This is a genomic window from Brevundimonas viscosa (genome assembly GCF_900116065.1).
Lineage (GTDB): Bacteria > Pseudomonadota > Alphaproteobacteria > Caulobacterales > Caulobacteraceae > Brevundimonas > Brevundimonas viscosa.
Genome location: NZ_FOZV01000003.1, coordinates 1 through 54,620 on the forward strand (window position 1 = coordinate 1; position 54,620 = coordinate 54,620).

A 54,620-nucleotide genomic window follows, 5' to 3' on the forward strand; every position below is an offset into this window, starting at 1 on the left:
TCGCGCCGGGCAAGCCCCAGCAGAACGGCTTCAACGAGAGCTTCAACGGCCGTCTACGGGACGAGCTGCTGAACGAAACTCTGTTCCGGTCGCTGCCACACGCCCGCATCGTGCTGGAATCCTGGCGGCGCGACTACAACGAAGCCCGGCCGCACTCCAAGCTCGGCTGGCTGACGCCAAAGGCCTATGCCGAGGCGCTTGACCGGAAAGATCGGCCGGCCTGCTGCGCTGGTTGATGGCTGCGCAGACCGGCCTCTTGCCAACCCCAACAACCCCAGCTCAGATCAACTACGGACTCTTGTTATGGCTGGATGAGAAACGGGGGTCACGTCAGCAGCGACACCGCCATCGACGCGGCCGAGAAGAAGCTGGTCGAGATGGTCGGCATGCCTGTGGTGAACATGTGGTGGGCCCACACGCCGAAGCTGATGAAGCCCGTGGCCAGCATGGCCAGCACCACCAGCCGGTAACCGACCAGCCGGGTCCTCGCCATGGCCGGGATGATGGTCGACATCGCCCCCGCCGCCGGCAGGAAGATGATGTAGACCTCCGGGTGGCCGAAGAACCAGAACAGGTGCTGCCACAGCAGCGGATCGCCGCCCTTCAGGGCGTCGAAGAAGGGCCAGCCCAGCGCCCGCTCGACCTCAAGCAGCAGGGTCGACAGGATGATCGACGGGAAGGCGATGATGATCATGCAGGCGAAGATCAGCATCGCCCAGGCGAAGATCGGCAGCTTGTCCAGCGTCATGCCCGGCGCGCGGTTGCGCAGCACCCCGACGATGATCTCGATGGCCCCGGCGATGGCCGAGATCTCGATGAAGCCGATGCCGAGCAGCCAGAAGTCGGCGTTGATGCCCGGCGAGTAGGTGGTCGAGGTCAGCGGCGGGTACATGAACCAGCCGCCGTTCGGGGCCAGGCCGAAGAAGATCGAGCAGAAGAAGGCCAGACCGCCGATCAGATAGGCCCAGAAGGCGTAGGCCGACAGCCGCGGGAACGGCAGGTCGCGCGCGCCCACCATCTGCGGCAGCAGCAGCACCCCCAGCGCCTCCACCGCGGGCACGGCGAACAGGAACATCATCACCGTGCCGTGCACGGTGAACATCTGGTTGTAGGTCTCCTGAGGCAGGAAGCCGTTCATCGGCAGCGCCAGCTGCGTGCGCATCAGCAGCGCCAGCACCCCCGCCAGCACGAAGAACAGCATGGCCGCGCCGACGTAGTAGACGCCGATGAAGTTGTTGTTGATCGCCGTGATCCACTGCCAGCCCTTGGGGCCGCACCAGACCTGCTCCAGCGCCTCCAGCTCTCCCTTCGGCCGCGGCCCCTTGGTCGGGAAGCGCTCGTAGAGTCCCGGGTCGAACCCCGTCTCGCCCTTCATTCGAGGCTCTCGAGCCAGGCCGAGACGTCACGCAGCTCCTGTCCGGTCAGCACCGGATAGGCGGGCATGCGATTGCCGGGTTTGATCGACTGGCTGTCGGCGATCCAGCCGGCCAGCGTTCCCTGGTTGTTGGGCAGGATGCCGGCTCCCAGCGTGCGGCGCGAACCGACGTGGCTGAGGTCCGGCCCCGCCAGACCATTGAACGCGGTCCCGGCCACCGTGTGGCACGCCCCGCAGCCGGCGCGATCGAACACCGCCGCTCCCGGATGCGACGTCGCGGCGGCGGGGGCCGGCGCCGCTTGTCGCGCCCGCCAGACCTCGAAGGCCGCCGGCTCGTGCGCCACCACGACGAAGCCCATCAGGGCGTGGGGGCCGCCGCAGTATTCGGCGCACTGTCCGCCATAGACGCCGGGCGCGTCGGCCTGGATGCGCATCAGGTTGCGACGCCCGGGGATCATGTCGACCTTGCCGGACAGACGGGGGACCCAGAAGCTGTGGATCACGTCGGCGGAGTCGAGCTCCAGGACCACCGGCCGTCCCACCGGAATGTGCAGCTCGTTGGCGTCCTGCAGCGCCTCGCGCCCATGCGCGTCCAGATAGGCGACGCGCCACCACCACATTTCCCCGGTGACGCGCACCCGCATCTCGCCCGCCGCCGGCTCCTCGGTGAGGCGGCTCGTCAGACCGAGGCCGTAGATCAGCAGGGCGCTGAGCACGACCACCGGAAAGGCCAGCCCGCCGATCCAGATCAGCCGCTCGCCGCCCAGCCGCGCGCGCCAGCGCCGCGGTCCGAACAGGGCGACGCCCAGCGCGACCAGCACGATGACCAGCACCGCTGCGGCCATGGCGAACAGCACCCAGGCCAGCACGTTCAGCGGTCCGGCGAACGGTCCCGCCGGGTCCAGCGCCGGCGGCGGCCAGCCGGACGTTCCGGGCGTCGGGGCGGTCATTGCAGCGTATAGAGCCAGGCGGCGACGTCGCGCGCCTCGGCTTCCGTGATCCGGGTCGCCGGCATGCCGGTCTCCGGAGCCATCGACGGCGCGTCCCGCACCCATCGCACCAGGTTGTCGGGCTGGTTCGGGAACCTGCCGGCGATCAGCGAACGGCCGCCGAAGCCTTCCAGCGAAGGGCCTGCCGCGCCCCGCGGCCACGCGATCCCGGGCGTCTCGTGGCAGGCGGCGCAGCCCACCTTCCGGGCGACCTCCAGCCCACGCGCCGGATCGGCGCCCGCGATCTCGCGCGGTCCGCCGCTCTTGTCGGAGCAGGCTGCGGTCAGCAGCGCCAGCAGCACCGCCCGCCCCTTCACGTCCGCTTCCGTCTGTTCGCCGGCAATCGTTCCGCCCCTCCTGCTCGAGAGCCTAACCCCCGCCCCACGGCGACGGTTCCGGGAACCGCCAAGGTAAGCGGGTGTTCGGTCCAGATGCGCGCCCTCCTGTCCTCCGGTCTGATCCTGTTCGCCGCGGCCTGCTCGGGAACCGACAGCCGGTCGACCGCGGGCTTCACGGCCGACGGCCAGGTCATCGCCATGAGCGGCGGCGAGGGCGGCGCGTCCAACGCCTGCTTCAGCTGCCACGGCCTCGACGGCATGGGCGACGGCGTCAGCGTACCCCGTCTCGCCGGCCTCGACGCCGGCTATCTGCAGAAGCAGCTCGAGGACTACGCCGGCCGGCTTCGCGACGACCCCGCCATGTACGAGGCCGCCCGCTGGCTCGACGACGACGATCGTCGCGCCGTCGCCGCCTGGTACGCCGCCCTCCCCGTGCCGCCGGGCGCCGCCGCAACCGCCCCGCCGCCGCCCGTCTGGCTGAGCGGCCGTCCCGGGGCCGTCGTCCCCGCCTGCGCCGTCTGTCACGACGCGCAGGGACAGGGCGTCGGCCCCGGCAATCCGGCCGTCGCCGGCCAGCCTGCCGCCTACACCCTCGACCAGCTGCGCCGCTGGAAGACCGGCGGACGCCGCAACGATCCCCGCAGCGTCATGTCGGACGCCGTCGCCGGCCTGACGGAAACGGAGATGCGCGCCATAGCCGCCTGGCTCGAGACCGCACCCATTGCTCCGCCGCCAGCCAGCGACGCTGCCACCGCGTCCGCTTCCGCGGCAGCTGCGGCACGACCGGAAGCATCCCGTGGAGTACGTCGTCCCGGTCGATGAGGTGGTGCTTCAGCGCCGCCCCGACATGGATGGGGATCATCAGCAGCAAGGTCAGGATCAGGCCCCAGTGGGTCCACTCGGCGACCGCCTCCACCTGCCAGCGCGTCGTCAGGTCTAGGTTCTGCATCGGCATCAGCGGCCAGGGCACGAAGCCCAGCAGGGTCAGGTCCTCCTCCCGCGCCGTCGCCGAGATCATCGCCCAGCCGCTCAGCGGCAGGCCGAACAGGCAGGCGTAGAAGACGTAGTGGGTCACGTGCGCCGCCATGCTCTCCCAGCCGGGCTTGTCGGCGTCGTTGATCGGCCCCGGGGCCAGCGTCCGCCAGGCGCCGCGCCCCAAGGCCAGCACCAGCATCAGCACGCCGATCGCGTAATGCAGGTCGTGGGCCGCGACCTTGTCGCCGCCCACCGGCAGTCGCCCCATCCACCAGCCCCAGAACAGCTGGAGGATCACCAGCCCCGCCATGGTCCAGTGGAAGATGATGGCCACCGGCGAATAGCGGCCCTCGTCGTGATGACCGGCCGCCCATTCGAGGACGTAGCCCGTAATCTTGACGATCATGCCGCGCCGGCCCCGGCCCTGGCGTCCGGCCCGATCCAGCGGCCGAGGGTCAGCAGCGCCGCCGCCAGATAGACCGCCGCCGCCGGCGCCCACATGATCAGCCCGGCCGCCTGCTGGTCCTCCAGCGCCGTCAGCCCCCACGCCGCGGTGGTGAGCAGATGCGGTGCATAGACCGGCTGGCCGGCGAAGGTCAGCAGGGCCCCGAGCAGGCCCATGGCCACCATCGCGATCAGCAGCTGGGCCACCGCCGCCGGTGCGGAGGCGCATCGCACCCCGGCCCAGAACCATAGCGCTGTGCCCAACAGGCTGGTCTGCATCAGCCAGTAGGCGGCGTCGTGCGACAGCGCCCAGGCGTAGGCGCCGGGGGCGTGCCAGATCCAGAACGCGACCGCCTGCGCCGCCGTCGCCAGCACGAGCGGGCCGGTCCTCCGGGCCGGCAGGGCCCAGGCCAGCAGCGGCGCGGCGACGGCGACCAGCAGCACGTGATGGACGGTGCGGGCGGCGAACAGGGCCGAGCTCAGCGCGCACAGGGGCGAAACGAAGCTGATCGCCAGCACACCGGTGGCCGCCAGCCCCAGCGCCCGCTCGCGCCCGCGCGCGCGCCAGGCGAACACGACCGCCGCCGCCAGCAACCCGGCGATCAGCACCGGGTCGAGGTTCCAGCGCCACTCGCCCCCGGCCGGCGCGGGCCCGCAATACGGCAGCCAGACCGCGCTGTTCATCGCTCGGGCAGCGCCCAGGCGATCACCTGGTCGCCCTTCGGCGTCTCCATGAAGTGGTGCCCTCCGGTCATCAGGACCAGATACTGCCGCCCATCCTGCTCATAGACCATCGGCCCGGCCTGGCCGCCGGCCGGCAGCGCCTCGGACCACACCGTTTCGCCGGTCTCGATGTCGATAGCGCGGATCAGGTCGTCGGTGGCGGCGGCAATGAAGACCAGCCCGCCCGCCGTCACCACCGAGCCGCCGTTGTTGGGCGTGCCGATGTCGATCGGCAGCATCGACGGAATGCCGAACGGGCCGTTCTTCCGCGCCGTGCCCAGCGGCCGGTCCCACACCGTGCGGCCGGTGCGGATGTCGATGGCCCGGATGCCCCCGTACGGGGGCTGCTTGCACAGCATGCCGGTCGACTTCATCCGCCAGCCGGCGTTGACGTCGATGGCGTAGGGCACGCCCCACTGCGGGTCGCCCGCCCCCTCCGCGCCCTCGGGCACGCCCCCGCGCGACTCCGGGGTCTGCTTCTTCAGCCGCGGGTCGCCGCGCGGGAACCAGCCCTTCTCGTTGGCCTCCTCGCGGGGCACCAGCCGGTTGTAGTTCGGCATGTCGTTGTAGTTGGCGATGATCCAGCCGCGTCGCGGATCGACCGCCACCCCGCCCCAGTCCGAGCCGCCGTTGTAGCCCGGATACTGGATCCAGCGGCGGTCCGCGGTCGGCGGGGTGTACATCCCCTCGTACGCCGCCTGCCGGAAGCCGATGCGGCAGATCATCTGGTCGATCGGCGACATGCCCCACATGTCGCGCTCGGTCAGGGCCCGCTTGGCCAGGGTGTGGAAGCCCGAGAACGGCTGGGTCGGGGTGCGCTGGTCCGGCTCGACGCCGCCGCCCGGCACGCGCCGCTCCTCCACCGGCGTCAGCGGCCGCCCGGTGCGCCGGTCCAGGATGTACAGGTCGCCCTGCTTGCTGGGCAGCACCAGCGCCGGGACCATGGCCCCGCCGACGGGATAGTCGATCAGCGTCGCCTGCGACCCAAGGTCGTAGTCCCAGACGTCCCGGTGCACGGTCTGGAACGACCACGCCGGGCGCCCCGTCGTGACGTCCAGCGCCACCAGAGATGTGGCGTACCGGTTCTCCGCCTCCGACCGGTCGGAGCTGTAGTAGTCCGCCGCCGAGTTGCCCATCGGCAGGTAGACCAGCCCCAGCTGTTCGTCGCCCGAGGCCGTGGTCCACATGTTCGGCGTGCCGCGGGTGAAGCTGTCGCCCGCCTCCGGTCGCCCGGTCAGGTCCGGCCGCGCCATGTCCCAGGCCCAGCGCAGCTCGCCGGTGACCGCGTCGAAGCCCTGGATCACCCCCGACGGGGCCTCGTTGTACTGGCCGTCCAGCACCTGGTGGCCGGTGACCACCACCCCGCGGACGATGGTCGGAGCCGAGGTGATCGACACCATGCCGGGGATGACCTCGCCCATGCCGACCTTGATATCGACCGACCCGTTGTCGCCGAAGTCGGCGCAGGGCCGGCCCGTGCGGGCGTCGACCGCAATCAGGCGGCCGTCCAGCGTCCCCTCGATGATCCGCCGGGCGCAGGCCGCGGCGGCCGGGGCGGGCGACGCAGCGGCCGGGGCCGCGGGGGCGGGCCTCGTCCGCGCGCCCGTCGCCGGGGCGCCCTGCGGCATGGCGACCGTCGGAGCGGTCGCCGTCGGCGCGGTCCCGTTCGCTGCCGCGGCGACGTCGTAGTAGGCCACGCCCCGGCAGGCGGCGGTGTAGGGGATCCACTCGTCCGACACCTGCGGATCGTAGCGCCAGCGCTGCTCGCCGGTGCGCGCATCCAGCGCGATCAGCACATTGCGCGCCGAGCACAGGTAGACCGTGTCCCCGACCTTCAGGGGCGTCGTCTCCGCCCCCCACTTGTCCTCGGGCAGGTCGCCGGTGCGGTAGGTCCACACCCGCTCCAGCCCGCCGACGTTGTCGCGGGTGATCTGCGCCAGCGGCGAGTAGCGCCGGGCGCTGTAGGTCCCGCCATAGGCGGGCCAGTCGGCGCCGACGTCCCGCAGCGACGGCTCCGTCATTCCGGGCAGCAATCCGCCCGCGCCCGGTTGGGGCGTCATCGGCCGGTTGGCCTGGGCGACGGCCACGCCGAAGCCGACAGCGCCCAGCGCGAACACGCCGCCGGCGATCAGCGCCAGCCGTCCGCCACGGCGGCGATCAAGCACCGGAAGAGCGGCGATCACGGCGATCAGCAGGACGGCGGGGGCGACGAGGCGCGGAACCAGCGCCCAGCCGTCCAGCCCCACCTCCCACAGCGCCCACAGCACGGTCAGGACGAAGACGGAGACGTAGATCCACGCCCCCGCCGGCCGGAGCCGGAACAGCATCACGCCTGCCGCGACGATGCCGAGTCCGGCCAGCAGGTAGTAGAACGAGCCGCCCAACGACAACAGCCACGCGCCGCCGCCGACCAGGATCGCACCGATCAGGAGGAACACGGCCGCCAGCAATCTCACCGCCCAGCCGCCTGCTCCGGTTCGCCTCGCCATTCCCGCCTCCTTTCCGCCTTGACCGTAAAGCCTGCGGCTTGCGCGGGAGTTCCACAGAAAGGCTGGGCGGGAGCGACCGCGGCTCGTGGACGACCGGACCGAAGAGGGGCAGCCCGGGGTTTGCTCCCGGCCTTCATCCCGCTAGAGGCATCCTCCTTGGGGCATTCAGGGACTTGCGCATGTTTGCAGCGATCCGGCGGCTGGTCCGTCAGCTCAGGTGTCGGCGACACCGATGGCGTCCCGACCGGCGGCGGGAAGGCCGCGAGTTCTGCGATCTCTGCGGGGCGAGGCGGCGGGCCCCCTGATCTTTTTCGACACGGCTCCGAACTTCCGGCCGCGCCGCGGGTTGCCCTGACGCCCCTCCAGATCGGGGCCAACACATTCAGGGAGCCCGGACATGCGCGCCGAACAGATGATCGCCACCCACCCGCACGTTCGCGGCGAGGTCAACACCGCCCTCGCCCGTTGCGTCGAGGCCTGCTTCGACTGCGCCCAGGTTTGCGCCTCCTGCGCCGACGCCTGCCTCGGCGAGGAGATGGTCGCCGAGCTGGTGCAGTGCATCCGCCTGAACATGGACTGCGCCGACGTCTGCCTGACCAGCGGCCTGATCGCCACCCGTCGTTCCGGCGGCGACGTGCCGGTGATCGAGGCCCAGCTGCGCGCCTGCGAACTGGCCTGCGCCCGCTGCGCCGCCGAGTGCGAACAGCACGCCGAAAAGCACGAGCACTGCCGCATCTGCGCCGAGGCCTGCCGCGAATGCGAGCGCGCCTGCCGCGACGCCCTCGCCAGCCTGCCGCGCAGCAGCACCGCGGCGCACTAGAGCAAGATCGGCCGGGTCAGCCGATCACGGCCGTGGTCTCGATCTCCAGCCGGGCCTCGGCCTCGATCAGGCCCTTCACCTCGACCACCGCCATGGCCGGGTAGTGCGGGCCGATCAGCTCGCGCCAGGCGGCGCCGACCTCGCGCAGACTGGCCAGGTACTCCTCGCGGTCGACCACGAACCAGGTCATCCGGACGATATCCTCCGGGCCCGCGCCGCCCTCGGCCAGCACCGCCAGGGTGTTCTCCAGCGTCTGGCGGAACTGCGCTGCGAAACCCTGCGGGAACACGCCCTGGGGGGTCCAGCCGATCTGGCCGGCGACGAACACCATCCGGCCCCCGGCGGCGATCCCGTTGGAATAGCCCCTCGGCCGGGGCCAGCCGTCGGGCAACAGGACGCGGTTCATGCGGCGCTCTCCTCGAAGGGCGCCATCCGCGCCCGCAGGTCCTCGGGCCAGGCCTCCGGCTTCAGCGCGCGGCCGACGTGGACGATGGTCTGCGTCGCCTCGAAACGCCTCTCGCCGCCGCAGTCGATCCGGTGGCGCAGTCCGCACGAGGCGCCGCCCAGCCGGACGACGGCGAGCGAGAAGTCCAGGTCGTCCTCCAGCCGTGAGGGCGCCCTGAACGTCGCCTCCACCGCCGCCGTCGGCACGCTCGCGCCGCGCTCGAGGTGCAGCTCGCGGAACGACACGCCGAGCGGGCCGGCGAACCAGTCCTCCACCACCCCGTTCAGCATCTCGAAATAGCGCGGGAAGAAGACGATCCCCGCCGCGTCGCAGTCGGCGAAACGCACCCGCCGCCGCACGGTGAACACCTGGCCGGTCATGCGCCGCCCTTCAGCCGGAAGCGCTGCAGCTTGCCGGTCTGGGTCTTCGGCAGACTGTCCACGAACTCCAGCGCCCGCGGATACTTGTACGGCGCGATGACGGCCTTCACGTGCGCCTGCAGCTCGCAGCGCAGCGCATCCGACGGCTCCCGGCCGGGATGCAGCACCACGAAGGCCTTGACGATCTGGCCGCGCTCCTCGTCCGGAGCCCCGATCACCGCCGCCTCCGCGACCGCCGGATGGCCGAGCAGGGCGTTCTCCACCTCGGGCGCGCCGATGTTGTAGCCGGACGAGATGATCATGTCGTCCGACCGGGCCACGAACCAGAACCGCCCCTCCTCGTCGAGACGGTAGACGTCGCCCGTCAGGTTCCAGCCGTTCTGCACATAGGCCGCCTGCCGCTCGTCCTCGAGGTAGCGGCACCCCGTCGGCCCCCGCACCGCCAGCCGGCCGGTCGACCCCGCCGGCAGCGGCTCGCCCGCTTCGTCCACGATCCGCGCCTCGTAGCCGGGCACCGCCCGCCCCGTGCAACCGGGCCGTATGTCGTCTCCCTTGGCGGAGATGAAGATGTGGATCATCTCGGTCGAACCGATGCCGTCGACGATCCGCACGCCGGTGGCGCCGTGCCAGGCCTCGGACGTCGCCGCCGGCAGGGTCTCCCCCGCCGAGACGCAGGTGCGCAGCGACGACAGGTCGTGCTGGTCCGCCAGCTTCAGCAGCGCCCGGTAGCCGGTGGGCGCGGTGAAGATCGCCGTCGCCCGCTGCCGCTCGATGGTCTCCGCCAGCGCCTCGAAGCCGGGCCGGTCCGGGAAGGCCGTCGCCGCCCCCGCCGCGGCCGGGAACACCACCAGTCCGCCGAGCCCGAAGGTGAAGGCGATCGGCGGCGTCCCGACCACCACGTCTCCGGGACGCAGGTCGAGCATATGCCGGCCGAAGGTGTCCGCCATGGCCAGTACGTCGCGATGGAAGTGGACGCAGCCCTTCGGCTTGCCGGTCGTGCCCGAGGTGAAGGCGATCAGCGCCGGATCGTCGGCGGCGGTGTCCACCGGCGTGAAGCTGACCCCCGGGGGCTGATCCTGGGCCGCTCGCTGCAATTCGGAGGACGTCATGACCCTGGCGAGCGACGGGGCCGCCGCCCGCGCCTCCTCGACCGTTCCGGCCAGCGTCTCATAGACGAGCGCGTGGCTGATCTGCGCCTTGCCGATGACGGTCGCCAGTTCGGTCGCGCGCAGCATCGGCATGGTCGCCACCACCACCCCGCCGGCCTTCAGGATCGCGAACCAGGCCAGCACGGTCCACGAGCTGTTCGGCCCATGCAGCAGCAACCGATTGCCCGGGACCAGGCCCAGGTCCTCGACCAGCACCCGCGCCATCCGCCCGGAGATGGCGTCCACCCGGGCCCACGAGAATTCGTGGTCGAAGTCGAGCAGGGCCCGCCCCTCCGCCCCCGCCGCTTCCGTAGCGCGGCGGAGAAGCTCGGCGGCCGCGTTCAGCCGCGCCGGATACTCCAGCTCCGGCAGGTCGAAGAGGAAGTCCGGTTGCTGTCCCGGCGGCGGCAGCCGCTCCAGCACGAACCGGTCGACATGCGCGCTCTCCCCCATCAGCCGTCTCCCCGCAGCGCGCCCAGCGCCTGCCGGGCGATGACGATCTTCTGCACCTCCGAGGCCCCCTCGTAGATGCGCAGGGCCCGGATCTCCCGGTAGAGCCGTTCGACCGGGCTGCCCGAGACGACCCCCAGCCCCCCGAACAGCTGCACCGCCTGGTCGATCACGGCCTGCGCCTCGTCGGTGGCGTACAGCTTGGCCATCGCCGCCTCGCGGGTCACCCGCGGCGCCCCTTGGTCCTTCAGCCAGGCGGCGCGGTAGATCAGCAGGGCCGAGGCGTCGATCTTCAGCGCCATCTCGGCCAGCGCCGCCTGCACCAGCTGCAGGTCGGCCATCGGCGCCCCGAACAGCCGGCGGCTCACCGCCCGGTTGGCCGCCTCGTCGAAAGCGCGGCGGGCGAAGCCCAGCGCCGCGGCCGCCACCGTCGAGCGGAACACGTCCAGCGTCGCCATGGCGATGCGGAACCCCTGCCCCGGCTCGCCGAGCAGCCGGTCGCCGTCGACGCGGCAATTGGCGAACCTCAGCGTCGCCAGCGGATGCGGCGCCATCAGCGGAATGCGCTCCACCACCTCGAACCCGGGCGTGTCCGCATCCACCACGAAGGCGCTGATCCCCTTCGCCCCCGCCTCGCCGGTGCGCGCGAACACCGTGTAGCGGTCCGCCAGTCCGCCATTGGAGATGAAGGTCTTGGTCCCGTCCAGCACCCAGCCGTCGCCCTCGCGCCGCGCCGTGGTCGCCAGCGCCGCCACATCCGACCCCGCCTCCGGCTCCGACAGGGCGAAGGCGGCGATCGCCTCTCCCGCCGCCGCCGGCGGCAGCCAGCGGGCCTTCTGCGCCTCGGTCCCGAACAGGCTGATCGGCCCCGACCCCAGTCCCTGCATGGCGAAGACGAAGTCGGCCAGGCCCGAACGCCGCGCCAGCGTCTCGCGCGTCAGGCACAGGGTGCGCACGTCCAGCCGCCCCCCGGCGTCCGGCACGGCGTTCCCCAGCCAGCCGCCCGCCGCCAGCGCCTTCAGGATCGCCCGACAGTCGCCGTCGAGGTCATGGTCGCCATGCCGCCCGACCGCCTCGGCCCCGTCCGCCCACGCCTCCAGATCCGCCGCGAACGCCCGGTGCCGGTCGGCGAAGAAGGGCCAGTCCAGGAAGCTGCGGTCGGCCATGGCTCAGTTCCCCTCGAACACTGGCTCGCGTTTGGCGGCGAACGCCTCGTAGGCCCGCCGGAAGTCCTGCGTCTGCATGCAGATCGCCTGCGCCTGCGCCTCGCTCTCGATGGCGGCGTCCAGGCTCATGTCCCATTCGACGTTCAGCTGGTTCTTGGTCATGCCGTGGGCGAAGGTCGGGCCCTTCGCCAGCGACCGGGCCAGCTCGCGCGCCGTCTCCAGCAGCGCCTCCGGCTCGACCAGCCGGTTGTGGAAGCCCCAGCGCTCCCCCTCCTCCGCCGTCATGTTCCGCCCGGTGAACAGCAACTCCGAGGCCCGGCCCTGGCCGATGATCCGGGGCAGGATGGCGCACGCGCCCATGTCGCACCCGGCCAGCCCGACCCGGGTGAACAGGAACGCCGTCTTCGTCCGCGGCGTGGCGATGCGCAGGTCCGAAGCCATGGCCATGATCGCGCCGGCCCCGACGCAGATCCCGTCCAGCGCCGCGATGACCGGCTGCGGACAACCCCGCATCGCCTTGACCAGATCGCCCGTCATGCGGGTGAACTTCAGCAGCTCCGGCGCCCGCATCTCCGTCAGCGGGCCGATGATCTCGTGCACGTCCCCGCCCGAGGAGAAGTTGCCCCCGGCCCCGGTCACCACCACCGCCTTGCAGTCGTCAGCGTGGACCAGCCCGCGGAACAGGTCGCGCATCTCGGCGTAGGACTGGAAGGTCAGCGGATTCTTCCGCTCCGGCCGGTTCAGCGTCAGCGTCGCCACCCCGTCGTCGTCCAGCGACCACAGGAAATGCGCCGCCCGATACTCACGCGCCTTCATGGACCGTCTCCTCATGCAGGGCCGAGCGGATCGAGCGCCGCGCCCGCTCCAGCCGGCCGCCCAGTTCCTCGACGTCGCCGTCGCCCAGCCCGGCGAACAGCTCGCCGATCCAGCCCTCGTGCGCCGCCGCCATGACCGCGAAGCGGCTCCGCCCAGGCGCTGTCAGCCGCAGTCGCTGCACCCGCCGGTCCGATCCGGCCAGCCGCTCGATCAGGCCCTCGCCCTCCAACCGCCGGGCCAGCCCCGTGACGTTGCCGTTGGTGACCCGCAGCCGTTCCGCCGCCTCGCCCATGCTCAGCCCCGCCTCGCCCGCCCGGTCCAGCGCCGACAGCAGGTCGAAGCGCGGCAGGGTCGAGCCGAATTCCTCCCGCAGCCGCCGCCCGACCTCGCGCTCGACCGCCGTCGAACAGGCCAGCATCCGCAGCCACAGGCGCAGCGCCGCCTTGCCCCCGGCGCCGCTCACGTCTCGCCCCCCGCCACCGGGATCGCCGCCCCGTTCACACCCGAGGCGGCGTCGCTGCACAGCCAGACGATGGTCTCCGCCACCTCGTCCGGCGTGATCAGCCGCCCCTGCGGATTGCCCGCCGCCAGCGCCGCGCGCGCCTCGTCCCCGGTGCGGCCGGTCTTCGCCACGATCGCCTCCACAGAGCGCGCGACCAGACCGGTGTCGGTGAACCCGGGGCAGACGGCGTTGACCGTCACCCCCTTCGCCGCGACTTCCAGCGCCGCGGCCCGGGTCAGCCCCACCAGCCCGTGCTTGGCCGCCACATAGGCCGAGACGTAGGCATAGCCCTTCAGCCCCGCCGTCGAGGCGACGTTGACGATCCGGCCGTGCCGCCGCGCCAGCATGCCGTCCAGCACCAGCCGCATCGCCTGCGCCGGCGCCTCGAGGTTCAGCACCAGCATCTCGCGCAGCGCCGCCGCGTCGGTCTTCAGGAACGGCGCCGAGCTCGCCCCGCCGGCGTTGTTCACCATGATGTCGATCGGCCCGAAGCGGTCGCGCCCGGCGTCCAGCGCCGCCTCCAGCGCGTCGAAGTCGGTGACGTCCCCCGGCGCCGCGAAGGCCGCCTCGCCGATGCGGTCCGCCGTCTCCGTCAGCCGCCCCACGTGCCGCCCGACCAGCGTCACCTGCGCCCCGCTCAGGGCCAGCAGCTCGGCCGTCGCCCGGCCGATGCCCGACCCCGCCCCGGTCACCACCGCGTGCCGTCCCTGCAGGCTCATATCGCCCCCGCCTGCTGCTGCCGTTCGAGATTGCGCGCCAGCTGGGCGAAGCCCTGCCGGTACTGCACGGGCGGAGCCTGGCCGCGCCAGCCCAGCTCCGCCGCCGCGCGCAGCGTCCAGTTCGGATCGGCCAGGTGCGGCCGCGCCAGGGCGCACAGGTCGGCCCGGCCGGCGGCGAGGATGCCGTTCACATGGTCCGGCTCGTAGATGTTGCCCACCGCCATGGTCGCGACCCCCGCCTCGTTGCGGATGCGGTCGCTGAAGGGGGTCTGGAACATCCGGCCATAGACCGGCCGGGCCTCGGGCGTGGTCTGCCCGGCCGACACGTCGATCAGGTCGCAGCCGGCCCCGGCGAACGCGCGCGCGATGGCCACAGCCTCCTCCGGCGTCAGCCCCTCCTCGACCCAGTCGGTCGCCGACAGGCGCACCGACATCGGCCGGTCGTCGGGCCAGGCCGCCCGCATCGCCCGGAACACTTCCAGCGGGAAGCGCAGCCGGTTCTCCAGCGACCCCCCGTAGTCGTCCGTCCGCCGGTTCGAGACCGGGGTCAGGAACGACGACAGCAGATAGCCGTGCGCGCAGTGCAGCTCGACCATGTCGAACCCCGCCTCCGCCGCCTGGCCCACGGCGCGCACGAAGTCGTCGCGCACCCGGTCCATGTCCGCCCGCGTCATCGCGCGCGGAACCTGGTCGCCCTCGTCCCAGGCGATCGGCGACGGCGCGATCAGCTCCCAGCCGCCCTCGATCAAGGGTTGATCGGCGCGCGGGCCCCACGGCCGCTCCACCGATCCCTTGCGCCCCGCGTGCGCAAGCTGCAGGCAGATCCGCGCGCCCTGCCCGTGCACAAAGTCGACGATCCGCGCCCACGCGTCGCGGTGCTCCGGCCGGTACATGCCGGCGCAGCCGGGGGTGATGCGCCCGTCGGCCGTGACGTCGGTCATCTCGGTGAACACCAGCCCCGCCCCGCCCAGCGCCCGCGCCCCGAGGTGGACGAGGTGGAAGTCGTTCACCGTCCCGTCCTCGGCCGAGTACATGCACATCGGCGACACCACGACGCGGTTGGGCAGGGTCAGCCCGCGCAGCCGCAGCGGCGCGAACATCGGCGGCGGCGGCCTGTCCCCCCGCTCCGCCCCCGCCCGCCCGGCGAACCACCGCTCCACCCGCGCCACGAAGGCCGGATCGCGCAGGCGCAGGTTCTCGTGGCTGACCCTCTGGCTGCGCGTCAGCAGGCTGTAGGCGAACTGCAGCGGCTCCAGTCCGACGTAGCGCTCGACCGTCTCGAACCACTCCGTCGAATTGCGCGCCGCGCTCTGCAGCTTCAGCACCTCGACCCGCCGCTCGGCCTCATAGGCGGACAGGGCCGCATCCAGATCGCCGCCCGCGGTCACCGCCTCCGCCAGCCGGATGGCGTCCTCGAAGGCCAGCTTGGTGCCCGAGCCGATCGAGAAGTGCGCCGTGTGCGCCGCGTCGCCCAGCAGCACCACCTTGCCGTCGCGCCAGTCGGCGCACGCCACCCGCGGGAAGTTCAGCCAGGCCGACCCCCGCAGGTGCCGCGCGTTGCTCATCAACGCATGGCCGTCCAGCCATTCGGCGAACAGCGCCTCGGCCGCGCGGCAGGCCTCGTCCTGGTCCATGCGGTCGAAGCCCAGCCCGCGCCAGGTCGCCTCGGTGCATTCGACGATGAAGGTCGAGAGGCCCGGCTCGAAGCGATAGGCGTGCGCCCACACCCAGCCGTGCGGCGTCTCCACGAAGGCGAATGTGAAGGCCTCGAACGCCTTCCTCGTCCCCAGCCAGACGTACTTGTTGGTCCGCACGTCGACGTCGACGCCGAACGCCTCCGGCGCGGCGTTGCGCGTCCGGCTGTTCAGCCCGTCCGCCGCCACGACGAGATCGGCTTGCAGCGCCCGGGCGTCCTCCACCTCGGTCTCGAAGCGCAGCGCCACGCCCAGTTCCGCCGCCCGCGCCTGCAGGATCTCCAGCAGCCGGACCCGCCCGACGCCCGCGAAGCCGTGCCCGCCCGAGCGGATCGTCTCGCCGCGGATGTGCACGTCGATGTCGTCCCAGTGGACGAAGGCCGCCTCGATGCGCGCCGCCGTCTCCGGGTCGTTGGCCTTGAGGTTGGCCAGGGTCTGGTCCGAGAAAACCACGCCCCAGCCGAAGGTGTCGTCCGGCCGGTTGCGCTCGTACACCGTCACCTTCAGCGTCGGGTCGCGCAGCTTCAGGGAAATGGCCAGGTACAGGCCGCCGGGTCCGGCGCCCACGACGGCGACGGTGCGGACCGCGTCGGCTGGCATATTTGAAGCTTAAAATGATCGCAGCCGCTTCGTCCAGCCGCCGTGTCGCCTCCGGGCGTCAGACCCCGGCCGACGCCGCCGGCCGCGCCTTGCAGGTCTGCAGCCAGCGCGCGAGGTGGGTCAGCTCTTCCGGCGGCCGGTAGCGGATCAATCGCGCGAACTCGAGCCCGACCACCCCGACGATGTCGGCGATGGTGAACCGATCCCCGGCTACGAATTCGTGCTCGCCCAGCCGCCGGTCCAGCGACTTCATGAACTTCTCGGCCGAGACCCGGTTGTACTCGGCCACCTGCGGCAGCTGGGTCGCCTCCAGCGCCGCCAGCGCCGGGTGTGTGTGCCGCACGTTCAGCATGATCGGATTGGCCAGGTAGAATTCGCAGCGCCGGGTCCACATCTCGATCACCGCCTGCTCACGCACGTCGCGGCCGAACAGGTTGGGCTCGGGATACAGCGCCTCCAGATAGCGGCAGATGGCCACCGACTCCGAAATCACCGTGCCGTCGTCCAGCTCCAGCGCCGGCACGTGCGGCACGCCCACTTTCGCCCGGTATTCCGGCGTCCGGTTCTCGCCCGCCAGCAGGTCGATCTCGACGATCTCGACGTCCTCGATCCCCTTCTCGGCCATGACCCAGCGGACCCGCCGCGGATTGGGCGCGCGGTGCGAGGTGAAGAGCTTCATCGGGACCTCCGTTGCTTATCGCAACGCTATCAGCCGTAGATCGTCGACGGCAAGAGCCCGACCACGCAGGCGGTCATGATCGTCGCCAGGAAGCCGGCGAACAGCGCCTTCCACACCAGGCCCAGCACCTCCTCGCGCCGCTCCGGCATCAGCACGCTCAGCCCGGTCACGGTGATCCCCACCGAGCCGATGTTGGCGAAGCCGCACAGGGCATAGGTCATCAGCATCCGCGTCCGCTCGCTCATCTCGGCGACCGGCACCCGGCCCAGCTCGATGAAGGCGACGAACTCGGTCAGGGTCAGCTTGACCCCCAGCAGCCAGCCGGCGCGGCCCGCCTCGGACCACTCCACCCCGGTCAGCCAGGCCACCGGCGTGAACAGCCAGCCCAGCACCCGCTCCACCGTCACCTCGCCGCCGAACAGCCACAGGCCGCCCAGCATGACATTGGCCAGCGCCACCAGCGCCACGAACACGATCAGCACCGCCGAGATGTTCAGCACCACCATCAGGCCGTCGGCGGTGCCCTTCACAATGGCGTCCACGGCGCTGTCGTACTTCAGGGCCGAGTCGTAGTCGGCGTGAGCCCCGCCCTCGCCCGGCTTCTCCGGCACCATCACCCGCGCCAGCAGGATGCCGGCCGGCGCCGAGACGATCGAGGCGACCAGCACATGCCCCGCGGCGTTGGTCAGCACGGGCGACAGGATCGCCGCATAGGCCACCATGGTCGACCCGGCCACCGTCGCCAGCCCGACCACCATCAGCAGGAACAGCTCCGACCGCGTCAGCTTGTCCAGATAGGCGCGGATGACGATCGGGCTCTCGATCATGCCGAGGAAGATGTTGGCCGCCACCGCCAGCGCCGAGGCCCCGCCCAGCCCCATGGTGCGCTGGAACAGGATGCCGAAGCCGTGGGTGATCCACTTCAGCACCTTCCAGTGCCACAGCAGCGCCGACAGGGCCGAGATCACCAGGATCAGCGGCAGCACCTGGAAGGCGAAGGTGAACAGCGCCCCGTCGTTGGTCACGGCGTAGGGCTGGTCCCCGCCGGCCAGATAGCCGAACACGAACTGGGTCCCGCGCTGGGTCGCCGCGTTCAGCCCGTCAACCGCGCCGGTGATCGCGGCCAGCACGGCCTGCGAGCCGGGGATGGCGAACAGGGCCAGCACCAGCCCCGCCTGCACGGCGACGGCGCCCAGCGCCAGCTTCCACGGAAACGCCCGCCGGTTCTCCGACAGCGCCCAGCAGGCGGCGACGACCACGACCAGCCCGAACAGGCTCTGGAGATTCAGCAGGCTGAACATGAGGACTCCCCGACCGGCTCCCCGCCGGCCCTCGGCCCCGTTGAACGCCACGGCGCGTTCCGAGGCAAGCGCTTCCCGCGCCGCGAAGCGGGCCGGATATGGCCGCGCTTCTGCTCCGGCGCCGCCCAACCTCCGCCGCGATCCGGGCGCGCCATCACGAAACCGTGATCACGCGGAGACAGGGAGAAGTCGCGATGCGCAAGGGTCTCATGCTGGCCGCCGCCGGCGCCATCACATTGTCCGCCTGTAGCGAGGCGGACTACGCGGGGGAGACGCCGGCGAACGACGTCGCCGCCGAGGCCGCCGCCGCTCCGGACGCCTCGCCCCCGTCGCCCGCCGCCCTCGCCCCGGTGGCGGGGATCGCCTACGCCTTCAACTATGTGCTTTCGGTCCCGCAGGCGCGCGGCGCGGAGCTCATGAGCCGGCACGAGTTCACCTGCGTCTCGGCTGGTCCCGGCCTCTGCCAGGTCATCTCGGCGCGCGCCGACTGGGCCGGACGCGACCCCGGAGGCCGCCTCGAGCTGCGCGGCCAGCCCGACTGGATCAACCGCTTCCGGGCCGGGCTGGCCCTCGACGCGCAGAACGCCGGCGGGCGGCTGGAGGAGGCGCTGACCACGGGCGAGGACGTGACCCGCGATCTCGACGCGGCCGGTACGGACGCGAAGACATCGGCCTCGCTCACCGATCGTCTTCGCGACCTGCAGGGGCGTCAGGGCGGAACCCTGGCCCAACGTCTGGAGATCGAACGCCAGATCGCCGAACTGCAGCGCCAGCATGACGCCCGGCAGATCGAGCTGCGCGCTCTGAACGATCGCGTCCGGTCGGCCCGGCTGACCCTCGACTATCGCCAGGGCGGCGTCATGGCCGCCGACAGCCCGGCGCGGCCGGTCGCCCGCGCGCTGGCCGACGCCTTCGGCCTGTCGATGGGCATGCTGGCGGTCCTCATCACCGCCGGCTCGGTCTTCCTGCCGATCGCCGTGATCGCCGGCGCCGTCTGGTGGGCCGCGGCCCACCGCCGCCGACGACCGGCGACCTCATGAGGGCGGGAGGGCGGCCGGCAGGAATTTAATCCTGCCGGCCCCTTGATCCCGGCTGTGTCCGGACCATCTCGCCAGACAGTTGCGGTCTTTGACAATCAGACACGGACGCCGCGCGCAGCGGCCTCTGCGGAAATCGATTTCCGATAATCTGGCAGGGCGCCACGGCCCGCCGAGTGAGGTCTTGCGGCCAGCCCATTGACCCGACGCGGGATTTATCCGTCCGGGAGCGTGGCGCCTTTGGCAGGTTTGGCGCCCTGAATTCGTGCCAGGGCCTCGCCCGGCGACCTTCAGTCCTGCCGCCGCACCCGCCGCCCGTAGGCCTCCATCAGGTCGAGGCTCAGGGGTCCCGGCGTGAACCGGTATTCCCCGATCTCGCTCACCGGCGTCACCTCAGCGGCGGTTCCGGTCAGGAAGCACTCGGAGAAGGTCGCCAGCTCCTCGGGCCGGATGTGGCGCACGATCACCTCGATCCCCTTCTCGCGGGCGATCTCGATCACCGTCTGGCGGGTGATGCCGTCGAGGATGGCGTCGACCGGCGGCGTGTGCAGCACCCCGTCCTGCACGAAGAAGACGTTGGCCCCGGTCGCCTCGGCGACGTAGCCGCGCCAGTCCAGCATCATGGCGTCGGCGAAGCCCCGGTTCTCGGCCGCCGTCTTGGACATGGTGCAGATCATGTAGAGGCCCGCCGCCTTGGCCGCCGACGGGGCCGTGGCCGGGTCGGGCCGACGCCACTTCGCCCACTCCAGCCGGATGCCTTTCGCCTTGACCTCGGGATCGAAGTAGCTTGGCCACTCCCAGGCGGCGATGGCCAGGTGGGGCTTGCTGTTCCTCGCGGTGACGCTGACCTGCTCCGCCCCGAGGAAGGCCACCGGCCGCACATAGCAGTCGGAAAGGCCCATCTTCGCGCAGGTTTCCTTGCAGGCGGCGTCGATCTCGGCCACGCTGTAGGGAAGGTCGAAATCCAGCAGGTTCGCCGACCGCTTCAGGCGTTCCGAATGGGGCGTCAGCTTGAAGATTTCGCCGCCATACATACGCTCACCCTCGAAGACCGACGAGCCGTAGTGAAGGGCATGGGTCAGAACGTGCGTTTTCGCGTCCCGCCAGGGCACGAAATCACCGTCGAACCAGATCCAGCCGTCACGATCGTCGAAAGGAACGAAGGCCATTGAAGAACGTCTCCCGCGCAGTCCCATGGGTTAGAGCCGCCGCAACCGCCCAGGTCAACGCCGCATGACCGACGTTCGCCCGCATGGCCGCTCCGGCCCCATCGCCGGCCCGGGCGTGGGCCGCCACCTGCTTGTCGTCGACGACGACGACCGCATTCGCGAGCTGCTCAAGGAATTCCTCGCCCGGGAGGGCTACCGCGTCACCGGCGCCGCCCACGCCGCCGCGGCCAGGCGGTTGATGGAGATCATCGAATTCGACCTCGTCATCCTCGACGTCATGATGCCCGGCGAGAGCGGCTTCGACCTGACCAGCTGGGTCCGGGCCAAGGCCGAGACCTCGAAGACCCCGGTGCTGCTGCTCACCGCCCGGGGCGATCCGGACGACCGCATCGAGGGGCTGTCGCGCGGCGCCGACGACTACATGTCCAAGCCCTTCGATCCGCGCGAGCTGGCCCTGCGCATCGACGCCATCCTGCGCCGCACCGGCGGCAAGCCCCTGACCCCGCGCGAGATCAAGCTGGGAACCGCCGTGTTCGACATGGAGCGGCTGGAGCTGTCGCGCGACGGCAAGCCCCAGCGCCTCACCGAGGCCGAGGCCCAGCTGCTCAAGACCCTGGCCATCCACGCCCACGCCCCGGTCGAGCGTATGAGCCTGTCGCCCGACACCGCCGACATCACCGGCCGCGCCGTCGACGTCCAGGTCACCCGCCTGCGCCGCAAGCTCGAGGCCGATCCCAAGAACCCGCGCTACCTCCAGACCGTGCGCGGCGTCGGCTACATGCTGGCCCCGGACTGACCATGCGCATTCCTCCCCCACAGGGGGAGGGGGACCGCGAAGCGGTGGAGGGGGGCCGTCCCGCTCGCCGCCTTGGGGTCTCACCCCCTCCACCATCCTCCGGATGGTCCCCCTCCCCCCGCGGGGGCGGAATATCGTGAGGCTGCTCCCCGCCAGCCTCTGGCCGCGGTTCCTGAAGCGGCGCCTGCCGACCTCGCTCTGGGGCCGCTCGCTGCTGATCATCGTCCTGCCGGTGCTGGTCATGCAGGTGGCGGTGACCTGGGCCTTCTTCGACGCCCACTGGCAGACGGTGACGGCCCGCCTCTCCGACGGCCTCGCCGGGGACATCGCCTGGGCGGTCGAGAGCTACGCCGACGATCCGACGCCCCAGAACCTCGAGGTCATCGCCGAGCGCGCCGAGCGGTCCATGTCCCTCTCCGTCGACCTGCGCGAGGGCGACGTCCTGCCCGCCGAGGCCCGGCGCGGGGCGATCGGCGTCGTCGACCGCACCCTCGAGAGGGCCCTCGCCAACCGGCTGGACCAGCCCTTCTGGTTCGACACCACCCGCTACCCGGCCTACGTCGACATCCGGGTGCAGCAGCCCCAGGGGGTGTTGCGCATCATCGCGCCGCGCGAGCGCGCCGTCGCGACCCAGGCCCACATCTTCGTGCTCTGGCTGTTCGTCGCCACCATCCTCCTGATGGGCGTCGCCATCCTGTTCATCCGCAACCAGGTCCGCGCCATCGAGCGCCTCGCCGAGGCGGCGGAGGCCTTCGGCCGGGGCGAGGCCCGCGAGCGGTTCAAGCCCTCGGGCGCCCGCGAGGTCCGCGCCGCCGCCCAGGCCTTTATGGACATGCGCGACCGGATCCAGCGCCACATCGATCAGCGCACCGCCCTGCTTGCCTCGGTCAGCCACGACCTGCGCACGCCCCTGACCCGGCTCCGCCTCGAACTCGCCCTCGCGCCCCCCTTCAAGCGCGCCGCCGCCATGCGTGGCGACCTCGACGAGATGGAGCACATGATCGACGAATACCTCGCCTTCGCCCGCGGCGAGGCGGGCGAGCCGGCGCAGCAGGTGTCGCTCGCCGACCTGCTGGCCGCCGCCGGCAAGGACGCCCGCCGCGCCGGGGCCGAGGTCGAGATCGCCGCGCCCGAGGGCCTGACCGCCACCGTCCGCCCGCTGGCCTTCAAGCGCGCCCTGACCAATCTCGTGGGCAACGCCGCCGCCCACGGCGACCACGTCCGCCTCAGCGCCCGGCCCCTGCCCTCCGGCGGGATCGAGGTGGCGGTCGAGGACGACGGCCCGGGCATTCCCGACGAGATGCACGAGGAGGCCTTCCGGCCCTTCTCCCGCCTCGACGACTCGCGCAACCAGAACCGCAAGGGCGTCGGGCTCGGCCTCGCCATCGCCCGCGACGTCGCCCGGGGCCACGGCGGCGACATCACGCTCGGCCGCAGCGATCTCGGCGGGCTACGCGCCCTGATCCGCCTCCCCGGCTGATCACATTTCCCCACACCCTCTGGCGAAGCGTGGCGCTGGGCATATCTTCACTTCCGACCGGGGGGTCAGGAGGAACTGTTTCATGCGCAAATTCGCCTTCCTCGCCTCGCTGACGGCCGCCGCCGCCCTCGCCGCCGCCGCCCACGCCCAGCCCGCCGCCGTCACCGTCACGCTCGCCCCCGCGTTCGAGCGCTCCGCCGAGGACCTCGGCCGCGCCGACGTGCAGGCGCAGATGGACCGACTGGTCGAAATCGTCACCCGCGAGCTCGCCGACGACCCCGACCTCGCCGGCGTCCGGATCGAGCTGGTGCTGACCGACCTTCGCCCCAACCGCCCGACCGCCGGGCAGCTCCGCGACCGGCCCGGTCTCGACCCGGTCCGCAGCATCTCGATCGGCGGGGCCGTGGTCGACGGCCGCATTGTCACCGCCGACGGCCGCGAGCTGCCGGTCCATTACGAGCGGTTCTCCCACACCCTCGCGGAGGTCCATGGAGTCGGCGTCTGGTACGACGCCGATCGCGCCTGGCGCGGTCTCGCCGCCAATCTGGAGGCCGGACGCTACGTCCAGCGCTAGAAGCTGCGCGCCCGGCGGACGGCCGCCTGCACCGCGGCGGCCGCGGCGCGCTCCAGATCGCCGGACTCGCGCATGGCGTCGAGGCCGGCCCGCGTCGTCCCCCCCGGCGAAGCGATGCGCGCGATGAGGTCGTCGAGCGGCGCCCCCGTCTCCAGTCCTGCGCCGGCCGATCTCAGCGCGCCGCGGGCCAGGGCGGCCGCCGCGTCGGGAGACAGGCCGGAAGCGGCGCCGGCGCGGGCGAGGGCCTCCACGAAGGCGTAGACGAACGCGGGACCCGAACCGGCCACCGCAGTCGCCGCGTCCATCTGGTCCTCGGCCTCAAGGACGACCGTCGCGGCCACCGGCCCGAACAGCTCCCGCGCCGCCTCCAGGGCTCCCGCGTCTTCCGACCAGAGGGCGGCGACGCCGCGCGCCTGCGCCACGGCGGTGGTCGGCATCACGCGAGCGGTGGGACGACCGGCGAGCGCTGCGATCCGGGCGGCCGGAACGCCGGCCATCACCGACACGACCCGGGCGTCCGGGCCGAGGTGAGGCGCAAGGGGTTCCAGCGCGGCTTCCCAGGCGGCGGGCTTGACCGCCAGCACCACGACCTCCGCTCCGGCGAGCTCCGCCGCATCCGGATTGATCCGGGCGCCGACGGCCCGGGCCGCCTCGGCCGCGGGCTTGGAGGACGGCGTCAGGATGATGAGGTCTGTCGGTCGAACGGCGCCGGAAGCCAGCCAGCCCTCGACCATGGCCGAGCCGAGGCGGCCGCACCCCACGAGGGCGACGACCGGCGGCTTGCGGGCGGCGGTCATGGCCTCAGGCGGTGCCGACGGTCTCGAAAAGGCAGGCGTCGATCGCGTCCTGCGGCTTCTTCGAACCCCGGATCATGAAATCGAAGGCGGGGTAGTAGCGATCGGCCGCCTCGACCGCGGCGTCGATCATCGAGGCCGCCTGGGCCAGCGTCGGGCGCTCGCCCAACGGCAGCGCCAGCGAGTGGCGGAAGACGATCTCGCCGTCCTCGGCCCAGACCTCGAAATGGCCCATCCAGGTGCGCTGGTTGATCATCCCGACCAGCTCGTAGGCGGCCGCCCGCTTGGCCTTCGAGGCCTGCAGGTCAAGGGCGCAGCACAGCTGCAGGCAGTCGCCCTCCGGCCGCCAGGCGAACCACAGCTCGTAATCCTTCCAGTCGCCGGCGAGCGAGAAGGCGAGGTCGCCTTCGTCGGTCCGGTCGAAAGGCAGATTCTCGGCGACCAGCACGTGCTCGACCACGTCGAGCGGGTCGTGCGGCGTGTCGATTTCCTCGGGCCGGGCGGCGTCCATCAAGTCGTCTCCGGGCGCGACTCACGCCCTCTTCTGAAACGGTAGGCGGGTTCGCAGATTCGGCTCAACCGGCTGCGTCCTGGGGGGGAACGGCCCCTGTGGACGTTCCCTTGCGGGGCGTTTTGGCCGCCTTGAGCGCGGCGACCTCGGCGCGCAGGGCCGCGACCTCCGCCTTCAGCGCATCCAGTTCATCGCGGCGCACCAGGTCCATTTCGGCGGCGAACCGGTCGGCCTGGGCGCGGAAGGCCGTCTTCGCCTCCTCGCCCGCCGCCTGGGCCAGGCCCATGGCGCCGGTGGTCAGCTTTGCGAACTCGTCGAGGATGGGATTTCGCGTCTGCATGGGAACTCCGACTCAGGCTTGCGGCCGTGTTAACGATGGTTGCCGGATATGGTGAACGAAACCTTGCCGTCCATGCCCCGATCGCGCCCGAAAGGCCATGGATTTTTCGGGGACTGATCCGGCGACGCTTGCTAAACCACATCTCCAAACCGCCGCAGGAGCGCCCGTGCAGTTTCCCGAGTTCGATCCGGTCCTGTTCAGCATCGGACCGCTGGACATCCGCTGGTACGCCCTCGCCTATGTCGCGGGCATCGTGCTGGGCTGGTGGTACGCGGCGCGACTGGCCAAGGCGGAGGCGCTGTGGGCGCCGGCCGCTCCGCCGGCGACCACGCGGCAGCTGGACGACCTTGTCCTGTGGATCACGCTCGGCATCATTCTCGGCGGCCGGTTGGGCTACGGCCTGTTCTACCAGCCGTCGCTCTACGGGCAGCTGTTCACCGGCGACTCCCTGGGCGAGCGCTTCGCGCTGCTGCGCCTGTGGGACGGGGGCATGTCGTTCCATGGCGGCCTGATCGGGGTGTCGCTGGCGATCATCTGGTTCGCGCACCGCAACCGCGTGAACCTGCTCAGCCTCGGCGACCTGGTGGCTCCGGTGGTGCCGATCGGCCTCGGATTCGGCCGTCTGGCCAACTTCATCAACGGGGAACTGTGGGGCCGCGAAACCTCCCTGCCCTGGGGTGTCAACTTCTGCAGCCAGCGCGCCCGGGAAATCTACGGCCAGACCTGCCAGTTCGTGGCAGACAACGGTTCGATCGTCGGCCCCGGCGACGTCGCCCGGCACCCGAGCCAGCTCTATGAGGCGGGGCTGGAGGGGATCGTCCTGTTCGGCATTCTCTGGCTGGCCGTTCACAAGGCGAAGCTGCTCGCCAAGCCCGGGTACGTCGCCGGCATCTTCCTGTTCGGCTACGGCCTTGTCCGCGCGTCGCTCGAGAACGTGCGGCAGCCAGACGCGGGGCTGGAGAACCTGCCGCTGGGCCTGACCATGGGGATGATCCTGTCGATCCCGATGATGCTGATCGGCGCCTGGCTGATCTGGCGGGCGTGGAGCCGTCCGCCGGCGCGCGCCGTCGGCTGAGCCGTGAGCCTGAAGGACCGCCTCGCCCGCGAGATCGCCCTGACTGGACCGATGACGGTCGCCGACTACGTCGTCCGCTGCCTGCACGATCCGCAGGACGGCTACTATGCGACCCGACCCGCGATCGGAGCCGGCGGCGATTTCATCACCGCGCCGATGGTCAGCCAGATGTTCGGCGAACTGATCGGCCTGTGGGCGATCGAACTGTGGCGGCGTCTCGGCGCGCCTGAACGGCTCCGACTGGTCGAGGTCGGGCCCGGCGACGGCACGCTGATGGCCGACGCCCTGCGCGCGGCCCGGCTGGATCCCGACTTCCTTCACGCGGTGGATCTGGTTCTGATCGAACCTTCCCCGCCCCTGCGCGCCGCCCAGGCCCGCATGCTGGCCGACAGCGACGTCCATCCGCGCTGGGTCTCCGCGCTGGCCCGTATCGAGACCGACGCGCCGGTGATCCTTATCGCCAACGAGGTGCTGGACTGTCTTCCGGCGCGGCAGTTCGTGCGCACCGAGGACGGCTGGGCCGAGCGGCGGATCGGGGTCGACGACCACGGCGGCCTGACCTTCGGACTGGTGAAGATCACCGGAGGCTTCCGCCGGCCGGACTTCTCCGTCGAGCCGGGCCAGACGATCGAAATCTCCGATCAGCAGGCGGCCTTCGGGCGCGACCTGGGAACCCTCATCAAGGCGGCCGGCGGGGCGGCCCTGCTGATCGACTACGGGCGGGCGAAGCCCGAGGCCGGCGACACCCTGCAGGCGCTGAAGCGGCACCGGAAGGTGGATCCGCTTGAGACGCCGGGCGAGGCCGACCTGACCCAGTGGGCGGACTTCCCGACCGTGCTGGAGGCCGCCGTTCATGCGGGCGCCGACGTGACCGGCTGCCGGAGCCAGGGCGAGTTCCTGCGCCGGCTGGGCATCGAGCACCGGGCCGCGGCGCTGAAGGCCGGGCGGCCGGAGGCAGCGGCGACGATCGACCGGCAGCTGGGGCGGCTGATCGACGACGCGCAGATGGGGAGCCTGTTCAAGGCCTGCTCCCTGTTCTCGCCCCGGAGCCTGGCGGTCCCCGGCTTCGAGGACTGAGCGGACTCGAAAAACTGCGTCCGACGCGTCCGATGCGTCCACTGCGTCCACTGCGTCCGACGCATCCGCATCAGCCTCCCTCCCGCGGCCACCGGAAGGAGGATGCACGAACGATGCGTCAGATGCGGTCGCAGGCCCGCGGTCGCCGTTCGGAGCGTCATGGCGTAGAAGGCGGTGCATGAGCCCGTCGGTCCCCGCCCTCGCCCCCGTCACCCATACGCTGCTCGAGCGTCCCGGCGTGCGCCACGGGTTCTTCACGCGGCAGGGCGGCGTCTCGACCGGACTGTACGAGAGCCTGAACACCGGCGTGGGCTCCAGCGACGACCCGGCTGCGGTGGCCGAGAACCGGCGGCGGGTCGCTGCGCACTTCGGCGGCACGGCCGACGACCTGGCCGCCTGCTACCAGATCCATTCCGCCGTCGCGCGGGTCGCCGAGACCGGCTGGAAGGGTGAACGGCCCGAGGGCGACGCCAGCGTGACCGCGGCCCCCGGCGTGATCTGCGCCGTGCTGACCGCCGACTGCGCGCCGGTGCTGCTGGCCGACCCGGAGGCCGGCGTGGTCGGAGCGGCGCACGCCGGCTGGAAGGGCGCGCTGGGCGGGATCATCCACTCGACCGTGGCGGCGATGGAAGCGCTCGGTGCCCGTCCCGACCGCATGGTCGCTGTGATCGGCCCCTGCATCTCACAGACCAGCTACGAGGTCGGGGCGGACTTCCAGGAGCGGTTCGAACACCACGATGAAGGCAGCGGCCGCTTCTTCCGCCCGGGCGGATCGGACGACAAGCGCCTGTTCGACCTGCCGGGCTTCGTCCTGTGGCGGCTGGAGCAGGCCGGAGTCGGCGAGGCGGCATGGACCGGTGAGGACACCCGTACGGACGAGGCGCGGTTCTTCTCGAACCGGCGAGCCTTCCTGAACCGGGAGCCGGACTTCGGCCGGCAGATGAGCGCGATCAGTCTCGGCTGATCAGCCCGCCATGGCCATTTCAGGCACGCGGGTCACCTTGCGCCACGCGTGGGGCGCGGCCAGCAGGGCGCGAACCAGCTTGTTGTTCAGGGCGTGGCCGGCCTTGACGCCCTCGTAGCGGCCCAGCAGGGGCGCGCCGAGCACGTAGAGGTCGCCGATGGCGTCGAGCGCCTTGTGGCGCACGAACTCGCGCTCCATGCGCAGACCGCCCGGGTTGAGGATCTGGTCGCCATCGATGACCACGGCGTTCTCCAGCGAACCGCCGCGGGCCAGGCCGGCCTGGCGCAGGGCCTCGACCTCATGGGCGAAGCCGAAGGTGCGGGCGGCCATGATCTCGCTGCGGAAGGTCTCCTCGTCGACGACGAAGTCGACCACCTGGTTGCCGATGACCGGGGTCGGGAAATCGATCTCGAAACGCATCTCGTAGCGGTCGCAGGGCAGCAGGACGGCCGACTTGTCGCCCTCCTCCACCCGGATCGGCTCAAGGATTTCGATATAGCGGACCGGCGCTTCCTGCGGGCGGAAGCCGGCGCGGTCCAGCAGCTGGACGAACTGCAGCGCCGAGCCGTCGAGGATCGGCAGCTCCGGCCCGTCCACCTCGACGACGGCGTTCGACACGCCCAGCGCCGCGAAGGCGGCCATCAGGTGCTCGATGGTCGACAGGCGAACGCCCGCGGCGTTCTCGATCATGGTGTTCAGGCGGGCGTCGACCACGGCCTCGCCCGAGACCGGGATACGGTTGTCGCGGTCCCTGACGTCGGTGCGCACGAAGACGATGCCCGTGCCGACCGGGGCCGGGCGCACGGCCAGACGCACGCGGTCGCCCGTGTGAACGCCGACGCCGGCGATGATCGCGGGCGCGACGGTCGTCTTCTGGTGATGGTCGTTGCGGACCGGCAAACTCGATACTCGCTTCTGTCTTGCGCTCCGCCTCTGCGTGCGGAGTTCGCCCCGAGGTTTCCTTAACGGCCGGTCCGCCACCGGAAAATGAAAGTCGGGTTTCGGATTGTTTCGGGAAGGGAGGGAGCAGGAGTTAGGGCTTAGGAATCAGGGGCGCGCGAACCGGTGCAATGCGAAAGAGCGGCCCGCCGGGCCGCTCTCCCTAATTCCCAATTCCCACGCCCTGATCCCTGAACCCTAGTTGGCCAGCCGCCGCAGGAAGGACGGGATCTCGAGGTCGTCCTCGGCCTCGCCCGGCTCCGGCTGGCGGGGCGCGGGCTGGACCTGACTGGTGGCGCGCATCTCGGTCTGGCGGGGCGAGGGCGACGGGTACGTCGGCTGGGGTTGCTGGCGCTTCTTGCCGAACAGGCTCCAGCCGCTGCGGCGGTGGTCGCGGTCGTCGTAGTCGTCGTAGGCCGGCTCCTCGCGGGTCGGGGCCGGCGCGGGCGCGGCGGCGGCCGGGCGATCCAGATACAGCTCCCCCTGGGCCTCGACCGAGGGAGCCTGGGCCGCCGGACGCGGAGCCGCCTCGAACTCCTCGACCCAGGGATCGACGATCGGCTCGAGCTTGCGTTCCTCGGCGACGTGGATCACCGGCTCGGGCCGGGGTTCGGGCGCAACCGTCCGGGCGCCGAAGGTCGGCTGCGCGGAGGTGAAGGTCGGGACGATCGGGGCCTCTTCCACCCGGGCGGCCGGACGCGGCGCCTCGGCGCGGACGGGTTCCGGACGGGCAGGCTCGCTGCGGACCGGGTCGGCGGCGCGCGGCGCGGCGGCCGGAGCCGGACGGCGGTTCTCGAACGCCGAGGTCGTGCTGGCCGGCGGCGCCTTCGCAGCGGCGAGGTCCTCCATGCCGGTGGCGACCACGGAGACCCGGATCTTGCCTTCCAGCTGCGGGTCGAAGGCGGCGCCGAAGATGATGTTGGCGTCGGCGTCGACCTCGCCGGCGATGGCGTTGGCGGCCTCGTCGACCTCCAGCAGCGTCATGTCCATGCCGCCGGTGATGTTGACCAGCACAGCCTTGGCGCCCTTGAGCGAGGTCTCGTCGAGCAGCGGGTTGGCGATGGCGTTCTGGGCCGCCTGCAGGGCGCGGTCCTCGCCCTCGGCCTCGCCCGTGCCCATCATGGCCTTGCCCATTTCGGACATCACCGCGCGGACGTCGGCGAAGTCGAGGTTGATCAGGCCCGGCAGGATCATCAGATCGGTGATCGAGCGCACGCCCGAGTGCAGGACCTGGTCGGCCATGCCGAAGGCGTCGGCGAAGGTGGTCCGCTCGTTGGCGACGCGGAACAGGTTCTGGTTCGGAATGACGATCAGGGTGTCGACGTAGCGCTGCAGCTCGGCGATGCCCGCCTCGGCGAGGCGCATGCGGTGGCGGCCCTCGAAGGTGAAGGGCTTGGTCACCACGCCGACGGTCAGGATACCGCGATCACGGGCGCACTTGGCGATGACCGGGGCCGCGCCCGTGCCGGTGCCGCCGCCCATGCCGCAGGTGATGAACACCATGTGGGCGCCGTCGAGATGGCTGAAGATCTCCTCGGCCGACTCCTCGGCGGCGTTCATGCCGACCTCGGGATGAGCGCCGGCGCCGAGGCCCTGGGTGATGGTCTCGCCCAGCTGGATGCGGCGGTCGGTCTTGGCGAAGGAAAGGTGCTGGGCGTCGGTGTTGGCGACGACGAACTCGACCCCTTCGAGGCCCGCGTCGATCATGTTGTTGACCGCGTTGCCGCCGGCCCCGCCGACGCCGAACACGACGATGCGGGGCTTCAGTTCCGAGTTTTGCGGACGCACCAGCGAGAGAGACATTTCGTTCCGACCTTGAATTCCGACCCTGCCCTGCAGCCCCGATGCGAAAGCCCCGCCGAATCGCATTGGTTATGAGCGCGTTAAGGAAACACCCACCCTGCTTAAGGGAGTGTTACCGGATAGGCCGAGTCGGGCCGTCAGACACCGGTTTGGTTAACCTTCACAACAGATTTTCGACGTTCCGGCTCGTCCGGCGCGAAAAAGGGCGGCTCTTGCGAGCCGCCCTTTCCGGTTTCAGCGGAGCCTGGGGCCCTTAGTAGGGACGCCAGTTCAGACCGATGTTGAAACGCCGACCGTAGGGATCGAACGTCGAGGCGAAGCCCAGATAGGGCGGCGGCTCGGCGTCGAAGGCGTTGGTCACGCCCGCCCGCAGGGTCAGGTCGTCACGCACGTTGTAACGGACCGAGAAGTCGTTCCGGTAGAAGTTCCCGGTTTCCCACCACTCTTCCGGCTGGAAGTCGAGGTTGCCGGTGGCCACCACGTCGCGCTTCTTGCTGAGGTCCTGCGAGACCTGCCAGTCGAGGCTCCAGGTGAACGACCAGGTGTCGTTCGGCGACCACGTCAGACGCGAGACGCCCTCGACGCGCGGGAAGAACACGTCCGACGTGACGTCGGTGAACGCGGTCGGATCGGCCGGGTCCGTGAAGTTCTTCTGGTCGATCAGCCACAGGCCGCCGAGGCTGTAGTCCAGCCGGCCCCAGTTCAGGCCGAACATCTCCTCGAGGTCCATGCGGTAGTTGACGGTGAAGTCCAGACCGCGGGTCTCGAGCTTGGCGCGGTTGATGGCGCCGAGGGTGAAGCCGCCGAGCGCATCGCCGGGAGGGGCCCCGACCATGAAGTCGTTGAACGGGTTGTTCGGATCCGGATTGTTGCGGAACACCAGGCTGCAGGTTTGCGGGTTCAGCTGCGCTTCGCTGACGCAGTCGTCCGCCAGGAACTGGCCGCCGGGCGTGATGATCACGTTCGAGAGTTCGATCTCATAGTAGTCGAGAACGATCGAGAGGTTCGGGAACATCCGCGGCGCGAGCACCGTGGAGAAGGTGAACGACTCGGACTCTTCCGGCTCCAGCAACGGGTTCGGCCCGATGGTGCTGGCGATGCCGCCGCCGTAGACCGGACGGTAGTCGTCGCTCTGGTCGGGGGTCGCCTGCGAGAAGTCGTAGCTGAGGCCCTTCGCCGCGGCCAGGGCCGTACAGTTGGCGATGCGGTTCTGACGGACTTCCGCCGCGTTCTCGCCCTGGAAGGCCGCGATCACGCCGGTGTGGCAGGGATCCACGAAGCCGTTGACGAAGGTCTGGACGAGGCCGCGGCCGGTTTCGAACAGGTTCGGAGCCCGGAACGAGGTGTTGAAGCTGGTCTTGAAGGTGATGTCCTGGATCGGACGGTAGATCAGGTTGACCCCGTAGACGTCGCCGCTGCCGGCCGCGCTGCTGTAGTCGAAGGCGCGGTAGGAGGCGCTCAGCTCGGCGAACTCGCCCAGCCAGGTGTCGCGCATCAGCGGGATAGCCAGCTCGGCGAAGACTTCCTCGCTGGTGTACTCGGTGCCGAGCATGTCCAGGCCGGTGTTCAGCTGCAGGTTCCGGCCGGCGGTGTCGCGGCTGCGGCCGATGCCTTCAGCGTACTCGCGCCGGTACTCGACGCCGAACGCCGCGCCGATCGGGCCGGCGCCCCAGAAGTCCCACAGCTCGCCGGAGACCGAGGCGATGGCCTGCTCCTGCTCGTTGCGCTCGAACACCCGCACGAAGGCGCTGACGTAGTCGAGGCCTTCCTGGGACTGGTTGCCGGCGCCGAACACGTTCAGCGGCACGCAGCCGGCGACTTCCGGGTTGGAGCCCGGGTTGGAGTAGAACTCGACGTCGTTGCCGACGCCGTCGCCGTCCAGGTCGGTGTTCGGGTTCTGCTCGCGGATCGGGAAGCCGCGCGCGTGGAGCAGCTGGACGCGGCAGACGATCTCGCCCGGCGTGCCGTTCACCTCACCCGCGACGTCGACGACCGAGTCCAGGGCGTGGCCGAAGCGGGTCGCGTCGGGGCCGGTCTCGATGTTGATGTTGTTCATCTCGCCGTAGACGTACGACAGCGACCAGTTGACGTTGTCGACGAAGGCCAAGCGGTCGAGGTTGCCGTCGAGGCCCACCACGTAGCGGGTGACTTCGCGGTTGTTGGTGTAGTCGCGCGCAATGCCGAAGCCGCGGTGGTCGGCGATCGGGCCGGCCCGCAGGCCGGTCGGGGCGCCCGGCTGGTCCGGGGTGGCGGCGCTGGGGCTGGCGTAGCCCATGAAGGTGTTGGCCGCGATGGCGGCCGCCACGTTCGCGGGCAGGAAGGCGTTGTCGAGGCGGGTCGAGAAGCCGGAGGTACCCGAGATCAGGCCCGGGCCGCCGGTGACGCCGCTACCGCCGTTGATGCCGCCGCCGAAGCCGGCGTTGGTGATGTAGATGTCCCAGAAGGAGAACTGGCCGAAGTCGAAGGCGTCTTCGGTGGTGTACTTCACCTCGGCCATGGCCGAGACGTTGTCCGTGAGACGGAAGTTCAGACCCGCCTGGAAACGCTTGGACTCCTGATTGGGGAACTCCGTGCGGTTGTCGAAGGCCGTCCGGTTGGCCGGCTCGCCGTCGCCGCCGATGTTCCATGGCCGGTTGGCGCCGGTGTTGCCGATACGCTGGCCGAAGTTGGCGAGGCGGGCGGTCGGCCCGTCGTACCAGTAGGTCTTGGTCGGATCGACGGAGAAGCAGGCCGCGGCAGTCGAAAGGCCGGGGCAGTTGGCGAACGGCACGTCCGGGTCACTCAGCGGGCTGGGCTGCTGCATGTTGGCCAGGGTGGTCGAACCCCACAGCGGGCGATCCAGACGGCGGGCGTTGTAGAACTGCTCCTGGTCGAAGATGCCGTCGCTGGCCGGGCCGAACAGCGGGTTGGTCGGATCCGCGTCGACGCCGGTGATCAGGCGACCGTTGCGCTGCCAGTTCAGGTACTCGACGAAGACCTCTTCGGCCTTCTCGTATTCGCCGTGGGCGTAGATGTTCAGGCGATCATCGAGCAGGTTGGCGCCGGCGAGGACCGAAACCCGCTGGGTGTGGGCGTCGCCGCCCTGAACCAGCTCGCCGTAGTTGGCGTCGATCTCAAGGCCCTCGAAGTCCTTGCGCAGCACATAGTTGACCACGCCCGAGACGGCGTCGGCGCCGTACACCGACGAGGCGCCGCCGGTCACGATCTCGACGTTCTCGATCAGCAGGCGCGGGATGGTCGAGACGTCGACCGACAGGGTGCCCGACTGCGAGCCGACGTGGCGGCGACCGTCGACGAGGCTCAGCGTGCGCACCGCGCCCAGCGAGCGCAGGTTGGCGAACTCGAGACCGCCGTCGTTCAGGCCGGCGCCCGCGGTGGTGTCGGAGGGGACCAGCGAGTTGGCGAGGGCCGGGATGGTGGCGAGGTAGTCGATCACCGTCGCCTGGCCGGTGCTCAGCAGGTCTTCGCGCTGAACCTGGATCAGCGGGGTCGGCGAGTTGGTCGGGTCGCGACGGATACGCGAACCGGTGACGACGATCTCGCCGATCTCGGTCGCTTCCTCGTCCTGCTGTCCGGTCGAGGTGACGCCGGGCAGGCGGTCCTGGGCGTAGGCCGGAGCCGTCAGGGCGACGACCCCTGCGAGGATCGTCGTGCCGAAGAGGTACTTTCGCTTGGCTAGCATGTGATGGCCCCAACCTGTGATGATGCGGACGCAGAGCCGCCGGAACAGACTCTGCTTCATCGGGCACGCTAGCATCTGCCGTCCGGCGAACAAGGGATTGTGGCGTGATCGCGACCAATCCGGACGACGATTGTTACAATCCGGACACAGTTTGGCCGCTCTCAGGCCGCCCCGGCCCCTTGCGGCGGAAACAGGGGCACAATCATGCCGTCTTTCGGACGCCGTTCGCTCAGAGGTTCTCCCTCAGCCAGCCCGCCGCGCGCGCGACGAGACTGCCCGAGTGGGGGCGCGGCGCGTCGGCGGCGGTGATCTGGCGGGACATCAGCTTGCGGGCCGAGACGGCTTCACGCGGCCCGTAGGCAGCCCGCAGCAACACGCCGGCGGCGGAGCAGAAGGCAGGTCCCGAGGCGGCGTCGGCGAGGTGAGGCGCCCGCTGCGGTCGGCCGAGACGCACCGGGCGGTCGAACACGCGCACCGCGAGTTCGCGCACGCCGTTCAGCTGACTGGCCCCGCCGGTCAGCACCAGACCCGCGCCGGGCTCGAGGCCGACGCCGGCGTTGCGGAGCCGGTCGCGCAGCAGCTCCAGCGTCTCCTCGACGCGCGGCGCGATGACGGTCTTGAGCATGGCACGGGGGACGACCACCGGGCCCGCCGACGGATCTTCGCCGCGCGGCGGGGCCTCGAGCATCTCCCGGTCCTCGTTGGCCGAGGCCATGGCCGAGCCATGCAGCGTCTTGAGGCGCTCGGCCCCGGCGCGCGAGGTCGACAGGCCGCGGGCGATGTCGGCGGTGACGTGGTCGCCGCCGACATTGAGGCTTTCGATGTGCAGCAGGCTGCGGCCGCCCCAGACGGCGGCGGAGGTGGCGCCGCCGCCCATGTCGATGCAGACGCAGCCGAGGTCCATCTCGTCGTCCTCGAGCGCGGCGAGCGAGGAGGCGACCGGCGCGGCGACGACGCCCTGCAGGTCGAGGTGGGCCAGCTCGAGGCAGTGGCCCAAGGCGGTGAAGGCGCTCTCGGCCATGGAGACGACGAGCAGGTCGAGCCCGAGGGAATGACCGCGCATGGCGCGCGGATCGTGCAGGCCGCGCGCGCCGTCGACGGACCAGGCGATGGGCAGGACGTGAATCGGCCGACGGTTGGGCAGGCGGATCTGCGCCAGGGCCATGCCGATGGCGCGCGCCAGATCGGCGTCGCCGACGGGATTCTGGCCCAGCGAGACCCGCGCCTGCACGCGGTGACTGGCCATCTGGCCGATGGCGGTGGTGACGACCACGCCCGACACCGGAGCGCCCGCGGCCCGTTCAGCCCGCTCGACGGCGTGGCCGATGGCCTGGGCGGCCTCGTCCATGTTGACGATGCCGCCGCCGCGCACCCCGCGCGACTGGACATGGCCGGCGCCCGCCACCCGGATGGTGCGATCGGCGTGACGCACGCCCTCGGGCTTCATGATGAAGCAGCCGACCTTGGACTGGCCGAGATCGAGCGCGGCGACGATGGGCGCGCGTCCGGCGGCGCCCCGGGTTTCCGCGGTTCTGTCGACAGACCGAGCCATACTCTTACGCGTCTCCGGCGGAAGGTCGCACCGCGACCTGTTCGGGGGTTCTAAGGTCGATGCGGGCGAAGCCCAGTTCCAGCAGTCGCTCACGCTGATCGAGCGCGTCGAGCTGGATCAGCGCGGCTTCCTGATCGGCCGCAGGCAGCTGGATCAGGCTGCCGTCCTTAAGGCGCAGGTCCCAGCGGCGCTCGTCGACGCGGACCAGCGCCTCGGTGCGGCTCATCAGACGCGGCCGCTGGGCCAGCAGGGGCAATATCTCGGCGGCGGCCTGCTCGGCGCCCTTCCCCACCACCAGCGGCAGGCCGGGATAGCGTCCGGCGTCGGCGCCGGGGATCACCTGGCCCTGGCCGTCGATGACGAAGGCCCTGCCGCCGGTCTGCCACACGGCGAGGCGATCGTGTTCGGTGACGGCGACGATCAGGGTGTTCGGCAGCAGGCGCACCACGCGCGCCGACTTGACCCAGCCGACCTGCTCGACACGCTCGCGCACGGCGTCGAGGTCGATCGCGGTCATGGCCTGGCCGGCCGGCAGCTGTACGGCGCGCTGTATCGCGGCCGTGGCTTCGGGGCTCTCGCCCTCGATGAACACCTTCTCAAGCTTCAGGCCCATCCCCGCTACCAAGCCGTCGACGCCCTGACCGATCGAGGCGCCGATGCGCTCGGCCCGCGCGCCGGTGGCCAGAAGGCCGGCGAGCACCAGCACGCCGGCGGCGATCGACACCACCACGGCGCGGGGGGACAGGTCCAGACGGCCGATGGCCGCCATCTTGCCCGGAATGGCCGGCGCGTTGCGGGGCGCGCGCCCGCGCCCCTGGGATCTGGGAGCGCCGCGTTTTGCGGGCTGGTTCGAACTCTGTCGCCGACCGCCGCGAACTACCGCGGGCATGAGGCGTCCTCCACCATCCACCGGACCAGGTCTCGATACCCAATCCCGACATGGGCGGCCTGCTCGGGGGCGAGCGAGGTCGAGGTCATGCCCGGCTGGGTGTTGACCTCCAGAAGAACGAGAACGTCGTTAAGATCGTCATAACGAAAGTCGGATCGGGAAACGCCCCGGCAACCAAGAGCGGCGTGGGCGCGCTCGGCCTGACGCAGGGCCGCCTCGAAGGCCTGCGGGGGCAGATCGGCCGGCAGCTTGTGAACGGAACCGCCGGGGGCGTACTTGGCCTCGTAGTCGTAGAAGCCCTTGACCGGCGTGATGTCGGTGACGGTCAGGGCGCGAGGCCCGGTCGCCTCGCCGATGACCGCGACGGCCAGCTCCTTGCCGGGGATGTAGGGCTCGACCATCACCTGGTCGCCATAGGCCCAGTCCGGGGCGCCGACCTCCGTCTGCGGGCCGTTGGCGCCGGCGGGCACGAGAAAGACCCCGACCGAGGAGCCCTCGGCGTTGGGCTTGATGACATAGGGCGGCTCGATGACGTGGCGGCGGGCGACCTCGAAGCGGTCGTAGAGCCCCCCGCCCGGCACGGTGACGCCGGCGGCGCGCAGCACCGCCTTGGACTTGTCCTTGTCCATGGCCAGCGCCGAGGCGAGCACACCGGAGTGGGTATAGGGGATCTGCAGGGTCTCGAGAATGCCCTGGACGCAGCCGTCCTCGCCCCAGACACCGTGCAGGGCGTTGAAGGCGACATCCGGCTGCAACTCGGCCAGCACCTGGGCGAGATCGCGTCCGGCGTCGACGCGGCTGACCTTGCGAACCTGCCCTTCGAGGGCGTCGGCGCAGCCCGCGCCGGAATTCAGCGACACCTCCCGCTCCGGCGACAGCCCGCCCATCAGGACGGCGACGTGCAGCTCGGACAGGGGGCGGTTCATGGGGCACTCCGGAACAGTCGTGGCAATGCGCCGAACGTCCTTAACAGCGCGTCAACCAAGGGAGTCTGCGGGGGATTAGGGATTAGGGATTGGGGATTGGGGACGGGGCGCTACCTCGGCCTCCCTGGTCGCCAAAACCCTAATCCCTAATCCCCAATCCCCGATCCCTCACTTCCGGCCGATCCGCCGGATCTCCCAGTCGAGCTGCACGCCGGCCTTCGCCAGCACGTCGGCGCGGACGGCCTCGCCCAGGCCCTCGATGTCGGCCGCGGTGGCCTCGCCGGGGTTGATCATGAAGTTCGAGTGCAGCTCGGAGAACTTCGCGCCGCCGCCGGTGGCCGCGAACAGCTTGCCGCGCCAGCCGGCCTCGTCGACCAGCTTCCATGAGGAATGGCCCTCTGGGTTCTTGAAGGTCGAGCCGCCGGTCTTCTCGCGGATCGGCTGCGTCTGCTCGCGGCGGGCGGTGATCTCGTCGATGCGGGCCTGCACCGCCGTCGGATCGTCGGGCGTGCCGCGGTACGTGGCTTCCACCCAGATGATGTCGGCCGGCGCTTCCGAGTGGCGATAGGTGTAGCCGAAGTCGGCGAGCTTGTAGTCGACCCGCTCGCCAGCCCGGTTCAGCCCCCACGCGGAGACGAGGACGTCCTTCGTCTCGGCGCCGTAGCAGCCGGCGTTCATGGTCAGGGCGCCGCCGATGGTGCCGGGAATCCCGGCGTAGAACTCCAGCCCGGCGAGGCCCGCCTTCGCGGAGGCCTTCGCCACCATGGAGTCCAGCGCGCCGGCGCCGGCGGTGATCGTATCGCCCTCGGCGGTGATCTGGGCCCACGGGCGGCCGGCGAGGCGGATCACCACCCCCTCGACCCCGCCGTCGCGGACGATGACGTTGGAGCCGACGCCCAGCACCGTGACCGGCACAGCCGGGTCCAGCGCCTTGAGGAAGGCGGCGAGGTCGTCGGCGTCGGCCGGGATGAACAGCGCGTCGGCCGCACCTCCGACGCGGAACCAGGTGTAGGGACCGAGGGGCTCGTCGCGGAGCAGCTTGCCGCGCACGTCGGGCAGGTCGATCACGCCAGCGCCTCCAGCTGCGCCGGAAGGGCGTAGGCCCACTGGGTGATGTCGCCGGCGCCGAGGCAGACGACGAGGTCCCCCGGCTTCGCCTCGGCGCGGATCACGGCCGGCAGGGCGTCGACGCCCTCCAGCGGCTGAACCGAGCGGTGGCCGAAGCGGCGGATGCCTTCCACGAGGGCTTCCTTGTCGACGCCCTCGATCGGCGTCTCGCCGGCGGCGTAGACGTCAGCCACCCAGACGGCGTCGGCGTCGGAGAAGCAGGTCGAGAACTCTTCCATCAGGTCGCGCAGGCGGGTGTAGCGGTGCGGCTGGACCACCGCGATGACGCGGCCCTCGGCCACCTGACGCGCAGCCTTGAGCACGGCGGCGATCTCGACCGGGTGGTGGCCGTAGTCGTCGATGACGCGCACGCCGTGGGCGACGCCGGTGGTGGTGAAGCGGCGCTTGACCCCGCCGAAGCTGGCGAGCCCCCGCCGGATGGCGTCGTCAGACACGTCCAGTTCGCGGGCCACGGCGATGGCGGCGAGCGCGTTGGAGACGTTGTGCCAGCCGGCCATGGGCAGGTGCAGGCCGGAGATGCGGATCGGCTCCTCGAGGGCGGCGAGGCCCTGCTGCTGGATCACCACGTCGAAGCGGGCCCCGTCGGGCGACATCTGGCAGTTGTCGGCGCGGACCATGGCCTGGGGATTCAGGCCGTAGGTGACCAGCCGGCGGTTGTCGATCTGGGCCACCAGCCGCTGCACCTCCGGGTGGTCGAGGCAGACCACGCCGAAACCGTAGAAGGGGATGTCCTCGATGAAGTCGACAAAGGCCTTCCTGAGGGCGTCGAAGTCGCCGTAGTGGTCGAGGTGCTCGGGGTCGATATTGGTGATCACGGCCACGGTGCACTTGAGGCGCAGGAAGCTGCCGTCGCTCTCGTCGGCCTCGACCACGATCCAGTCGCCGTCGCCGACCTTGGCGTTGGTGCCGTAGGCGTTGATGATGCCGCCGTTGACGACGGTGGGATCCAGTCCCGCCTCGTCCAGCAGGGCGGCGACCATCGAGGTGGTGGTGGTCTTGCCGTGGGTGCCGCCGACGCCGATCGAGAACTGCAGCCGCATCAGCTCGGCCAGCATCTCGGCCCGACGCACCAGCGGGATGCGGCGCTCGCGGGCGACGACCATCTCGGGGTTGGTCGGCTTGACCGCCGTCGAATAGACCACGGCCGAAACGCCGTCGCTGACGTGGGCGGCGTCGTGACCGATGAAGATCTTCGCGCCCAGCTTCTCCAGCCGCTCGGTGTTGGCGCTGGCCCTGGCGTCCGAGCCCTGCACCGAGTAGCCGATCTTTAGCATGATCTCGGCGATGCCGCTCATGCCGATGCCGCCGATGCCGACGAAATGGACGGGACCGAGCTTGAAGGGGACGGGGCGAAGGCGTGCGATCATCGCAGCCGCTTAGCAAGGGTTGGGGGGGATTGCATCATAGTTCCTCCCCCGCTGGGGGAGGGGGACCGCGAAGCGGTGGTGGGGGCAAACCCAAGCGGCGACGGCGGCGGAAAGGCCCCCTCCACCGCCCTGCGGGCGGTCCCCCTCCCCCTGCGGGGGAGGAATACTCACTCCTCGCCGACGAAGTCCTGGGCGAACTCGGGCGCGTCCTCCTCGCCGGGGAGCAGCGGGGTCTCGTCCTCGTCGGAGACGCGGGTGGGGTCGGGGACCTCGAAGCCGGCGGGGATGGACAGGTCGAGCAGGCCGGCGGCCTTCATCTCCTGCACGCCGGGCAGGTCGTACAGGCTGGCGAGGCTGAAGTGCTCAAGGAAGCGGTCGGTGGTGCCGTAGGTCACCGGCCGGCCGGGGGTGCGGCGGCGGCCCTTGAGCCGGACGAAGCCCATCTCCAGCAGCAGGTCGAGGGTGCCCTTCGACAGGGAGACGCCGCGCACGCTCTCGATCTCGGCGCGGGTGCAGGGCTGGTGGTAGGCGATGATGGCGAGGGTCTCGAGCGCGGCCTTCGACAGGCGTCGTGGCTCCTCGCGCTCCTCGGTCATCATGAAGCTGAGGTCGGGCGCGGTGCGGAAGCGCCAGCGGTCGGCGACGCACTCCAGCTCGACGCCGCGGCCCTGGTAGCGGTCGCGCAGGGCCGAGATGGCCCCGCCGACGTCGGCCCCCTCGGGCAGGCGGCGGGCGATCTCGGCGGCTGACAGCGGTCCGGCGGCGGCGAACAGCAGGGCCTCGACGCGGCGCTCGATCTCGGTTTCGTCGGGGGCGAACTGCAGGCTCACGGCGTCAACTCCAGCGGCTGGCCCCGGCCGCGGCGCTTGAGGAAGACGTCGGCGAAGGGCTCGGCCTGTTTCACGTCCATGGCTCCCTCCTTCACCAGTTCGAGGCTCGCGGACAGGGTGGAGGCGGTGTAGCTGGCCTGGGACGGCCCCTCGCCGCCATGCTTCTCGGGGGCGATCTTCTCAAGCGGCGTCCACTGCTCCAGCCGGGGCAGGACCTCGCGCAGCCAGTCGCGCGCGGCCTCGAGCGGGAAAGCCTCGACCCGCTGGCCGGGGCTGTAGCGGCGCTGCTCCTCGCGGCGGCGCTGCTGCACATAGGCGGCCATGAGTTCGTAGAGGCTGGCGTCGATGCGATCGGAGGGCACGATCACCGTCGCCTCGGGATCGCCGCGGACGAAGACGTCGCGCTTGAGCTGCGGCCGCGACTGGATGGCCTCCACCGCCTTGCGCATGGCCTCCAGCTTCTGCAGGCGGAAGGCCAGGGCGGCGGCCATTTCCTCGGCCGGGATCTCGTCGCCCTTGCCCTTGTCGGTGCGGGGCAGCAGCAGGCGCGACTTCAGGTAGGCCAGCCACGAGGCCATGACGAGATAATCGGCGGCGAGCGAGAAGTTGCGCCGCCGGGCCTCGTGCACGAAGGCGAGGTACTGCTCCGCCAAGCGGGTGATCGACAGCTTGAGCAGGTCGACCTTCTGGGTGCGGGCCAGGGCCAGCAGGACGTGCAGCGGACCCTCGTAGCCCTCGAGATCGACCACGAAGGCGTCGCGCGCGTCGGCCTGCTCGACGGCGGAAAAGTCGAGGTTGGGCTGGAAGGCCTCGGTCATTTCAGCGACCTGGCGCGCTTCGCGCCGCTGGAGGTCATGCCTGCGCCTCCCCGACATCGGGGCCTCGGGCGACATCGAGGCGGCCGCTCATGAGAGCGTCGAAGCGGGCCCGGCCCTCCAGCGGGTCGAACGGCTCGGGTTCCCGGACAATCCGGGCCAGGGCGGCCTCGGCCCGGCGGGCGGCCTTGCCCTTCAGCCTGTCGACGCCTTCGGCCACCGACCGCATCTCGCCGAGGTCGCCGTTGCAGTGCAGGACCACGTCGCAGCCGGCCTTCAGGGCGGCTTCGGCACGCTCGGCGAGGGCGCCGGACAGGGCCTTCATCGACAGGTCGTCGGTCAGGATCAGTCCCCCGAAGCCGAGGTCCCGGCGCATCAGCCTGACCGCCTTTTTCGAGGTGGTGGCGGGGCGTTTCGGATCGACGGCGTCGAAGACGACATGGGCGGTCATGGCCAGCGGCATGTCGGACAGGGCGCGGAAGGGGGCGAAGTCCCAGGCGTCGAGGTGGGCGAGGTCGGCGTGCACCACCGGCAGGTCGTGATGGCTGTCGGCGAAGGCGCGACCGTGGCCGGGCATATGCTTGATCACCGGCAGCACGCCGCCGGCCAGCAGGCCCTCGGCGGCGGCGCGGCCGAGTTGCGCCACCGTAGCCGGATCGCGGGCGTAGGCCCGGTCGCCGATGATGTCGTGGGCTCCGGGCACCGGCACGTCCAGCACCGGCAGGCAGTCCACCGTGATCCCGACCCCGCGCAGGTCGTGCGCCATCAGCCGCGCTCCGAGCCGGACCAGTTCGCGCGCCGCCAAGGGATCGTTGGTCGCCTTCAGGAAGGCGTCGCCGGGCGGGTATTTGGGCCAGTGCGGCGGGCCCATGCGCTGGACCCGGCCACCCTCCTGGTCGATCAGGATCGGCGCTTCGGGGTCGTCCACCGTCTCGCGCAGCTCGGCCGTCAGGGCGCGCAGCTGGTCGGGATCGTCCACATTGCGGCGAAAGACGATGAAGCCCCACGGCCGGGCGTCGGCGAAGAAGGCCCTCTCCTCCGCCGTCAGCCGAAGCCCGGAGCAGCCGTAGATCGCCGCCGAACGCGTCACCGGACGATGCAGTCCCCGCCGGAGGCCTTGATGGCGTTGCACAGGCCGGTCGCCTGTTCGCGGCTGAGGCTGGACACGGTGGTGCGGTAGACGGTCGAACCGTTCGAGGCGGTGACCTCCTGGACCCGGCGGCTGGCGCCCTCGGTGAACTGCGAATAGCGGCCGACGACGCGGTTGTATTCGCTCTCGGCCAGGGTCGGGGTCGAGAAGGCGCCGATCTGGACGCCGGAGGTTCCGCCGGCGGCAGGCGCGGCGGGTTCGGCCTTCTTCGCCGGCGGCGCGGGCGTGGTCGGGGCGGGGCGGGCAGGAGCGGGCGACGGCGCGGAGTCGGCCGGCGCCGGAGCCGGGCGCGGCTGCACCGTCTCCGGGGGCGGGGTGAAAGTCGGGGCGTCCGTCGGCAGCTCCGGCTCCGAATAGACGTCGATGCCCTCGGCCGGGTCGACCGGCTGGGCGTCGAGCGGGGCGGGGCCGGTGATCTCTCCGACCGGCGTGCCGACGGCGGGCGGGGCGTCGTCGGAGGAGCGCGGGCCGGCGCGGTAGTAGACCACCACCGCAATGATCAGCAGCAGGAGCACGGCGGCCGAAATGATCAGGGTCAGCGGCGGCGCCTTGCCGCCCCCGCCGCCGGCCGGCCGGCGCGGGTCGTAGCCCTGCCGGTTGAAGGGCAGGTCGTCGTCCGTCGGCGGCGTGTAGGCGCCGCGGTCGCGGCCGGGGTTCGGACGATAGGGGTCTTCGTGGGACATGGCCGCGCCTTCGAGAGTCGGTCCCGGCGCGAATCGACGCGCCGCGTGACCATCCTAACCGCCCCGCCCCGGCTTTCGAATCACAGATCGAGGGCGAGGTCGAGGCTGAACAGCTTGCGATGCTCCTCGATGGCGTAACGGTCGGTCATGCCGGCGATGTAATCGCACACCGCCCGGGCCTTGCGCGCCTCGTCCCCGGCCAGCGCCTTGCCGGACCATTCGGGCGGCAGGGTCTCGGGCTCGGCCATGAACAGCCGGAACATCTCCGCCAGGATGCGCCGCGCCTGGCTGCGCGTGCGATTGACCCGATAGTGTCGGTACATCCGTTCGAAGAGGAATTTCCGCAGCACGCCGAGGTCGGCGAGCATGGCCGGCGAGAAGGCCACCATCGGCCGGCGGGCGGTGCGGACGTCCTCGGTGGAGCGAACCGCGTCGGCCTCGATCCGGCGTTCGGTCTCGGCCAGCACGTCCTCGACCATGACGCCGATCATCCGCCGCACCGCCTCGATGCGCACCATGCGCTCGTCGATGCCCGGCCAGTCCTGGCGCACGCCGTGCAGGACGGGGCCGATCAGCGGGACACCGGCGAGGTCGTCGAGGGTGAACAGGCCCGCCTGCACCCCGTCATCGACGTCGTGGTTGTTGTAGGCGATGTCGTCGGCGATGGCCGCCGCCTGGGCCTCCAGCGAGGCGAAGGTGTCCAGCCGCAGGTCCCAGCCCTGGGTATAATCGACGATGGCCTTCCACGCCGGCTCGTCGAGGCGGTGCGCCACCGGGCCGTTGTGCTTGACCACGCCCTCGACCGTCTCCCAGCTGAGGTTCAGGCCGTCGAAACCGGGGTAGCGCTCCTCCAGCCTGGTCACCACGCGGAAGGTCTGGACGTTGTGGTCGAAGCCGCCCCAGGCCGACATCTGCGCCTGCAGCTCGTCCTCGCCGGAATGGCCGAACGGGGGATGGCCGAGGTCGTGGGCCAGGGCGACGGTTTCGGCGAGGTCGGTGTCGAGCCGGAGCGCGTGGGCGATCGAGCGGGCGATCTGCGCCACTTCCAGCGAGTGGGTCAGACGGGTGCGGTAGTGGTCGCCTTCGTGGGCCACGAAGACCTGGGTCTTCTCCTTGAGCCGACGGAAGGCGGTGGCGTGGATGATGCGGTCGCGGTCGCGCGCGAAGGCGTTGCGGGTGCGGCTGATCGGTTCGGGGACGAGCCGGCCCCGGCTGTGCTCGGGGTATTCGGCGAAAGGCGCGCGGTCGGGGATCAACGTCGGCGGCTCATGGCTGGAGGCGGGCCTTTGCGAACGGCCGCGCCCGCCTCATATAGAGCCGCGTGAGCACCGTCCAATCCGCCCCGTCCTTCGAGATCTCGCCGGCCTCCGCCGGCCATGGCCTTACCCTGGCCGAAAGCGCCGCCCGCCGACTGGCGAAGCTCGGCGAGGCCGAGGGCCGGCCGGTGATGCTCCGCGTCGCCGTCGACGGCGGCGGCTGTTCCGGCTTCCAGTACCGGCTTGAGCTGGTCGAGGCGTCGGAGCCCGATGATGTCCGCATCGAGGCGCACGGCCAGGCCGCGCTGGTGGACCCGGTGTCCCTGCCCTTTCTCAAGGGCTCGGAGATCGCCTTCGTCGACGACCTGTCGGGGGCGCAGTTCGTGGTGCGCAACCCGAACGCCGCCTCCAGCTGCGGCTGCGGGGTCAGCTTCTCGATCTAGTGCCGGCGGTCGCCGCGGTCGCCCTGGCCCTTCGGGGCCTCGTGCTTCGCCTGCCGCCGCTGGTCCTGCGCCAGCGACTTGCCGACGTCGACCATCTCGGTGAAGCGGCCCTCCTCGTCGCGGCGGGCGTAGCGCTTGTCGCCGGGGGTGGGCTCGATCAGTTCGCGCTTGCTCATGGCAATCTCCTTTCGCCCTGACGGAATCGCCGGGGAGTCAGGAGGTTCCCGTCAGGCCAGGGTCTCCTGGAAACGCACCGGCCGGCCATGGGCCGTTCCCTGAAGTTCGCCATCGCGCATGACCACCCGGCCGCGGACGATGGTCGCCTTCGCCTGACCGGTGCATTCCATGCCGTCGAACGGCGTCCAGCCCGAGCGGGTGGCCATGTCCGCATGCCGGAGGACGTGCTTCGCCTTCAGGTCGACGATGGTCAGGTCGGCGTCATAGCCCTCGGCCATGCGGCCCTTGCCGGCGATGCCGAACACCCGATTGGCCCCGTGCGAGGTCAGGTCGATGAACCGGTCGAGACTCAACCGCCCGTTGGCGACGTGGGTCAGCATGACCGGCACCAGGGTCTGCACCCCCGGCATGCCCGAGGGCGAGGCGGGATAGGGTCGCGCCTTCTCCTCGAGGGTGTGCGGGGCGTGGTCGGAGCCCAGCACGTCGGCGACGCCCTGCTCGATGCCGCGCCACAGGCCGGCGATGTGCGGCCCATTGCGGATCGGCGGGTTCATCTGGGCCAGGCCCTTGAGCCGCTCGTAGGCCTCGTCGCCGTCGAGGGTCAGGTGCTGGGGCGTCACCTCGACGGTGGCCACGTCCTTGTGGTGGCTGAGGAAGTCGATCTCCTCCGCCGTGGTGACGTGCAGCACGTGGATGCGGGCGCCGGTCTCCTGCGCCAGCCGCACGAGGCGGCGGGTCGACAGGATGGCGCTCTCGGGGTCGCGCACCTCCGGATGGCTGGTCCAGTCGCCGGCGCGGGCCAGCGGGCGGCGCTCGGCGAGGCGGTACTCGTCCTCGGAATGGAAGGTGGCGCGGCGCTTCACATGGCGCAGCACCTCGCGCACCCCGTCGTCGTCGGCGACCAGCAGGGTGCCGGTCGAGGCCCCCATGAACACCTTGACCCCGCAGCAGCCCGGCAGCCGCTCCAGCTCGCCGAGGAAGCGGGCGTTGTCGTGGGTGCCGCCGATGTAGAAGGCGTGGTCGGTCCACATCCGGTCGCGGGCGCGGTCCAGCTTGTCCTGCAGGGTGTCCGGGTCGGTGGTGTTGGGCTCGGTGTTCGGCATTTCGAACACGGCGGTGACGCCGCCCAGCGCCGCGGCGCGGGAGCCGGTCTCAAGATCTTCCTTCCATTCGAGGCCGGGCTCGCGGAAGTGGACCTGGGTGTCGATGACGCCGGGCAGGACGGTCAGGCCGGCGGCGTCGAAGGTCTCGCCGGCGGAGGCCTGCGACAGGTCGCCGATGAAGGCGATGCGGCCGTCGATCACGCCGACGTCGGCCTTCCCGTGTCCGGCGTGGTTGGCGACGTCGCCGCCGCGGACGATCAGGTCGAAGGTGCGGGTCATGACCCGGCGTTTACGCGCTCGGCCAGGACTTTGCGAGCCGCCTTGAGAACGCGCTCGGCGGAGACCTCGTTCATGTGCTGGATGGCCTGGTTGAGGCCGGGGTCGATCTTGCGGAACTCGGCGACGGAGCGTGGCCCACGCACCACCGTGCCGCCCCAAGGCCCGCGAACGGCGTCGTCGGACGGGCCGAAGGCGGCGACGACGGGCGCCCCGGCGGCGGCCGCCAGGTGGGTCCAGATCGAGTCGCCGCCGAGATAGAGGTCTGCCCGGCGGAGGGCGGCGACCGCCTGGAGACGCGACAGCCGGCCCTGCAGCTCAAGGGTGCGGCCGCGGGGCATGGCAAGGCGGATGGTGTGGGCGGCCCCGCGGTCGCCCTCGTCGCCGATCACCAGCACGCGGGCGCCGGCCAGCGGGCCGTCGGGGCCGGCCAGACTGGAGGCGAGGATGGCGTAGCGCTCGGCCGGCCACTGCCTGCCCATCCACTCCGCGCCGGGCGCGATGGCCAGGAGCGGCGCCCCGTCATCTGGGATCAGCCGGTCGACCGAGGCCTGGGTCGCCTCGGAAACGTACAGTCGGGGCGGCGGCGCCTCGTCGAGCTGCAGCACGCGCGCCGCCAGTTCGACCTTGTGCACGCCCGGCTCGTCCTCGCGCCGGACGGCGCGCTTCTGGCGCTTCAGCTTGTCGGAGAAGCGGGTGCCCCGCATGTCGACGACGAGGCCCCAGCGGGTGGCGCGGACCTGGTTCCACAGCCCCAGCCAGTCCAGCCGCCCCTCCTTCTCGAGCACGATCAGGCGGTCGAGGCGTGGGGTGTCGGCGAACAGCGGCGCGCTGGCGGGGGAGCCGACGACCGTGAAGCTGGCCTGCGGCATGGCCTCGACCAGATACGCCAGGGCGCCCGAGGAGAGGATGGCCTCCTCGGGGTCGGCCTCGGCGAGGTAGAGGATGGGAAAGCGGGCCGTCATGGCGGGATCGTAGACGGATTCTCCGGGGTTCAAGGGCCGGGGAGCGCCGCCACGGCGCGCCCGGAGCCACTTGGCTGTGGATGGTCCCGGCGGCGCGACATGTTGACCCCGGCGACGGTTCGGCCGAGGGAGCGGCGATGTCCCTTCCCCTCCTGCCCGGGCGCGAATGCGGCGGCTGCGTCGAGTGCTGCCGGGTGATCCCGCTGGATCTTCCCGAGCTGGCCAAGCCGACGGGCGAGCTGTGCGCCTACTGCGTCGACGGCGCCGGCTGCCGGGTCCACGCCATCCGGCCGCAGACGTGCCGGACCTGGTTCTGTCTCTGGCGGGTGATCGAGTTGTCGGACGAGTGGCGGCCGGACCGCAGCGGCATCGTGGTGCGGCCGGACGGGATCGAGGACGGGGTGATCACCCTGTTCGTGGTGCGGCGGACGGAGATGCTGGCCTCGCCGGAGCTGTTCGGCGTGGTCGCCGGGTGGCTGGCCGAAGGGATCGAGGTGGCGCTGAGCGTCCCGGGGCCGGTGGGGAGCTATCCGGCGCGGGCGGTGGTCACGGACTGGCTGCGGCCGGCGATCGAGGCGGGCGACCCCGCCGCCTTCGCGGAGCGGGTGATCCGGTCGCTGGACCGGCTGGCGCAGCATGACTGGCAGGCGGACGGGATCACGGCGCGCTACGCCGTCGAAGGCTGAACGCTTGGCCGCCGTCGCCCGCAGCCCTATCTCCGCGGCATGACCCGCATCGCCCGCCTCGACAGCCGCGCCCTCGTCCGGGTTCGCGGGCCGGACGCCCGGCCGTTCCTGCACAATCTGCTGACCCAGGACGCGGAGACGCTGGCGGCCGGGGAGCTGAGGTTCGGGGCCCTGCTGTCGCCGCCGGGGCGGTTGCTGTTCGACCTGTTCCTGTTCGGCGAGGCGGACGGCGTGCTGCTGGACGTCGCCGCCGACCGGCGCGAGGCGCTGCTGCAGCGGCTGGCCATATACCGGCTGCGGGCGCAGGCGACGGTGGAGCCGGTGGACGCCCCGGTGTTCGCCGCCTGGGACGGGACGGCGGACGGGTTCGCCCCCGACCCGCGGCTGCCGGCGCTGGGCGGACGGCGCTACGGCGGGGAGGCGGCGACCACCGCCGACGAGGACGACTTCCAGGCGCACCGGCTGGCGCGGGGGGTTCCGGACCCGGCGGCGGACGCGGTCCCGGACAAGACCTATCCGATCGAGGCGAATTTCGACCTGCTGAACGGGATCGACTTCGCCAAGGGCTGTTTCGTCGGGCAGGAGACGACCTCGCGAATGAAGCGGCGGGGGACGATCCGCAACCGCATGCTGCCGCTGGCGTTCGACGGGCCGCCGCCGCCGTTCGGGGCCGAGGTGCTGAACGGCGACCTGCGGGCCGGCGAGGTGCTGACCGGCCGCGCCGGGGCGGCGATGGCCCTGTTGCGACTCGACCGGCTGGAGGGGGCGCTGACGGTGGAGGGTCGGGGCGTGCAGGTCCGGCTGCCAGCGTGGTTTCCCGCGGCCGGCTGATGCTGCGCTGCGGCAAGAGTCATCTTGCACCTGCGGCGGAAAGGGACGATCTAACCGCCGAACGTTTTGAATGAGGATGCTCCCATGTCCGATCCCGTCGTCATCTGTTCCTTCGCCCGCACGCCGATGGGCGGCTTCCAGGGCGCGCTGTCGGGGGCCAGGGCCACCGATCTGGGCGCGACGGCGGTGAAGGCGGCGGTCGAGCGGGCCGGCGTCGATCCGGCGAAGGTCGAGCAGATCTTCATGGGCTGCGTCCTCCCCGCCGGCCTCGGTCAGGCTCCGGCGCGGCAGGCGGCCATCGGCGCCGGGCTGGGCCAGCACGTCGAGGCCACCACCGTGAACAAGATGTGCGGCTCGGGCCTGCAGGCCGCGATGATGGCGCATGACGCCCTGAAGGCCGGCACCGCCGACGTGATCGTGGCCGGCGGCATGGAGTCGATGACCGGCGCGCCCTACGTCATGGCCAAGCACCGCGGCGGGGCCCGCATCGGCCACGACGTCATCTCGGACAGCATGTACCTGGACGGGCTGGAGGACGCCTACACCCCGGGCAAGCTGATGGGGGCCTTCGCCGAGGAGACTGCGAGCCAGTACCAGTTCACCCGCGAGCAGATGGACGACTACGCCATCGAAAGCCTGAACCGGGCGCGCAAGGCGATCGAGAGCGGGGCCTTCGACAAGGAGATCGTTCCGATCGAGGTGAAGACCCGCAAGGGCGTCGAGGTGGTCTCGAAGGACGAGCAACCGCTGAAGGCCGATCCGGCCAAGATCCCGACCCTGCGCCCCGCCTTCTCGAAGGACGGCGCGATCACCGCCGCCAACGCCTCGTCGATCTCGGACGGCGCGGCCGCCCTGGTGATGACGCGCGAGAGCGTGGCCAGGGCCATGGGCCTGCCGATCGTCGCCCGCGTGGTCAGCCACGCCGCCCACGCCCACGAGCCGGGCCTGTTCACCACCGCCCCGGTGCCGGCCATGAAGAAGGCTCTGGAGAAGGCCGGCTGGTCGGTCGACGACGTCGACCTGTGGGAGGTCAACGAGGCCTTCGCCGTGGTCGCCATGATCGCCATGCAGGAGCTGGGCATCGACCGCGCGAAGTTGAACGTGAACGGCGGCGCCACGGCGCTGGGCCACCCGATCGGCGCCTCGGGCGCGCGGGTGCTGGCCACCCTGCTGTCGGCACTGGAGGCGCGCGGCGGCAAGAAGGGCGTGGCGTCGCTGTGCATCGGCGGCGGCGAGGCCGTGGCCATGGCGGTGGAGCTGGCCTGACGCCAGCGCCCCCTACTCCTCCTCGGCCGGTTCCAGATCCGCGGGATCGAAGGCGTAGTCGAGGAGGTCGCCGGGGCGGCAGTCGAGGGCGGCGCACAGCCGGGCAAGGGTCCGGAAGCGGATGCCCTTGACCTTGCCCGAACGGAACAGCGACAGCTGGGTCTCGCTGAGGCCCACCTCGCGGGCCAGGTCGCGGGCCTTGAGGCCCTTGCGGACGATCAGTTCGTCCAGCGTCACGCGCACCGGCATCAGACCATCTCGTCCAGCTCGGCCTGGACCCGGCCCGCCTGCTCGGCCACGCCGCCGAGCAGGAACAGGGCCCCGCCGATCATGCCGAGCGTCATGCCCGGCACATCGAAATACGCCCAGCCGCCGGTCCCGCCCTGAACCAGGCGGGACAGGTTGGTGATCCCGAACACGCTGAGCAGGCCGCCGACGCCAAGGGCGAGGCCGACGCGGCGGAGCGCGCTGGCCAGCGTCGGCTGGATCAGCCGGCCCTTCGCCAGCTGGCCCATGGCCGAGCCGATCGACCAGACCGCGAACAGGTAGAAGACCGTCGGCAGGGCCCAGATGGCGCCGGCGAGCCAGCGGCCGTCCGGGCCGGGGTCGCCGCGCGCCGCCATCACCGCCGGGGCGATGACGTGCATCAGGGCCAGCAGCGCCCCGACGCTGACCACCATGAAGATGGCCAGCCAGCGGAACTGGCGGCAGCGCAGGCGGAAGCGGTCGATGTCGGCGCGGCTCACGAGGGGTCTCCGAATCTGTCGTTTCTTTAATCTTGACTTAAAGGCACGCGCTCCGCAACTTTATGTAAGAGTTAAACGACAGGGAGGCGGCGATGACTGCGCCGGCGATAGAGACCCAGGGCCTGACCCGCCGCTTCGGCCGCCGCATGGCGGTGGATGCCGTGTCGATGGTCGTGCCCGAGCGGGCCGTTTACGGCTTTCTCGGCCGCAACGGCGCGGGCAAGACGACGACGCTGAAGATGCTGCTGGGGCTGATCCGGCCGGACGCCGGGACGGCGCGGGTCGGCGGCGTCGACGTCGGCGCCGACCGGATGGGCGCGGCCCGGAAGGTGGGCGCACTGCTGGAGGCGCACGGCTTCTACGGCAACCTCTCCGGGCGCGAGAATCTCGACCTGACGCGGACGCTGCTCGGCCTGCCGAAGAGCGAGATCGACCGGGTGTTGGAGGTGGTCGAGATGACCGCCGACGCGGGCCGGCGGGTGGCGGGCTACTCGCTGGGCATGCGCCAGCGGCTGGGACTGGCCCGGGCCATGCTGGGCGCGCCGCCGGTGCTGATCCTCGACGAGCCGACCAACGGACTGGACCCGGACGGGATCGCCGACATGCGCCGCTTCCTGCGCAGCCTGCCCGAACGGACCGGAGCCACGGTGCTGCTGTCCAGCCACCTGCTGGGGGAGATCGAGCAGACGGCGACGCACGTCGGCATCCTCAGCCAGGGACGGCTGGTGCTGGAGGGCGCGCTGGCCCGGCTGAAGGCCGAGCTGGCGCCGGAGATCGCCTTCGCCGTCGACGACGCCGCGCGCGGCGCGGCCCTGGCGACGGCGCGGGGGTTCGAGGTGGCGACCGCGGACGCCGGGCTCGTCGCCCGGCTGAAGCCCGGCGAGGACGCGCAAACCGCGGCGGCGGCGCTGAACCGGGCGCTGGTCGAGGCGGACGTCGCGGTCTTCTCCATCGGCGCGCGGCCGCGTTCGCTGGAGGGCATCTACCGCGACGTCTCCAGCCCCTCCTCCGCCGCCCAACAGCCTGTTCAACCGCAGCCGGAGTTCGCCTGATGCTGGCCGTCCTGTCCGTCGAGATCCGCAAGCTGAACCGCTCGCTGGCCGCCCTGCTGGCGGTCGCGGCGCCGACGCTGATCGCGGTCTTCGTCTTCTTCAACATGCTGCGCGGCAAGCAGCCGGCGCCGTGGGACATGTGGATGACCAGCGCCATGGGCATCTGGGCCTTCTTCATGCTGCCGATGAGCGTCACGGCGCTGACGGCGCTGGTGGCGCACATGGAGCACGGGCCGCGGTCGTGGGATCACCTGCGCGCCCTGCCGGTCGCCCGCTGGAAGATCTACGCCGGCAAGGCGGCCTGCGTGCTGGCGCTGGTGGCGGCGATGAGCGCGGCGGTGCTGGGCTTGACCTGGGCCGCGGTCGAGCTGGCCGCGGCGATCAAGCCGCAGCTGCGGCCGACCGGTCCGTTCGAGCTGGCCGGCTACGCCCGGACGCTGGCGATGATGTTCGCCGCCGCCCTGCTGCTGATCGCGGTGCAGCTGTGGACGGCGCTACGATTCGCCAGCTTCGTGCCGGGGCTGGCGGTCGGCATCGGCGGCACCTTCTTCGCGGTGGTGGCGACCTCAGCGAAACAGGGAGTGGTCCTGCCGTGGCAGATGCCGGTCAACATGCTGGCCACCGAAGCGTGGCGGGTGAACACGGCGCTGGGGCTGGGCGCCGGACTGGGCGCCGTGGCGCTGGTCCTGCTGGTCCTGCACCTGTCGCGGCGCGAGGTGCTGTAGGTCGCCGTCGAGGCTCATCAGGCGCGCCAGGGCGGTCCGGCCGATGGTCAGCACGATCATCGGCCGACTCCTGTTTGTGAGAACGATTCTCAGGTTTCCGCAGACGGGCGGCCGTGGCAAGTCGGAAACCGGATGGCGATCCGACAGGAGCGACACGGATGCGTGAAGACGGAAAGCTGGACTACATCGAACTGCCGGGCGGCGACCTGCCGGCGAGCAAGGCCTTCTACGGCGCGGCCTTCGGCTGGACCTTCCAGGACTACGGGCCCGAATACGCCGCCTTCGACGAAGGCATCGACGGCGGGCTGGACGCCCAGTCTGACGCGGTTCGCCAGCCGTTGCCGATCCTCTACGCCGCCGATCTCGAGGCGATGGCGGCGAAGGTCGAGGCGGCTGGCGGGATCGTCGTGAAGCCGATCTTCGCCTTCCCGGGCGGGCGGCGCTTCCACTTCCGCGACCCGGCGGGGAACGAGCTGGCGGTGTGGTCGGAGACCTGAGCCCCGCCGCCAAGGCCTGCGGCGACTGCGGCCTGTGCTGCAAGATCATGGGCGTGACCGCGCTGGCCAAACCGGCGGGCAAGTGGTGCCGGCACTTCTCGAAGGCCGGAGGCTGCGCGATCTATGGCGAACGACCCGACGACTGCCGCGTGTTCAACTGCCTGTGGCTGCTGACCGACGCCCTGGGGCCGGAGTGGAAGCCGACGGTCGCCGGCTTCGTGCTGCATAGCGAAGCCGGCGGGACGCGGCTGATCGTCGAGTGCGACCCGACCCGCCCGCACGACTGGCGGCGGCCGCCGTACGAGGCGACGCTCAGGCGGTGGGCGACGGCCCCGGCGATGGAGGTGCTGGTGTTTGCGGGGCTCCGGGGGTTGCGGCTCGGCCCGGAAGACCGGGTCGTGCGCCGTGCTCCCGGCCGCCCAGCAGAGAATGGTGCAGGTCGTAGCATTCGCAGGCGGCCCGCTTGAGGGCCGGAAGGTCGATGATGCGGATGACTCCGCGGCTGTAGCGGATCGACCCCGCCGCCTTGAGCGACATCGCGGCCGCGTTGACGGTGGTCCGCTGCACGCCGAGCAAGGTGGCCAGGTCTTCCTGGGTCAGGCGCAGCTCGTTGGATGCGGCCCGGTCGGCATGGACGAGAAGGAAGCGGGCCAGGCGCGACGGGGCGTCGTGCAGGGCGGCGCAGGCGACGCCGAGCGCGGCTTGGGCGTGATAGTCGTTGCACAGGCGAAGCAGGTCGCGCCGCGGATCGGCGCTCACCTCCACCTGGGCCCTCAGCACGCGGGCGGGAACCGAGAACACCGACCCGGACGCCTTCACCTCCACCGCCCAGCCGCAGGGCGCCTCGGCGAGGAAGGGCGGCAGGGCGGAAACGCCTTCGACGCCCATGATGAAGGTCTCGGCCGAGCGGCCGTCGCTGAAGGTGACGGTGTTGGCGAGGTAGGCCGTGGTTGGAAAATGCAC

The 54,620-nt window shown here is 71.2% G+C and carries 55 protein-coding genes and 1 pseudogene (1 of these 56 running past the window's edge); 17 read left to right on the plus strand and 39 right to left on the minus strand.

Annotated elements, in window-relative coordinates; all coding sequences use genetic code 11:
- The coding region (locus BM333_RS06370; RefSeq protein ID WP_245777174.1) for an integrase core domain-containing protein at positions 1-236 on the plus strand (236 nt) is incomplete at its 5' end.
- Positions 237-325: 89 nt separating this feature from the next.
- Here BM333_RS06370 and BM333_RS06375 read toward each other — a convergent pair.
- From BM333_RS06375 to BM333_RS06385, 3 genes are read right to left on the minus strand one after another with little or no spacing between them, the layout of a single operon-like run.
- Entirely contained in the window at positions 326-1,375 is a 1,050-nt protein-coding gene (locus tag BM333_RS06375; protein ID WP_245777175.1) for a cbb3-type cytochrome c oxidase subunit I, read from the minus strand.
- Positions 1,372-2,325: a cytochrome c oxidase subunit II gene (coxB, locus tag BM333_RS06380; RefSeq protein WP_092308600.1), complete on the minus strand. Its 954-nt coding sequence runs from the start codon at positions 2,323-2,325 to the stop codon at positions 1,372-1,374. Before coxB ends, BM333_RS06375 begins: the two co-directional genes overlap by 4 nt.
- Complete coding sequence (locus BM333_RS06385; RefSeq protein ID WP_218151429.1) at positions 2,322-2,681, minus strand: c-type cytochrome; 360 nt, start codon at positions 2,679-2,681, stop codon at positions 2,322-2,324. Before BM333_RS06385 ends, coxB begins: the two co-directional genes overlap by 4 nt.
- A 219-nt stretch (positions 2,682-2,900) precedes the next feature.
- Here BM333_RS06385 and BM333_RS16100 point away from each other — a divergent pair.
- Positions 2,901-3,356, plus strand: a pseudogene (locus BM333_RS16100) (c-type cytochrome); the annotation flags it as partial.
- Here BM333_RS16100 and BM333_RS16105 read toward each other — a convergent pair.
- From BM333_RS16105 to BM333_RS06405, 3 genes are read right to left on the minus strand one after another with little or no spacing between them, the layout of a single operon-like run.
- Positions 3,349-4,083, minus strand: a complete 735-nt coding sequence (locus tag BM333_RS16105; protein WP_092308606.1) for a cytochrome b — start codon at positions 4,081-4,083, stop codon at positions 3,349-3,351. The pseudogene BM333_RS16100 and the gene BM333_RS16105 sit on opposite strands and share 8 nt — an antisense overlap.
- The gene (locus BM333_RS06400; RefSeq protein ID WP_092308609.1) at positions 4,080-4,805 is read right to left on the minus strand and encodes a cytochrome c oxidase assembly protein; all 726 of its coding nucleotides are present in this window, start codon (positions 4,803-4,805) and stop codon (positions 4,080-4,082) included. Before BM333_RS06400 ends, BM333_RS16105 begins: the two co-directional genes overlap by 4 nt.
- Positions 4,802-7,333: a membrane-bound PQQ-dependent dehydrogenase, glucose/quinate/shikimate family gene (locus tag BM333_RS06405; RefSeq protein WP_092308612.1), complete on the minus strand. Its 2,532-nt coding sequence runs from the start codon at positions 7,331-7,333 to the stop codon at positions 4,802-4,804. The genes BM333_RS06400 and BM333_RS06405 overlap by 4 nt, the downstream gene beginning before the upstream one ends.
- Before the next feature lie 397 nt (positions 7,334-7,730).
- On the opposite strand from BM333_RS06405, the gene BM333_RS06410 reads away from it, so the two are divergent.
- Positions 7,731-8,153 carry a four-helix bundle copper-binding protein gene (locus BM333_RS06410; RefSeq protein WP_092308614.1) on the plus strand — a complete coding sequence of 141 codons (423 nt, stop codon included), beginning with the start codon at positions 7,731-7,733 and terminating at the stop codon, positions 8,151-8,153.
- 16 nt (positions 8,154-8,169) lie between these two features.
- On the opposite strand, the gene BM333_RS06415 is transcribed toward BM333_RS06410, so the two are convergent.
- Genes BM333_RS06415 through BM333_RS06460 form a run of 10 tightly spaced genes read right to left on the minus strand, consistent with a single transcriptional unit; the run spans position 8,170 to position 18,053 of the window.
- Complete coding sequence (locus BM333_RS06415; RefSeq protein ID WP_092308615.1) at positions 8,170-8,559, minus strand: RidA family protein; 390 nt, start codon at positions 8,557-8,559, stop codon at positions 8,170-8,172.
- A complete protein-coding gene (locus BM333_RS06420; RefSeq protein WP_092308617.1) occupies positions 8,556-8,978 on the minus strand; it encodes an acyl-CoA thioesterase in 423 nt (140 codons plus the stop codon). The genes BM333_RS06415 and BM333_RS06420 overlap by 4 nt, the downstream gene beginning before the upstream one ends.
- Positions 8,975-10,579 carry an AMP-binding protein gene (locus BM333_RS06425; RefSeq protein ID WP_092308620.1) on the minus strand — a complete coding sequence of 535 codons (1,605 nt, stop codon included), beginning with the start codon at positions 10,577-10,579 and terminating at the stop codon, positions 8,975-8,977. The genes BM333_RS06420 and BM333_RS06425 overlap by 4 nt, the downstream gene beginning before the upstream one ends.
- Positions 10,579-11,742 (minus strand): acyl-CoA dehydrogenase family protein, encoded by a 1,164-nt coding sequence (locus tag BM333_RS06430; RefSeq protein WP_092308623.1) that lies wholly within the window; start codon positions 11,740-11,742, stop codon positions 10,579-10,581. The genes BM333_RS06425 and BM333_RS06430 overlap by 1 nt, the downstream gene beginning before the upstream one ends.
- Before the next feature lie 3 nt (positions 11,743-11,745).
- Positions 11,746-12,558, minus strand: a complete 813-nt coding sequence (locus BM333_RS06435; RefSeq protein ID WP_092308625.1) for an enoyl-CoA hydratase family protein — start codon at positions 12,556-12,558, stop codon at positions 11,746-11,748.
- Positions 12,545-13,021: a MarR family winged helix-turn-helix transcriptional regulator gene (locus BM333_RS06440; protein ID WP_218151431.1), complete on the minus strand. Its 477-nt coding sequence runs from the start codon at positions 13,019-13,021 to the stop codon at positions 12,545-12,547. The genes BM333_RS06435 and BM333_RS06440 overlap by 14 nt, the downstream gene beginning before the upstream one ends.
- Entirely contained in the window at positions 13,018-13,779 is a 762-nt protein-coding gene (locus BM333_RS06445) for an SDR family NAD(P)-dependent oxidoreductase (protein WP_092308626.1), read from the minus strand. The genes BM333_RS06440 and BM333_RS06445 overlap by 4 nt, the downstream gene beginning before the upstream one ends.
- Positions 13,776-16,073, minus strand: a complete 2,298-nt coding sequence (locus BM333_RS06450) for a bifunctional salicylyl-CoA 5-hydroxylase/oxidoreductase (RefSeq protein WP_092308627.1) — start codon at positions 16,071-16,073, stop codon at positions 13,776-13,778. Before BM333_RS06450 ends, BM333_RS06445 begins: the two co-directional genes overlap by 4 nt.
- 58 nt (positions 16,074-16,131) lie before the next feature.
- The gene (locus tag BM333_RS06455) at positions 16,132-16,752 is read right to left on the minus strand and encodes a glutathione S-transferase family protein (RefSeq protein WP_092308630.1); all 621 of its coding nucleotides are present in this window, start codon (positions 16,750-16,752) and stop codon (positions 16,132-16,134) included.
- A gap of 29 nt (positions 16,753-16,781) precedes the next feature.
- Positions 16,782-18,053 carry a NupC/NupG family nucleoside CNT transporter gene (locus BM333_RS06460; protein ID WP_092308633.1) on the minus strand — a complete coding sequence of 424 codons (1,272 nt, stop codon included), beginning with the start codon at positions 18,051-18,053 and terminating at the stop codon, positions 16,782-16,784.
- Positions 18,054-18,247: 194 nt separating this feature from the next.
- Between BM333_RS06460 and BM333_RS06465 the strand changes: the two genes are divergently transcribed.
- Positions 18,248-19,093: a DUF4349 domain-containing protein gene (locus tag BM333_RS06465; protein WP_177221818.1), complete on the plus strand. Its 846-nt coding sequence runs from the start codon at positions 18,248-18,250 to the stop codon at positions 19,091-19,093.
- Between the two features lie 287 nt (positions 19,094-19,380).
- Here the strand turns inward: BM333_RS06465 and BM333_RS06470 are convergent, their stop codons facing one another.
- Positions 19,381-20,259 carry a branched-chain amino acid aminotransferase gene (locus BM333_RS06470; RefSeq protein WP_092308639.1) on the minus strand — a complete coding sequence of 293 codons (879 nt, stop codon included), beginning with the start codon at positions 20,257-20,259 and terminating at the stop codon, positions 19,381-19,383.
- A 64-nt stretch (positions 20,260-20,323) separates the two neighbouring features.
- On the opposite strand from BM333_RS06470, the gene BM333_RS06475 reads away from it, so the two are divergent.
- The 3 genes from BM333_RS06475 (at position 20,324) to BM333_RS06485 (ending at position 23,109) form a co-directional block, all read left to right on the plus strand.
- Positions 20,324-21,055: a response regulator gene (locus BM333_RS06475; RefSeq protein WP_092308642.1), complete on the plus strand. Its 732-nt coding sequence runs from the start codon at positions 20,324-20,326 to the stop codon at positions 21,053-21,055.
- 136 nt (positions 21,056-21,191) lie between these two features.
- Entirely contained in the window at positions 21,192-22,535 is a 1,344-nt protein-coding gene (locus BM333_RS06480; RefSeq protein WP_092308648.1) for an ATP-binding protein, read from the plus strand.
- 82 nt (positions 22,536-22,617) lie between these two features.
- Entirely contained in the window at positions 22,618-23,109 is a 492-nt protein-coding gene (locus BM333_RS06485) for a hypothetical protein (RefSeq protein ID WP_092308651.1), read from the plus strand.
- Here BM333_RS06485 and BM333_RS06490 read toward each other — a convergent pair.
- The 3 genes from BM333_RS06490 to BM333_RS06500 form a co-directional block, all read right to left on the minus strand.
- Entirely contained in the window at positions 23,106-23,906 is an 801-nt protein-coding gene (locus tag BM333_RS06490; protein WP_092308654.1) for a pyrroline-5-carboxylate reductase family protein, read from the minus strand. The two genes, BM333_RS06485 and BM333_RS06490, sit on opposite strands and share 4 nt — an antisense overlap.
- Positions 23,907-23,910: 4 nt before the next feature.
- Positions 23,911-24,414 carry a type III secretion system chaperone family protein gene (locus BM333_RS06495; RefSeq protein ID WP_092308657.1) on the minus strand — a complete coding sequence of 168 codons (504 nt, stop codon included), beginning with the start codon at positions 24,412-24,414 and terminating at the stop codon, positions 23,911-23,913.
- A gap of 64 nt (positions 24,415-24,478) precedes the next feature.
- Positions 24,479-24,754 (minus strand): accessory factor UbiK family protein, encoded by a 276-nt coding sequence (locus tag BM333_RS06500; RefSeq protein ID WP_092308660.1) that lies wholly within the window; start codon positions 24,752-24,754, stop codon positions 24,479-24,481.
- A 166-nt stretch (positions 24,755-24,920) separates the two neighbouring features.
- Between BM333_RS06500 and lgt the strand changes: the two genes are divergently transcribed.
- From lgt to pgeF, 3 genes are all read left to right on the plus strand, one after another.
- Positions 24,921-25,829, plus strand: a complete 909-nt coding sequence (gene lgt, locus BM333_RS06505; RefSeq protein ID WP_092308663.1) for a prolipoprotein diacylglyceryl transferase — start codon at positions 24,921-24,923, stop codon at positions 25,827-25,829.
- A 3-nt stretch (positions 25,830-25,832) separates the two neighbouring features.
- Positions 25,833-26,906 carry a class I SAM-dependent methyltransferase gene (locus BM333_RS06510; RefSeq protein ID WP_177221819.1) on the plus strand — a complete coding sequence of 358 codons (1,074 nt, stop codon included), beginning with the start codon at positions 25,833-25,835 and terminating at the stop codon, positions 26,904-26,906.
- Positions 26,907-27,084: 178 nt separating this feature from the next.
- A complete protein-coding gene (gene pgeF / locus BM333_RS06515) occupies positions 27,085-27,870 on the plus strand; it encodes a peptidoglycan editing factor PgeF (protein WP_092308667.1) in 786 nt (261 codons plus the stop codon).
- Here the strand turns inward: pgeF and lpxC are convergent, their stop codons facing one another.
- The 13 genes from lpxC to BM333_RS06580 form a co-directional block, all read right to left on the minus strand.
- Entirely contained in the window at positions 27,871-28,770 is a 900-nt protein-coding gene (gene lpxC / locus BM333_RS06520) for a UDP-3-O-acyl-N-acetylglucosamine deacetylase (RefSeq protein WP_092308670.1), read from the minus strand.
- 237 nt (positions 28,771-29,007) lie between these two features.
- Positions 29,008-30,612: a cell division protein FtsZ gene (gene ftsZ, locus BM333_RS06525; protein WP_092308681.1), complete on the minus strand. Its 1,605-nt coding sequence runs from the start codon at positions 30,610-30,612 to the stop codon at positions 29,008-29,010.
- Between the two features lie 253 nt (positions 30,613-30,865).
- On the minus strand, positions 30,866-34,294 hold the full coding sequence (locus tag BM333_RS06530) for a TonB-dependent receptor domain-containing protein (protein ID WP_177221820.1): 3,429 nt from the start codon (positions 34,292-34,294) through the stop codon (positions 30,866-30,868).
- 229 nt (positions 34,295-34,523) lie between these two features.
- Positions 34,524-35,846, minus strand: coding sequence for a cell division protein FtsA (ftsA, locus tag BM333_RS06535; RefSeq protein ID WP_092308694.1), 1,323 nt, complete (start codon positions 35,844-35,846; stop codon positions 34,524-34,526).
- Positions 35,847-35,850: 4 nt separating this feature from the next.
- A complete protein-coding gene (locus BM333_RS06540; RefSeq protein ID WP_092308695.1) occupies positions 35,851-36,735 on the minus strand; it encodes a cell division protein FtsQ/DivIB in 885 nt (294 codons plus the stop codon).
- Positions 36,723-37,661 (minus strand): D-alanine--D-alanine ligase, encoded by a 939-nt coding sequence (locus tag BM333_RS06545; RefSeq protein WP_092308702.1) that lies wholly within the window; start codon positions 37,659-37,661, stop codon positions 36,723-36,725. The genes BM333_RS06540 and BM333_RS06545 overlap by 13 nt, the downstream gene beginning before the upstream one ends.
- A 168-nt stretch (positions 37,662-37,829) precedes the next feature.
- Positions 37,830-38,729, minus strand: coding sequence for a UDP-N-acetylmuramate dehydrogenase (gene murB / locus BM333_RS06550; RefSeq protein ID WP_143105785.1), 900 nt, complete (start codon positions 38,727-38,729; stop codon positions 37,830-37,832).
- Positions 38,726-40,156 (minus strand): UDP-N-acetylmuramate--L-alanine ligase, encoded by a 1,431-nt coding sequence (gene murC / locus BM333_RS06555; protein WP_092308705.1) that lies wholly within the window; start codon positions 40,154-40,156, stop codon positions 38,726-38,728. Before murC ends, murB begins: the two co-directional genes overlap by 4 nt.
- Before the next feature lie 167 nt (positions 40,157-40,323).
- On the minus strand, positions 40,324-40,986 hold the full coding sequence (gene scpB, locus BM333_RS06560) for an SMC-Scp complex subunit ScpB (RefSeq protein ID WP_092308708.1): 663 nt from the start codon (positions 40,984-40,986) through the stop codon (positions 40,324-40,326).
- Positions 40,983-41,804, minus strand: coding sequence for a segregation and condensation protein A (locus BM333_RS06565; protein ID WP_092309625.1), 822 nt, complete (start codon positions 41,802-41,804; stop codon positions 40,983-40,985). Before BM333_RS06565 ends, scpB begins: the two co-directional genes overlap by 4 nt.
- A gap of 34 nt (positions 41,805-41,838) precedes the next feature.
- A complete protein-coding gene (gene nagZ, locus BM333_RS06570; RefSeq protein ID WP_092308711.1) occupies positions 41,839-42,891 on the minus strand; it encodes a beta-N-acetylhexosaminidase in 1,053 nt (350 codons plus the stop codon).
- Positions 42,888-43,634: an SPOR domain-containing protein gene (locus BM333_RS06575; RefSeq protein ID WP_092308714.1), complete on the minus strand. Its 747-nt coding sequence runs from the start codon at positions 43,632-43,634 to the stop codon at positions 42,888-42,890. The genes nagZ and BM333_RS06575 overlap by 4 nt, the downstream gene beginning before the upstream one ends.
- A gap of 80 nt (positions 43,635-43,714) precedes the next feature.
- Entirely contained in the window at positions 43,715-44,890 is a 1,176-nt protein-coding gene (locus BM333_RS06580) for a deoxyguanosinetriphosphate triphosphohydrolase (RefSeq protein ID WP_092308717.1), read from the minus strand.
- Positions 44,891-44,955: 65 nt separating this feature from the next.
- Between BM333_RS06580 and erpA the strand changes: the two genes are divergently transcribed.
- Entirely contained in the window at positions 44,956-45,333 is a 378-nt protein-coding gene (gene erpA / locus BM333_RS06585) for an iron-sulfur cluster insertion protein ErpA (RefSeq protein ID WP_092308720.1), read from the plus strand.
- Here erpA and BM333_RS06590 read toward each other — a convergent pair.
- From BM333_RS06590 to BM333_RS06600, 3 genes are read right to left on the minus strand one after another with little or no spacing between them, the layout of a single operon-like run.
- Positions 45,330-45,509: a hypothetical protein gene (locus tag BM333_RS06590; RefSeq protein WP_092308723.1), complete on the minus strand. Its 180-nt coding sequence runs from the start codon at positions 45,507-45,509 to the stop codon at positions 45,330-45,332. The two genes, erpA and BM333_RS06590, sit on opposite strands and share 4 nt — an antisense overlap.
- A 51-nt stretch (positions 45,510-45,560) precedes the next feature.
- Positions 45,561-46,892: a dihydroorotase gene (locus tag BM333_RS06595; protein WP_092308726.1), complete on the minus strand. Its 1,332-nt coding sequence runs from the start codon at positions 46,890-46,892 to the stop codon at positions 45,561-45,563.
- Positions 46,889-47,854 (minus strand): glycosyltransferase family 9 protein, encoded by a 966-nt coding sequence (locus BM333_RS06600; protein ID WP_092308729.1) that lies wholly within the window; start codon positions 47,852-47,854, stop codon positions 46,889-46,891. Before BM333_RS06600 ends, BM333_RS06595 begins: the two co-directional genes overlap by 4 nt.
- 137 nt (positions 47,855-47,991) lie before the next feature.
- Between BM333_RS06600 and BM333_RS06605 the strand changes: the two genes are divergently transcribed.
- The 3 genes from BM333_RS06605 to BM333_RS06615 all read left to right on the plus strand — a co-directional run bounded on the left by BM333_RS06605 (position 47,992) and on the right by BM333_RS06615 (position 50,637).
- Complete coding sequence (locus BM333_RS06605; protein WP_092308732.1) at positions 47,992-48,540, plus strand: hypothetical protein; 549 nt, start codon at positions 47,992-47,994, stop codon at positions 48,538-48,540.
- Positions 48,541-48,579: 39 nt separating this feature from the next.
- Positions 48,580-49,371, plus strand: coding sequence for a CAF17-like 4Fe-4S cluster assembly/insertion protein YgfZ (ygfZ, locus tag BM333_RS06610; protein ID WP_092308735.1), 792 nt, complete (start codon positions 48,580-48,582; stop codon positions 49,369-49,371).
- Between the two features lie 84 nt (positions 49,372-49,455).
- The gene (locus BM333_RS06615; protein ID WP_092308738.1) at positions 49,456-50,637 is read left to right on the plus strand and encodes a thiolase family protein; all 1,182 of its coding nucleotides are present in this window, start codon (positions 49,456-49,458) and stop codon (positions 50,635-50,637) included.
- Positions 50,638-50,649: 12 nt separating this feature from the next.
- On the opposite strand, the gene BM333_RS06620 is transcribed toward BM333_RS06615, so the two are convergent.
- Together BM333_RS06620 and BM333_RS06625 are read right to left on the minus strand one after the other, a co-directional pair.
- Positions 50,650-50,886: a helix-turn-helix domain-containing protein gene (locus BM333_RS06620; RefSeq protein ID WP_092308741.1), complete on the minus strand. Its 237-nt coding sequence runs from the start codon at positions 50,884-50,886 to the stop codon at positions 50,650-50,652.
- On the minus strand, positions 50,886-51,383 hold the full coding sequence (locus BM333_RS06625; RefSeq protein WP_092308744.1) for a DUF2975 domain-containing protein: 498 nt from the start codon (positions 51,381-51,383) through the stop codon (positions 50,886-50,888). The genes BM333_RS06620 and BM333_RS06625 overlap by 1 nt, the downstream gene beginning before the upstream one ends.
- A gap of 92 nt (positions 51,384-51,475) precedes the next feature.
- Here BM333_RS06625 and BM333_RS06630 point away from each other — a divergent pair, with 92 nt between their 5' ends.
- From BM333_RS06630 to BM333_RS06640, 3 genes are all read left to right on the plus strand, one after another.
- On the plus strand, positions 51,476-52,435 hold the full coding sequence (locus tag BM333_RS06630) for an ABC transporter ATP-binding protein (protein WP_092308747.1): 960 nt from the start codon (positions 51,476-51,478) through the stop codon (positions 52,433-52,435).
- Entirely contained in the window at positions 52,435-53,160 is a 726-nt protein-coding gene (locus tag BM333_RS06635) for an ABC transporter permease (RefSeq protein ID WP_092308750.1), read from the plus strand. Before BM333_RS06630 ends, BM333_RS06635 begins: the two co-directional genes overlap by 1 nt.
- Before the next feature lie 158 nt (positions 53,161-53,318).
- Positions 53,319-53,657 carry a VOC family protein gene (locus BM333_RS06640; RefSeq protein WP_092308753.1) on the plus strand — a complete coding sequence of 113 codons (339 nt, stop codon included), beginning with the start codon at positions 53,319-53,321 and terminating at the stop codon, positions 53,655-53,657.
- A gap of 312 nt (positions 53,658-53,969) precedes the next feature.
- Here the strand turns inward: BM333_RS06640 and BM333_RS06650 are convergent, their stop codons facing one another.
- Positions 53,970-54,620, minus strand: the 3' portion of a protein-coding gene (locus BM333_RS06650) for a Crp/Fnr family transcriptional regulator (protein ID WP_092308756.1). Its footprint extends 126 nt past the window's final position; only the last 651 of its 777 coding nucleotides appear in the window; the start codon falls outside the window, past its right edge; its stop codon occupies positions 53,970-53,972.

What these genes read in the sequence shown, in the direction of transcription:
- BM333_RS06375 (WP_245777175.1), bottom strand. Translation starts at nt 1,375, where the DNA reads ATGAAGGGCGAGACGGGGTTCGACCCGGGACTCTACGAGCGCTTCCCG.
- coxB (WP_092308600.1), bottom strand. Translation starts at nt 2,325, where the DNA reads ATGACCGCCCCGACGCCCGGAACGTCCGGCTGGCCGCCGCCGGCGCTG.
- BM333_RS16105 (WP_092308606.1), bottom strand. Translation starts at nt 4,083, where the DNA reads ATGATCGTCAAGATTACGGGCTACGTCCTCGAATGGGCGGCCGGTCAT.
- BM333_RS06400 (WP_092308609.1), bottom strand. Translation starts at nt 4,805, where the DNA reads ATGAACAGCGCGGTCTGGCTGCCGTATTGCGGGCCCGCGCCGGCCGGG.
- BM333_RS06405 (WP_092308612.1), bottom strand. Translation starts at nt 7,333, where the DNA reads ATGGCGAGGCGAACCGGAGCAGGCGGCTGGGCGGTGAGATTGCTGGCG.
- BM333_RS06410 (WP_092308614.1), top strand. Translation starts at nt 7,731, where the DNA reads ATGCGCGCCGAACAGATGATCGCCACCCACCCGCACGTTCGCGGCGAG.
- BM333_RS06415 (WP_092308615.1), bottom strand. Translation starts at nt 8,559, where the DNA reads ATGAACCGCGTCCTGTTGCCCGACGGCTGGCCCCGGCCGAGGGGCTAT.
- BM333_RS06420 (WP_092308617.1), bottom strand. Translation starts at nt 8,978, where the DNA reads ATGACCGGCCAGGTGTTCACCGTGCGGCGGCGGGTGCGTTTCGCCGAC.
- BM333_RS06425 (WP_092308620.1), bottom strand. Translation starts at nt 10,579, where the DNA reads ATGGGGGAGAGCGCGCATGTCGACCGGTTCGTGCTGGAGCGGCTGCCG.
- BM333_RS06430 (WP_092308623.1), bottom strand. Translation starts at nt 11,742, where the DNA reads ATGGCCGACCGCAGCTTCCTGGACTGGCCCTTCTTCGCCGACCGGCAC.
- BM333_RS06435 (WP_092308625.1), bottom strand. Translation starts at nt 12,558, where the DNA reads ATGAAGGCGCGTGAGTATCGGGCGGCGCATTTCCTGTGGTCGCTGGAC.
- BM333_RS06445 (WP_092308626.1), bottom strand. Translation starts at nt 13,779, where the DNA reads ATGAGCCTGCAGGGACGGCACGCGGTGGTGACCGGGGCGGGGTCGGGC.
- BM333_RS06450 (WP_092308627.1), bottom strand. Translation starts at nt 16,073, where the DNA reads ATGCCAGCCGACGCGGTCCGCACCGTCGCCGTCGTGGGCGCCGGACCC.
- BM333_RS06455 (WP_092308630.1), bottom strand. Translation starts at nt 16,752, where the DNA reads ATGAAGCTCTTCACCTCGCACCGCGCGCCCAATCCGCGGCGGGTCCGC.
- BM333_RS06460 (WP_092308633.1), bottom strand. Translation starts at nt 18,053, where the DNA reads ATGTTCAGCCTGCTGAATCTCCAGAGCCTGTTCGGGCTGGTCGTGGTC.
- BM333_RS06465 (WP_177221818.1), top strand. Translation starts at nt 18,248, where the DNA reads ATGCGCAAGGGTCTCATGCTGGCCGCCGCCGGCGCCATCACATTGTCC.
- BM333_RS06470 (WP_092308639.1), bottom strand. Translation starts at nt 20,259, where the DNA reads ATGGCCTTCGTTCCTTTCGACGATCGTGACGGCTGGATCTGGTTCGAC.
- BM333_RS06475 (WP_092308642.1), top strand. Translation starts at nt 20,324, where the DNA reads ATGACCGACGTTCGCCCGCATGGCCGCTCCGGCCCCATCGCCGGCCCG.
- BM333_RS06485 (WP_092308651.1), top strand. Translation starts at nt 22,618, where the DNA reads ATGCGCAAATTCGCCTTCCTCGCCTCGCTGACGGCCGCCGCCGCCCTC.
- BM333_RS06490 (WP_092308654.1), bottom strand. Translation starts at nt 23,906, where the DNA reads ATGACCGCCGCCCGCAAGCCGCCGGTCGTCGCCCTCGTGGGGTGCGGC.
- BM333_RS06495 (WP_092308657.1), bottom strand. Translation starts at nt 24,414, where the DNA reads ATGGACGCCGCCCGGCCCGAGGAAATCGACACGCCGCACGACCCGCTC.
- BM333_RS06500 (WP_092308660.1), bottom strand. Translation starts at nt 24,754, where the DNA reads ATGCAGACGCGAAATCCCATCCTCGACGAGTTCGCAAAGCTGACCACC.
- pgeF (WP_092308667.1), top strand. Translation starts at nt 27,085, where the DNA reads ATGAGCCCGTCGGTCCCCGCCCTCGCCCCCGTCACCCATACGCTGCTC.
- ftsZ (WP_092308681.1), bottom strand. Translation starts at nt 30,612, where the DNA reads ATGTCTCTCTCGCTGGTGCGTCCGCAAAACTCGGAACTGAAGCCCCGC.
- BM333_RS06530 (WP_177221820.1), bottom strand. Translation starts at nt 34,294, where the DNA reads ATGCTAGCCAAGCGAAAGTACCTCTTCGGCACGACGATCCTCGCAGGG.
- ftsA (WP_092308694.1), bottom strand. Translation starts at nt 35,846, where the DNA reads ATGGCTCGGTCTGTCGACAGAACCGCGGAAACCCGGGGCGCCGCCGGA.
- BM333_RS06540 (WP_092308695.1), bottom strand. Translation starts at nt 36,735, where the DNA reads ATGCCCGCGGTAGTTCGCGGCGGTCGGCGACAGAGTTCGAACCAGCCC.
- BM333_RS06545 (WP_092308702.1), bottom strand. Translation starts at nt 37,661, where the DNA reads ATGAACCGCCCCCTGTCCGAGCTGCACGTCGCCGTCCTGATGGGCGGG.
- murC (WP_092308705.1), bottom strand. Translation starts at nt 40,156, where the DNA reads ATGATCGCACGCCTTCGCCCCGTCCCCTTCAAGCTCGGTCCCGTCCAT.
- BM333_RS06565 (WP_092309625.1), bottom strand. Translation starts at nt 41,804, where the DNA reads ATGACCGAGGCCTTCCAGCCCAACCTCGACTTTTCCGCCGTCGAGCAG.
- BM333_RS06575 (WP_092308714.1), bottom strand. Translation starts at nt 43,634, where the DNA reads ATGTCCCACGAAGACCCCTATCGTCCGAACCCCGGCCGCGACCGCGGC.
- BM333_RS06590 (WP_092308723.1), bottom strand. Translation starts at nt 45,509, where the DNA reads ATGAGCAAGCGCGAACTGATCGAGCCCACCCCCGGCGACAAGCGCTAC.
- BM333_RS06595 (WP_092308726.1), bottom strand. Translation starts at nt 46,892, where the DNA reads ATGACCCGCACCTTCGACCTGATCGTCCGCGGCGGCGACGTCGCCAAC.
- BM333_RS06600 (WP_092308729.1), bottom strand. Translation starts at nt 47,854, where the DNA reads ATGACGGCCCGCTTTCCCATCCTCTACCTCGCCGAGGCCGACCCCGAG.
- BM333_RS06605 (WP_092308732.1), top strand. Translation starts at nt 47,992, where the DNA reads ATGTCCCTTCCCCTCCTGCCCGGGCGCGAATGCGGCGGCTGCGTCGAG.
- ygfZ (WP_092308735.1), top strand. Translation starts at nt 48,580, where the DNA reads ATGACCCGCATCGCCCGCCTCGACAGCCGCGCCCTCGTCCGGGTTCGC.
- BM333_RS06615 (WP_092308738.1), top strand. Translation starts at nt 49,456, where the DNA reads ATGTCCGATCCCGTCGTCATCTGTTCCTTCGCCCGCACGCCGATGGGC.
- BM333_RS06620 (WP_092308741.1), bottom strand. Translation starts at nt 50,886, where the DNA reads ATGCCGGTGCGCGTGACGCTGGACGAACTGATCGTCCGCAAGGGCCTC.
- BM333_RS06630 (WP_092308747.1), top strand. Translation starts at nt 51,476, where the DNA reads ATGACTGCGCCGGCGATAGAGACCCAGGGCCTGACCCGCCGCTTCGGC.
- BM333_RS06635 (WP_092308750.1), top strand. Translation starts at nt 52,435, where the DNA reads ATGCTGGCCGTCCTGTCCGTCGAGATCCGCAAGCTGAACCGCTCGCTG.
- BM333_RS06640 (WP_092308753.1), top strand. Translation starts at nt 53,319, where the DNA reads ATGCGTGAAGACGGAAAGCTGGACTACATCGAACTGCCGGGCGGCGAC.